Origin of the sequence: Bradyrhizobium sp. A11 (genome assembly GCF_042077125.1) — a bacterium.
In the GTDB taxonomy this organism is placed as follows: Bacteria; Pseudomonadota; Alphaproteobacteria; order Rhizobiales; family Xanthobacteraceae; genus Bradyrhizobium; species Bradyrhizobium japonicum_B.
In genome coordinates this window covers 2,109,967-2,166,131 of sequence record NZ_CP149509.1, presented here as the reverse complement: position 1 = coordinate 2,166,131, position 56,165 = coordinate 2,109,967, and the positions used below count along the sequence as shown (strand labels likewise).

52 protein-coding genes and 2 pseudogenes (2 of these 54 only partly in view) are annotated in these 56,165 nt (G+C 66.3%); 28 read left to right on the top strand and 26 right to left on the bottom strand.

Translation table 11 applies throughout. The features are described from left to right. Positions 1 to 178 carry the end of an ACR3 family arsenite efflux transporter gene (arsB, locus tag WI560_RS09985; RefSeq protein ID WP_375308806.1) on the top strand. 878 nt of this gene lie to the left of the window's left edge, so only the last 178 of its 1,056 coding nucleotides appear in the window; its start codon lies beyond the left edge, outside the window; its stop codon occupies positions 176 to 178. A 163-nt stretch (positions 179 to 341) separates the two neighbouring features. After that, positions 342 to 749 (top strand): GFA family protein, encoded by a 408-nt coding sequence (locus tag WI560_RS09980; RefSeq protein WP_375307861.1) that lies wholly within the window; start codon positions 342 to 344, stop codon positions 747 to 749. Between the two features lie 336 nt (positions 750 to 1,085). Here the strand turns inward: WI560_RS09980 and WI560_RS09975 are convergent, their stop codons facing one another. The 11 genes and pseudogenes from WI560_RS09975 to WI560_RS09925 all read right to left on the bottom strand — a co-directional run bounded on the left by WI560_RS09975 (position 1,086) and on the right by WI560_RS09925 (position 14,088). Beyond that, positions 1,086 to 1,577, bottom strand: a complete 492-nt coding sequence (locus tag WI560_RS09975; protein ID WP_375307860.1) for a DUF411 domain-containing protein — start codon at positions 1,575 to 1,577, stop codon at positions 1,086 to 1,088. Between the two features lie 52 nt (positions 1,578 to 1,629). Next, a pseudogene (locus WI560_RS09970) lies at positions 1,630 to 2,240 on the bottom strand (class I SAM-dependent methyltransferase). 178 nt (positions 2,241 to 2,418) lie between these two features. After that, on the bottom strand, positions 2,419 to 5,610 hold the full coding sequence (locus WI560_RS09965) for an efflux RND transporter permease subunit (RefSeq protein WP_375307859.1): 3,192 nt from the start codon (positions 5,608 to 5,610) through the stop codon (positions 2,419 to 2,421). After that, positions 5,607 to 7,028, bottom strand: coding sequence for an efflux RND transporter periplasmic adaptor subunit (locus tag WI560_RS09960; protein ID WP_375307858.1), 1,422 nt, complete (start codon positions 7,026 to 7,028; stop codon positions 5,607 to 5,609). Before WI560_RS09960 ends, WI560_RS09965 begins: the two co-directional genes overlap by 4 nt. Positions 7,029 to 7,107: 79 nt before the next feature. Next, positions 7,108 to 7,500: a FixH family protein gene (locus WI560_RS09955; protein ID WP_028135402.1), complete on the bottom strand. Its 393-nt coding sequence runs from the start codon at positions 7,498 to 7,500 to the stop codon at positions 7,108 to 7,110. 104 nt (positions 7,501 to 7,604) lie between these two features. Continuing rightward, a complete protein-coding gene (locus WI560_RS09950; protein WP_375307857.1) occupies positions 7,605 to 7,967 on the bottom strand; it encodes a hypothetical protein in 363 nt (120 codons plus the stop codon). Between the two features lie 141 nt (positions 7,968 to 8,108). Then, positions 8,109 to 8,873, bottom strand: a complete 765-nt coding sequence (locus WI560_RS09945; protein ID WP_375307856.1) for a hypothetical protein — start codon at positions 8,871 to 8,873, stop codon at positions 8,109 to 8,111. 196 nt (positions 8,874 to 9,069) lie between these two features. Continuing rightward, positions 9,070 to 9,513 (bottom strand): hypothetical protein, encoded by a 444-nt coding sequence (locus tag WI560_RS09940; RefSeq protein WP_375307855.1) that lies wholly within the window; start codon positions 9,511 to 9,513, stop codon positions 9,070 to 9,072. 30 nt (positions 9,514 to 9,543) lie between these two features. Beyond that, the gene (locus tag WI560_RS09935; RefSeq protein WP_375307854.1) at positions 9,544 to 12,948 is read right to left on the bottom strand and encodes a CHAT domain-containing protein; all 3,405 of its coding nucleotides are present in this window, start codon (positions 12,946 to 12,948) and stop codon (positions 9,544 to 9,546) included. Positions 12,949 to 13,121: 173 nt separating this feature from the next. Beyond that, positions 13,122 to 13,883 carry a hypothetical protein gene (locus tag WI560_RS09930; RefSeq protein ID WP_375307853.1) on the bottom strand — a complete coding sequence of 254 codons (762 nt, stop codon included), beginning with the start codon at positions 13,881 to 13,883 and terminating at the stop codon, positions 13,122 to 13,124. A gap of 16 nt (positions 13,884 to 13,899) precedes the next feature. Continuing rightward, positions 13,900 to 14,088 carry a hypothetical protein gene (locus WI560_RS09925; RefSeq protein WP_028135396.1) on the bottom strand — a complete coding sequence of 63 codons (189 nt, stop codon included), beginning with the start codon at positions 14,086 to 14,088 and terminating at the stop codon, positions 13,900 to 13,902. Positions 14,089 to 14,342: 254 nt separating this feature from the next. Between WI560_RS09925 and WI560_RS09920 the strand changes: the two genes are divergently transcribed. Then, positions 14,343 to 15,320, top strand: coding sequence for a DUF2336 domain-containing protein (locus tag WI560_RS09920; RefSeq protein WP_375307852.1), 978 nt, complete (start codon positions 14,343 to 14,345; stop codon positions 15,318 to 15,320). A 152-nt stretch (positions 15,321 to 15,472) separates the two neighbouring features. Here the strand turns inward: WI560_RS09920 and WI560_RS09915 are convergent, their stop codons facing one another. From WI560_RS09915 to WI560_RS09900, 4 genes are all read right to left on the bottom strand, one after another. Beyond that, on the bottom strand, positions 15,473 to 15,817 hold the full coding sequence (locus tag WI560_RS09915) for a DUF1491 family protein (protein ID WP_375307851.1): 345 nt from the start codon (positions 15,815 to 15,817) through the stop codon (positions 15,473 to 15,475). A 53-nt stretch (positions 15,818 to 15,870) separates the two neighbouring features. Next, positions 15,871 to 16,086, bottom strand: a complete 216-nt coding sequence (locus tag WI560_RS09910) for a hypothetical protein (protein WP_257177517.1) — start codon at positions 16,084 to 16,086, stop codon at positions 15,871 to 15,873. 145 nt (positions 16,087 to 16,231) lie between these two features. Further along, positions 16,232 to 16,936, bottom strand: coding sequence for a peptidoglycan-binding protein (locus tag WI560_RS09905; protein ID WP_375307850.1), 705 nt, complete (start codon positions 16,934 to 16,936; stop codon positions 16,232 to 16,234). Beyond that, positions 16,929 to 18,833, bottom strand: a complete 1,905-nt coding sequence (locus tag WI560_RS09900; RefSeq protein WP_375307849.1) for an ATP-binding protein — start codon at positions 18,831 to 18,833, stop codon at positions 16,929 to 16,931. Before WI560_RS09900 ends, WI560_RS09905 begins: the two co-directional genes overlap by 8 nt. Positions 18,834 to 19,243: 410 nt before the next feature. Between WI560_RS09900 and WI560_RS09895 the strand changes: the two genes are divergently transcribed. Together WI560_RS09895 and WI560_RS09890 are read left to right on the top strand one after the other, a co-directional pair. After that, positions 19,244 to 19,687 (top strand): DUF5330 domain-containing protein, encoded by a 444-nt coding sequence (locus tag WI560_RS09895; protein ID WP_257177514.1) that lies wholly within the window; start codon positions 19,244 to 19,246, stop codon positions 19,685 to 19,687. Positions 19,688 to 19,754: 67 nt separating this feature from the next. Further along, the gene (locus tag WI560_RS09890) at positions 19,755 to 20,183 is read left to right on the top strand and encodes a SufE family protein (RefSeq protein ID WP_375307848.1); all 429 of its coding nucleotides are present in this window, start codon (positions 19,755 to 19,757) and stop codon (positions 20,181 to 20,183) included. Positions 20,184 to 20,293: 110 nt separating this feature from the next. Here the strand turns inward: WI560_RS09890 and WI560_RS09885 are convergent, their stop codons facing one another. After that, positions 20,294 to 20,713, bottom strand: coding sequence for a MucR family transcriptional regulator (locus tag WI560_RS09885; RefSeq protein WP_028135388.1), 420 nt, complete (start codon positions 20,711 to 20,713; stop codon positions 20,294 to 20,296). A gap of 128 nt (positions 20,714 to 20,841) precedes the next feature. Beyond that, positions 20,842 to 21,702: a DUF308 domain-containing protein gene (locus WI560_RS09880; RefSeq protein ID WP_375307847.1), complete on the bottom strand. Its 861-nt coding sequence runs from the start codon at positions 21,700 to 21,702 to the stop codon at positions 20,842 to 20,844. Positions 21,703 to 22,012: 310 nt separating this feature from the next. Between WI560_RS09880 and WI560_RS09875 the strand changes: the two genes are divergently transcribed. Both WI560_RS09875 and WI560_RS09870 read left to right on the top strand, forming a co-directional pair. Then, positions 22,013 to 23,662, top strand: coding sequence for a glycosyltransferase family 39 protein (locus WI560_RS09875; RefSeq protein WP_375307846.1), 1,650 nt, complete (start codon positions 22,013 to 22,015; stop codon positions 23,660 to 23,662). 156 nt (positions 23,663 to 23,818) lie between these two features. Next, entirely contained in the window at positions 23,819 to 24,598 is a 780-nt protein-coding gene (locus tag WI560_RS09870; RefSeq protein WP_375307845.1) for a class II aldolase/adducin family protein, read from the top strand. Between the two features lie 340 nt (positions 24,599 to 24,938). Here the strand turns inward: WI560_RS09870 and WI560_RS09865 are convergent, their stop codons facing one another. Together WI560_RS09865 and WI560_RS09860 are read right to left on the bottom strand one after the other, a co-directional pair. Then, positions 24,939 to 26,333, bottom strand: a complete 1,395-nt coding sequence (locus WI560_RS09865) for a M20/M25/M40 family metallo-hydrolase (protein WP_375307844.1) — start codon at positions 26,331 to 26,333, stop codon at positions 24,939 to 24,941. A 134-nt stretch (positions 26,334 to 26,467) separates the two neighbouring features. After that, the gene (locus WI560_RS09860) at positions 26,468 to 28,090 is read right to left on the bottom strand and encodes a helicase HerA-like domain-containing protein (protein WP_375307843.1); all 1,623 of its coding nucleotides are present in this window, start codon (positions 28,088 to 28,090) and stop codon (positions 26,468 to 26,470) included. 350 nt (positions 28,091 to 28,440) lie between these two features. On the opposite strand from WI560_RS09860, the gene WI560_RS09855 reads away from it, so the two are divergent. The 9 genes from WI560_RS09855 to WI560_RS09815 all read left to right on the top strand — a co-directional run bounded on the left by WI560_RS09855 (position 28,441) and on the right by WI560_RS09815 (position 36,607). Next, positions 28,441 to 28,806 carry a DUF2267 domain-containing protein gene (locus tag WI560_RS09855; RefSeq protein ID WP_375307842.1) on the top strand — a complete coding sequence of 122 codons (366 nt, stop codon included), beginning with the start codon at positions 28,441 to 28,443 and terminating at the stop codon, positions 28,804 to 28,806. Between the two features lie 26 nt (positions 28,807 to 28,832). After that, the gene (locus WI560_RS09850) at positions 28,833 to 29,240 is read left to right on the top strand and encodes a DUF4332 domain-containing protein (RefSeq protein ID WP_028135381.1); all 408 of its coding nucleotides are present in this window, start codon (positions 28,833 to 28,835) and stop codon (positions 29,238 to 29,240) included. A 234-nt stretch (positions 29,241 to 29,474) separates the two neighbouring features. After that, positions 29,475 to 30,335, top strand: a complete 861-nt coding sequence (gene folP, locus WI560_RS09845; RefSeq protein ID WP_375307841.1) for a dihydropteroate synthase — start codon at positions 29,475 to 29,477, stop codon at positions 30,333 to 30,335. Further along, positions 30,332 to 30,700 carry a dihydroneopterin aldolase gene (gene folB / locus WI560_RS09840; RefSeq protein ID WP_375307840.1) on the top strand — a complete coding sequence of 123 codons (369 nt, stop codon included), beginning with the start codon at positions 30,332 to 30,334 and terminating at the stop codon, positions 30,698 to 30,700. The genes folP and folB overlap by 4 nt, the downstream gene beginning before the upstream one ends. Position 30,701: 1 nt before the next feature. After that, a complete protein-coding gene (gene folK / locus WI560_RS09835; RefSeq protein WP_375307839.1) occupies positions 30,702 to 31,193 on the top strand; it encodes a 2-amino-4-hydroxy-6-hydroxymethyldihydropteridine diphosphokinase in 492 nt (163 codons plus the stop codon). 81 nt (positions 31,194 to 31,274) lie between these two features. Then, the gene (locus WI560_RS09830) at positions 31,275 to 33,146 is read left to right on the top strand and encodes a methylmalonyl-CoA mutase family protein (protein ID WP_375307838.1); all 1,872 of its coding nucleotides are present in this window, start codon (positions 31,275 to 31,277) and stop codon (positions 33,144 to 33,146) included. Further along, positions 33,143 to 33,607 (top strand): GFA family protein, encoded by a 465-nt coding sequence (locus tag WI560_RS09825; protein ID WP_375307837.1) that lies wholly within the window; start codon positions 33,143 to 33,145, stop codon positions 33,605 to 33,607. The genes WI560_RS09830 and WI560_RS09825 overlap by 4 nt, the downstream gene beginning before the upstream one ends. 16 nt (positions 33,608 to 33,623) lie before the next feature. Beyond that, positions 33,624 to 35,780: a methylmalonyl-CoA mutase gene (gene scpA, locus WI560_RS09820; protein ID WP_375308805.1), complete on the top strand. Its 2,157-nt coding sequence runs from the start codon at positions 33,624 to 33,626 to the stop codon at positions 35,778 to 35,780. A gap of 38 nt (positions 35,781 to 35,818) precedes the next feature. Continuing rightward, positions 35,819 to 36,607, top strand: a complete 789-nt coding sequence (locus WI560_RS09815) for a DUF3298 domain-containing protein (protein WP_375307836.1) — start codon at positions 35,819 to 35,821, stop codon at positions 36,605 to 36,607. A 7-nt stretch (positions 36,608 to 36,614) separates the two neighbouring features. On the opposite strand, the gene WI560_RS09810 is transcribed toward WI560_RS09815, so the two are convergent. Then, complete coding sequence (locus WI560_RS09810; protein WP_375307835.1) at positions 36,615 to 37,091, bottom strand: SRPBCC family protein; 477 nt, start codon at positions 37,089 to 37,091, stop codon at positions 36,615 to 36,617. Between the two features lie 218 nt (positions 37,092 to 37,309). On the opposite strand from WI560_RS09810, the gene WI560_RS09805 reads away from it, so the two are divergent. The 6 genes from WI560_RS09805 to WI560_RS09780 all read left to right on the top strand — a co-directional run bounded on the left by WI560_RS09805 (position 37,310) and on the right by WI560_RS09780 (position 43,769). Further along, positions 37,310 to 38,302 (top strand): tripartite tricarboxylate transporter substrate binding protein, encoded by a 993-nt coding sequence (locus WI560_RS09805; protein ID WP_257177499.1) that lies wholly within the window; start codon positions 37,310 to 37,312, stop codon positions 38,300 to 38,302. A gap of 196 nt (positions 38,303 to 38,498) precedes the next feature. Continuing rightward, positions 38,499 to 38,990, top strand: a complete 492-nt coding sequence (locus WI560_RS09800; protein ID WP_257177498.1) for a tripartite tricarboxylate transporter TctB family protein — start codon at positions 38,499 to 38,501, stop codon at positions 38,988 to 38,990. Between the two features lie 4 nt (positions 38,991 to 38,994). Next, positions 38,995 to 40,506, top strand: coding sequence for a tripartite tricarboxylate transporter permease (locus tag WI560_RS09795; RefSeq protein ID WP_028135370.1), 1,512 nt, complete (start codon positions 38,995 to 38,997; stop codon positions 40,504 to 40,506). 51 nt (positions 40,507 to 40,557) lie between these two features. Further along, the gene (gene meaB, locus WI560_RS09790) at positions 40,558 to 41,547 is read left to right on the top strand and encodes a methylmalonyl Co-A mutase-associated GTPase MeaB (RefSeq protein WP_375307834.1); all 990 of its coding nucleotides are present in this window, start codon (positions 40,558 to 40,560) and stop codon (positions 41,545 to 41,547) included. Then, a complete protein-coding gene (locus WI560_RS09785) occupies positions 41,544 to 42,200 on the top strand; it encodes a pyroglutamyl-peptidase I (protein ID WP_375307833.1) in 657 nt (218 codons plus the stop codon). The genes meaB and WI560_RS09785 overlap by 4 nt, the downstream gene beginning before the upstream one ends. 198 nt (positions 42,201 to 42,398) lie before the next feature. Then, a complete protein-coding gene (locus WI560_RS09780) occupies positions 42,399 to 43,769 on the top strand; it encodes a TIGR03808 family TAT-translocated repetitive protein (RefSeq protein ID WP_375307832.1) in 1,371 nt (456 codons plus the stop codon). A gap of 126 nt (positions 43,770 to 43,895) precedes the next feature. Here WI560_RS09780 and WI560_RS09775 read toward each other — a convergent pair whose 3' ends face one another. The 4 genes and pseudogenes from WI560_RS09775 to WI560_RS09760 all read right to left on the bottom strand — a co-directional run bounded on the left by WI560_RS09775 (position 43,896) and on the right by WI560_RS09760 (position 48,195). Further along, a complete protein-coding gene (locus WI560_RS09775) occupies positions 43,896 to 44,609 on the bottom strand; it encodes a TIGR03809 family protein (RefSeq protein ID WP_375308804.1) in 714 nt (237 codons plus the stop codon). A gap of 604 nt (positions 44,610 to 45,213) precedes the next feature. Further along, positions 45,214 to 46,930 (bottom strand): annotated as a pseudogene (locus WI560_RS09770) (S8 family serine peptidase). A gap of 3 nt (positions 46,931 to 46,933) precedes the next feature. Continuing rightward, complete coding sequence (locus WI560_RS09765; RefSeq protein WP_375307831.1) at positions 46,934 to 47,629, bottom strand: hypothetical protein; 696 nt, start codon at positions 47,627 to 47,629, stop codon at positions 46,934 to 46,936. Further along, entirely contained in the window at positions 47,626 to 48,195 is a 570-nt protein-coding gene (locus WI560_RS09760; RefSeq protein WP_028135360.1) for a sigma-70 family RNA polymerase sigma factor, read from the bottom strand. The genes WI560_RS09765 and WI560_RS09760 overlap by 4 nt, the downstream gene beginning before the upstream one ends. 440 nt (positions 48,196 to 48,635) lie before the next feature. Here WI560_RS09760 and WI560_RS09755 point away from each other — a divergent pair, with 440 nt between their 5' ends. Together WI560_RS09755 and WI560_RS09750 are read left to right on the top strand one after the other, a co-directional pair. Then, the gene (locus WI560_RS09755; RefSeq protein ID WP_375307830.1) at positions 48,636 to 49,793 is read left to right on the top strand and encodes a GGDEF domain-containing protein; all 1,158 of its coding nucleotides are present in this window, start codon (positions 48,636 to 48,638) and stop codon (positions 49,791 to 49,793) included. A gap of 60 nt (positions 49,794 to 49,853) precedes the next feature. After that, complete coding sequence (locus WI560_RS09750) at positions 49,854 to 50,957, top strand: DUF2336 domain-containing protein (protein ID WP_375307829.1); 1,104 nt, start codon at positions 49,854 to 49,856, stop codon at positions 50,955 to 50,957. A gap of 10 nt (positions 50,958 to 50,967) precedes the next feature. Here WI560_RS09750 and WI560_RS09745 read toward each other — a convergent pair whose 3' ends face one another. Together WI560_RS09745 and WI560_RS09740 are read right to left on the bottom strand one after the other, a co-directional pair. After that, complete coding sequence (locus WI560_RS09745; RefSeq protein ID WP_375307828.1) at positions 50,968 to 51,606, bottom strand: NrsF family protein; 639 nt, start codon at positions 51,604 to 51,606, stop codon at positions 50,968 to 50,970. Between the two features lie 2 nt (positions 51,607 to 51,608). Continuing rightward, the gene (locus tag WI560_RS09740; protein ID WP_257177486.1) at positions 51,609 to 52,154 is read right to left on the bottom strand and encodes a sigma-70 family RNA polymerase sigma factor; all 546 of its coding nucleotides are present in this window, start codon (positions 52,152 to 52,154) and stop codon (positions 51,609 to 51,611) included. Between the two features lie 290 nt (positions 52,155 to 52,444). On the opposite strand from WI560_RS09740, the gene WI560_RS09735 reads away from it, so the two are divergent. The 4 genes from WI560_RS09735 to WI560_RS09720 all read left to right on the top strand — a co-directional run. After that, the gene (locus WI560_RS09735) at positions 52,445 to 53,137 is read left to right on the top strand and encodes a hypothetical protein (RefSeq protein WP_375307827.1); all 693 of its coding nucleotides are present in this window, start codon (positions 52,445 to 52,447) and stop codon (positions 53,135 to 53,137) included. 111 nt (positions 53,138 to 53,248) lie between these two features. Then, entirely contained in the window at positions 53,249 to 54,028 is a 780-nt protein-coding gene (locus WI560_RS09730) for an enoyl-CoA hydratase (protein ID WP_028135354.1), read from the top strand. A gap of 186 nt (positions 54,029 to 54,214) precedes the next feature. Continuing rightward, positions 54,215 to 55,645: a TolC family outer membrane protein gene (locus WI560_RS09725; protein WP_375307826.1), complete on the top strand. Its 1,431-nt coding sequence runs from the start codon at positions 54,215 to 54,217 to the stop codon at positions 55,643 to 55,645. Between the two features lie 24 nt (positions 55,646 to 55,669). Further along, a protein-coding gene (locus WI560_RS09720) for a hypothetical protein (RefSeq protein WP_375307825.1) crosses the window boundary here: on the top strand, positions 55,670 to 56,165 show its 5' portion. 65 nt of this gene lie beyond the right edge of the window; the window shows 496 of its 561 coding nt (coding positions 1-496); its start codon is at positions 55,670 to 55,672; its stop codon lies off the right edge, out of view.

Sequence of the window (56,165 nt, the reverse complement as noted above, 5' to 3'; positions counted from 1 at the left end):
GGTCGCCGCCGCGATCAGCCTGTTCGGCCTGGATTCCGGCGCTGCGCTGGCGACCGTGGTCGGCGTGCTGGTCGAGGTGCCTGTGATGCTGTCCGTCGTCCGCATCGTCAAGGCGACGCGGGGTTGGTATGAAGCGGGCGCCGCCAGCGTTCCCAGGGCTTTGGAAGCCCGCCAGTAAGGCGTCAGCCCGACGCGTTCTCCAGAACCCATCGCAGGTCAGCGCGTGATGGCAGCAGCTGTCACGCGACAGTAGGACGCAAGCGCAAATCGATTGCGCCGTTGATGCCGCAAATCGCGAGAGCTATCGATCGGCAAAGCCAATACGCGATCGGGAGAAACGCATGAGCACCATCACCGGCGGCTGTCACTGTGGCGCAATCCGTTATGAGGTCGAGGGCGACGCGATCGTGCACGCGCTGTGCCACTGCCGCGATTGCCGGCTCCACGCCGGCGCTCCGGTGGTCGGCTGGACGATGTATCCGGAGAACGCCGTCAAGGTGACCAAGGGCGAGCCCAGGATCTACAGCTCGTCGGAACACGGTCGGCGGCATTTTTGCGGCAATTGCGGCACCGGCCTGTTCTACTTCAATGCCAGCCTGGTGCCCGGAATGATCGACATCCAGAGCGCGACCTACGACGATCCCGAGGCCGTGCCGCCGACGATGCAGATCCAGGTCGCCGAACGTCTTCGCTGGATGGAGCATGCGCACGAACTACCGGCGTTCGACCGCTATCCTCCACAGCCATAGCGGCGGGGGATGACACCGGCTCTTTTGGCGTCATCCAGGGCAGGTATGACTCGTGGCGGCGCCTGCGCGCGCGCCTCGTCCTTCGAGACGGCGCTAACGCGCCTCCTCAGGATGAGGCTCAACGGCGTCGGTGCCCGTTGAAGCTGCCGCCGCGCACTCCGCCCTCATCCTGAGAAGCCCGCCTAACGCGGGCGTCTCGAAGGATGGCCGCAGAGAAAAGCTCTCATATGCGATAGCCCTGGTCATCGGAGGATTGGCAACGTTCGGCTCGTGCATCAGCTCATCGATGGTGGCGCAGCATCGCCAGACGCGTACCCGCGCATCGCCATATCCAGCTCAACCGATCCCCTGCGAGCCGATAAAGCGCATGAATGGCCTTTGACCATCGGCACCGAACAGCACGACCGTGTAAGGCTCCGGCTTGCCGCCTTCCATCCCGGGCGATCCGACCGGCATGCCCGGCACGGCGAGCCCTTTCGCAATGGGGCGCTCCGAGAGGAGGCGCCGCACGGCTGCGGCCGGCACATGTCCCTCGATGAGATAGCCTGCGACCTCCGCCGTGTGACACGCGGCCAGGTCCGAGGGGATGCCGAGACGATTCCGAACCGCGTCGAGATCGGCGGTCTCCTCCACCTGGACGACAAATCCTGCGTCCCGGAGATGCTGCACCCAGCCCGCGCAACAGCCGCAGCTCGGATCCCTATGCACCGTGATGGTGGCTTCTTGGGCCTGCGCCGCAACGGCAGGCCTGGCCAGCACTGCCGCCACTGCCGCCGCCATCAGCCCTGCAAGTGACCGACGGGTCATCACATGTCCGCGTTCCCTCATCTTCGGATTCCTTTCTTCATCGCTGGATCTCAAGGCCGGAGCGTCGCAGGCATCAACGGGGGCTCGCCTGGCCCTCGTACATAAACGTCATGGGCTTCAGCCCGTTCATATAGCCGGTGCGCATCTCGTCGATGCGAAAGCCGTTGCGAGTCAAGATTTCAGCGATGTCCCGGTTGAGATGACAACCGCCCGAGATGCGCATCCATGCGGGGGTCAGGCGATCTTGCCACCAGCGCACGTTCGGTTCGGGCGCGCGGCCATGCTCGACGAAGACCAGCTTCCCTCCCGGTTTCAGCACCCGCCGCGCCTCCGTCATCGCGCGATCGACGTCCGGAATGCTGCACATGGTCCAGGTCGTCAGGACCGTGTCGATGCTGCGGTCCTCGATCGGCATAGCCTCGGCCGAAGCTTCGACGAACTCGACTGGAGTGTTCGGATGCGGAGCGTGTCGCGCCATCTCGATCAGCTTTGGAGCGGGCTCAAGCCCACAAGCTGCGTCACCGTAGCTCCGTAGAACGGCAGGTTGCGGCCGGACCCGACGCCGATCTCGAGGACCCGGCCCTGGGCCGCGCGGGCCGCGCGTTGCCGGTAGGGCGCAAGTTCCTTATTCCGCATTGCAAGGTCGCAAAGCCGTGGCAGAATGACGTCGTTGTAGAAGCCCATGCGCGCATCTCCTGGCATCGCCGCTCGACGGTCTTGCTGATCTCTTCAGGTGCGGCAAGATCACGTCCGCACGTTCGCCTCATGCCAGCGCCGTCCCCAATATTAGCGCAATGACGACCAATGCGGCGATCAATTCCATCGGCCCAACGTTTCTGACAGCCGTTCGACATGACTGACCTCATTCGGCAGACTGCAGCACCCGCAATTTCGGGCTGATCGGCTTTGTCATTTCGGTCGGTTGTCCCTTGTCCCCGGCCTCGGGCGGCAGGTGGAAGCCCTTGACCAGCCCGAAGATCGCGGGGATCACGATCAGCGTCAGCAGCGTCGATGAGATCATCCCGCCGATCATCGGCAGCGCGATGCGCTGCATGATCTCCGAGCCGGCTCCGGTGCTCCACATGATCGGCAGCAGGCCCGCCATGATGGCGACCACGGTCATCATCTTGGGCCGGACGCGCTCGACCGCGCCCACCATGATGGCGTCGTGGAGATCGGCCCGGGTGAAGACCCTGCCCTCGGCGTCGCGCCTCGCCTTCATCTCGGCCAGGGCGTGATCGAGGTAGATCAGCATCACGACGCCGGTCTCGGCGGCGACGCCCGCGAGCGCGATGAAGCCGACGGCGACCGCGACCGACAGGTTGAAGCCGAACCACCACATCATCCAGATGCCGCCGACCAGCGCGAACGGCAACGACAGCATCACGATCAGTGTCTCGGTCAGCGCCTTGAAGTTCAGGTACAGCAACAGGAAGATGATCGTCAGCGTCACCGGCACGACGATCTTGAGGCGCGCCGCCGCGCGCTGGAGATATTCGTACTGGCCGCTCCAGACCACGTAAGTGCCGGCGGGAAACTGGATGCTCTCCGTCACCGCGCGTTGCGCGTCCGCGACGTAGCTGCCGATGTCACGATCGCGGATGTCGACGTAGATGTAGGTCGCGAGCTGGCCGTTCTCGGTCCGGATCGAGGTCGGCCCGCGCGCCGGCTCGACCTTGGCGACCTCGCCGAGCGGCACGGCGCCGCCCGCCGGCATCGGCACCAGGATGTCGCTGGCGATGGCCTTGGGATTGTCGCGCAGGTCGCGCGGGTAGCGCATGTTCACGGTGAAGCGCTGCCGGCCCTCCACGGTGGTCGTCACCGTCTGGCCGCCGAGCGCGGCGGCGATGGTGTCCTGCACGTCCTGGATCAGGATGCCGTAGCGGGCGAGCGCCTCGCGGTCGGGGACGATCTCGAGATAATAGCCTCCGATGCCGCGCTCGGCATAGGCCGAGGACGTGCCCGGCACGGTCTTGATCACCCGCTCGACCTGCCGCGCCAGCCGGTCGATCTCGACGAGGTCGGTGCCCATGACCTTGACGCCGACGGGCGTGCGGATGCCGGTCGACAGCATGTCGATGCGTGCCTTGATCGGCATGGTCCAGGCGTTGGAGACGCCCGGGAATTGCAGCGCCTTGTCCATCTCCGCGATCAGGCTGTCGATGGTGACGCCAGGGCGCCATTGCTCCCTAGGCTTCAGGTTGACGATGGTCTCGAACATCTCGGTCGGCGCCGGATCGGTCGCGGTCGCCGCCCGCCCCGCCTTGCCGTAGACGGAGGCGACCTCGGGGAACGACTTGATGATGCGATCCTGGATCTGCATCAGCTCGGCCGCCTTGGTGACGGAGATGCCGGGCAGCGTCGTCGGCATGTAGAGCAGCGTGCCCTCGTTCAGCGTCGGCATGAACTCAGTGCCGAGCCGGCCTGCCGGCCAGATCGTGACGGCGAGCACGACGAGCGAGGCCAGGATCACCAGCGTCCTGGCGCGGAGCACGCCCTTGATCACGGGCCGGTAGATCCAGATCAGGAAGCGGTTGATGAAATTCCGGCTCTCCGGCACGATCCGGCCGCGGACGAAGATCACCATCAGCGCCGGCACCAGGGTGACGGACAAGAGGGCCGCAGCGGCCATCGCGAACGTCTTGGTGAAGGCGAGCGGGCTGAACAGCCGTCCCTCCTGCGATTCCAGCGTGAAGATCGGCATGAACGACACGGTGATGATCAGCAGGCTGAAGAACAGCGCGGGCCCGACCTCGGACGCGGCATCGATCAGGATCTGCACGCGAGACTGACCGGGCTCGGCGCGTTCCAGGTGCTTGTGCGCGTTCTCGATCATGACGATCGCGGCATCCACCATGGCGCCGATCGCGATCGCGATGCCGCCGAGGCTCATGATGTTCGAGCCTAGGCCGAGCAGCTTCATGGCGCCGAACGCCATCAGGACGCCGACCGGCAGCATCAGGATCGCGACCAGCGCGCTGCGGACGTGCAGCAGGAACACGATGCAGACCAGCGCGACGACGATGCTCTCCTCGAACAGGGTGTGCTTGAGCGTGTCGATGGCCGCGTAGATCAGGCCGGAGCGATCGTAGACCGGGGCGATCTCGACCGATTTCGGCAGGCTGCTCGCGATCTCCCTGAAGCGCTTCTTGACGTTCTCGATGACGTCGAGCGCGTTGACGCCGAAGCGCTGCAGCACGATGCCGCTCGCGACCTCGCCCTCGCCGTTCAGCTCGGTGATGCCCCTGCGCTCGTCCGGTCCGAGCTCGACATTGGCGACGTCGCGGAGCAGCACCGGCGTGCCGTTGCTCGTCTTCAGCACGATGTTGCCGAGATCGTTGATGCTCTTGATGTAGCCCTTGCCGCGGATGACGTATTCGAACTCGGCGAGCTCGACCGTGCGCCCGCCGACATCGGCGTTGCTGGCGCGGATGGCTTCACGGATCTTCTGCATGCTGATGCCGCGATCGCGCATCCGCTGCGGATCGAGCACCACGTTGTACTGCTTGACGAAACCGCCGATGCTGGCGACCTCGGCGACGCCTTCGGCCTTGGCCAGCGCGAACTTCAGATTCCAATCCTGGATCGTGCGCGTGTCCGCCAGATTCAATTCCTTCGACAGCACCGCATATTGGTAGACCCAGCCGACGCCGGTCGCATCGGGACCGATGGTCGGGCTGACGCCGGCGGGCAGCCGCGACGCAGCACCGTTCAGGAATTCCAGGACGCGCGAGCGCGCCCAGTAGATGTCGGTGCCGTCCTCGAAGATCACGTAGACGAACGACGCGCCGAAGAACGAGAAGCCCCGGACGACCTTCGATTTCGGCACGGTCAGCATCGCCGTGGTCAAGGGATAGGTGACCTGGTCCTCGATCACCTGCGGCGCCTGGCCGGGATATTCGGTGTAGACGATGACCTGGGTGTCCGAGAGGTCCGGGATCGCGTCCAGCGGCAGATGGATCAGCGCATAGAGACCGGCCGCGGCCGCAAAGCCGGTGCCGAACAGCACCAGCAGCAGATTGCGCGCCGACCAGGCGATGATGCGGGCGATCATTTGTGCTCTCCCGTCGCATGGCCGGGTTCGGGAGCCTGAGGCGCTCCTTCCGCAAAGCCCTTGAGCGCGGCCTTCAGGTTGCTTTCCGCATCGATCAGGAAGTTGGCGGATGTGACCACGGCCTCGCCATCCGCAAGTCCGTCCCGCACCTCGATGTAACCGCCGCCGCGCCGGCCGAGCTTCACCTCGCGCGGCTCGAAGCGCCCCTCGCCCTTGTCGACGAGGACGGCCTGGCGCGTGCCGGTGTCGAGCACCGAACTGTCCTGGACCGCCAGCACGGGCGCGCCATTCGCGGTGTCGATGTCGGCATCGACGTACATGTCCGGCAGCAGCGCCGCGTCGAGATTGGCGAGCTCGATCCGGACGCGAACCGTCCTCGTCTCGCGGTTCACCTGCGGATAGACCACGGCGATCCTGCCGCTGAAGGTACGGCCGGGAAAGCTCCGCGCGCGCACCGCCACCGACTGCCCCACCGCGACATTGCCGAGATCGCGCTCGGCGACGTCGACCAGCGCCCAGACCTGCGAGATGTCGGCGATGCGGAACAGCACGTCGCCGGGATTGGCGCGCATGCCCTCGATCGCGCTGCGCTCGAGCACGATGCCGTCGCGCGGCGCCGACCAATGGACGGTGACGGGGGCGACGCGCGTCCTCTCCATCTCGGCGATGACAGGCTCGGGCACGTCGAGATTGACCAGCCGTTGCCGCGAGCCGCGCCCGTACATCTCGACGCCGCCCACCGTCTTCGAGGTGATGGTGGAGAGATATTCCGCCGCGGCGGAGGCGACCGCCGAACTGTAGATTTCCATCAGAGGCTGGCCCGCCTTCACGCGCGTGCCGGTGGTGACGTCGGCGACCTTCTGCACGAAGCTCTCGGCGCGCATCGCGATCACCGAGACGCGGCGCTCGTCGAGCTGGATCGTGCCGGGCGCCTTGACCGCGACGCGGATGGCGCGCCGTTCGACCGGCTCGGATCTCACGCCGGTGCGCTGGATCTTGCCCGGCGAGAGCTTCACCGTGCCGTCGTCGACCTCGTCGCCTTCGTAGACGGGGATATAATTCATCCCCATCGGATCCTTCTTCGGCACCGGCGAGGTGTCGGGCAGGCCCATGGGATTGCGGTAGTAGAGGATTTTTCGCGTTGATTCCGCCTGCGCCGGCTTCGGGGCCGCCGCGGCAGCCTGATCGTCGTCGTAGACCGGCAGATAGTCGCGGCCGCGGTCGTCCTTCCTCGGAGCGGCGGACCAGAGCGGCGCGCCGCTCGGGTCGCGGTAATAGAGCGGAGACCGGTTCGCCTCGGCCGCAGCCGGAGTCGCCTCGGCATGAACCGACCAACTCCCCTCGTGCGAGAACCAGTACGCGCCTGAGGCGAGGCCGCCGCCGAGCGCGAGAATCGTCAGGAGACGCAGCGTCTTCATGGTGTGTCATCGCGCGCCGGGCGCGCGTCCATCTGAATGGGACAGGGAAGTCCGGACGCCGCGGACGGCGTCCGCACGCTCACTTGGTCGCCGTGACGATCACCTTGCCGGTGACGGTCTCGGGCTCGCCCTGCACCTTGGCCGACAGCGTGACCTGGTAACGGCCGGCCATCGGCAGGTCGGTCTTGAAGGCGTAGACGCCCGGCTCCTTCGAAGGCAGCGGCGCGACATCGGAGACCATCTCCGCCATCCCGTCCGGGGCCATGTCGACGCGGGTCTTGAAGATGACGGCGTCCGCCACGGGCTTGCCGGTCTGCTTGTTGGTCAGGCGAACCGAGAGCGTGACGTCGTCGCCCTTCTTCATCTGCGCGTTGACGGGCTCGAAGGCATAGTCGCCGGCGCCCGCCATGGCGGCGGAAGCGGCAAGCGAAAGGGTGGCGGCGAGAGCCGCTGTGCTGAATTTGGCAAGCATTGTCCTGTCCTCATGATCTGATCTTTCGCCGTGGCGCAGGAAGCGCGCACGTCAGTCGTCGACGCGCGCAGGCAATGCCGCTCGCGTCCTTGAGCTTGGCGAGATCAGATTCGAGGAGGCCGGAAGGGAGGACTGCCGCCGCGGACGGAGACGACCTGATCCTCAGGGATGGCGATCGTGCTCGCCGCAACGGCGAAATGGCCGAAGGCGACGGGCCTGACGTCATCGAGCGCAACCAGCCCGCCGACGCAGCAGAAGCCCATCCCGCATTTGTAGTCGACGGTCTGGGCCGGCGTTCCCTTCATGTCGGGGCAGCAATCGTCCATCGCCATCTCGGCGTCGCCGCCCATCGGCATGGCCATCTGCATGTCCGGCGACATGGCAAGGCTGGATGCGGACACGCCAGCCGGCAGCATCGCCAAGGATATGGCGATCGCGAATGCCAGGATGGTACGGACGAACCGCATCGATGATCGACTTGCCTTTCGGGGCTGCAACGCCTCTTTTCTAACATATCCCGGAGCCGGCGGCGCTCGTTGATCCGGATCAAGCATTCGTGAGCAGGGTCTTTACGGCGGTCGACAAATTGGCCCGGGTTAAAGGGTGGGCTATCCCAGCAGGCCCTTCAAGCCGGCATAGATGGAGCCGACACCGGTCGCGGCGACGCCAGCCAGCGGGCCGACGGTCTGCATCAGGTCCTGGATCAGGCGGGCGCGGCGGCGCAGTTGCTCTTCGCCGACGTGCTGCCCGAGCAGGCGCGCCACGCGGAAGGCGAACGCGTTCGGCTTGCCGCCCTGGGTCAGCACGCGCGGCAGCACCTGGAAGATCACGACGCTGAGGATGTTTCCGGAGACGAAGGCCAGCAGGATGCTGGCGCCGTATTCGAACACTTCGCGCCATTCGATCCAGGCTTCCGGCAGGATCGGAACGTGATCGTGAATTCCCGTGACCGTCAGCATCGACAGGACGCTGACGGCTGCCGCCAGGAACGCCAGCACCAGGGCCGTCAAGGTCGAAACCCGGTGCAGCGGGTAGGCCACGAATCCGAACAGCAGCGGTATGACGATCGAGGCGATCCGAAGCGGGATCGGCGACACGTTGAAGGTGATGGTCACGAGCACATGCGCGATCACCAGAAGAAGGGACGGTATCGCGACGTAGAGGACTGCATGCGTGGTGAAATAGCGCAGCGGATTCTTGTACCGTTCGAGCCGGACATTGACGCGGTCGAGATCGCGCCTGAGCCTATCCAGATCGGCGACGATCTCTTCGATCTCGAGCAGGGTCGGCCGCACCACGCGCAGGTCGCGCGAGCAGTGCTTGCAGGCGATGGCCTCGTCCTTGATCGTCTCGGCGCAGAACGGACACTCCATCGCTAGCGCGAATGCCTCCGCCTCAAGAAGGCCTCGGCCTCGTCTCTGGCCCGTTTCAGCTCGTCGCGCAGCTCCTGGCGCTTGCGCAGGAGATCGTCACGCTCCGCCATCAGCGTCGCGGGAACGGCGATGTCGCGCCCGCAGTCGCCGCAAACCAGAGCACCCTCCGCTGTCTCGGCGCAGCAATAGGGGCAGCTCACTTGGGTGCGACCTTCAGCGTGAAGACGGTCGTGCCCGACCGGCCGTCACTGTCCTTGATGTCGACCCGCACGGCGTATTCGCCGGGGGGCAGCTCCGCGTCCTGGATGTTGATGCCGTCCGCCTTCACGAACGGCTTGACCCGCGGGGTGAGGTCCACGTTCGGCGTCCGGAGGAAGATCATCTTGACCGACTCCGGATCGATCTTTGCCCCGCCGAACGACTCGAACTTCAACACCAGCGGCATCGGTGAGCTGACGGCAGCGCCGGGCGAGATGAATTCGACCTTCGGACCGCGCAGGATGCCACGACGGTCGGCTGCGACCGCTCCCTTCGGCGGCGGCAGCTTGGCTTCCTCCTCCGTGATCAATTGCGTGGCGCGCGCAGGTGCCGAAAGCAACAAAGCTGCCGCCATTAACCCCAACAAGACATTCCGCTTCATGGCCCGTTCACCCCTTCCCTCACCTTGTCATCACCGCACGCCGCCATCGCCGATGATCGTGTACGGCGCCCAGAACAGCGGATGCGCATAGGCAAACTCGGTCTTGCCCTCGCTGTCGAGATAGCCGGGGCCATCGACGAGGGCCATCGCCGCCTGGCGCAGCGCCTCGCTGCGCGACAGTTTCGGATCGTCGGCCTGCCGCTTGAACAGATCCGTCACCAATTGCCGCGCCGATTGCGAATGCACCGACCAGTTCGTCACCAGCAGCGCACGCGTTCCGGCGTAGAAGAACGCGCGACCGAGTCCGGACGCCGCCTCGGCCCCCGCGCCCGCGCCCGCGCCGGTGTTGCAGGCCGACAGGATCACCCAATCCGCATCGAGCTTGAGGCCGAGAATCTCCTCCATGGTCAGAAGACCGTCGCCGCTCTCCCCCGTCACAGCCGGCGACGATAGAGCGAGTGCCGGCTGCGTCAGACCGTTCAGCTCGCCGGGGACGAGGCCATGGGTGGCGAAGGCCAGGATCCTGAAGCCGGACAGATTCATGGTCTTGACCGCACTCTCGGTGGCGTCCTTGCCGAGGAACAGCACTTTCGACGGGTCGGCCTGCAGCGCCAGCGCAATCGATTTCAGCTCGTCCGCGGTATCTGGAAGCCGGGGCAGGAGACCGAGCTCGGCGCTGTCGACGCCATCCAGCTTCGGACTGTTGCGCCGCTTCAGCGGGCCCCCGCGCGTGACATTGCCGCCGGCGTCGGCGACCTGAATCTTCTCCCCGCCGCCGTCCGCCTCGGCCTGCTGTTCACCGTTGAAATAGGGATCGCCGAAGGCGACGAGGTCGCCGCGGCCGGGCTTGCCCGGCGGCAATTGCCTTAGCGTGCGCAACGCGGCGGCCGACGGCACGGTCGACACCGCATGAGTTCGCGCCAGCCACGGCACGTTGCGATAGCCGACGAAGAGCGGATCCTCTTCGGCAGCCACCTGGGCCGGTGCCGTGGGCAACAAGGACAGCGGCAACAGGCCGAGCGCGCCATTGGTGACGACGATCAGGTTCTTGGCCGGCTTCCAGCCACTCTCAACCGGCTTGAGCAGCAACTCGTAGAGCTCGTGGCCGAGCGCGAGGTCGAAGGGCGGAATGTCCGAGATCATCGCCGCCGGCGGCTCGAGGGCTTCGCGCAGCTTGCGGATCTTGCTCTCGATGTCGCCGATCTTGGCAGGCACGGCGGCGAACGCCACCGGTCCCGACTTCGGCACCGCCCAGACGAAGCTGCCGTTCTGGCCGAAATAGAACGACAGCATCGCCTCGTCGTCGGCCAGCGTCGCGCGGATCTCGGCGACGCTCGGCGGCTTGGGCGAGACGAGATCGGCATAAATCGGGAACTTCTGCTTGATCTCCAGGCGCGCCTTGTCCCGCTGGCTGCGCAAGGCCGCGATCGACGCCTGTATTTGTGCAACGCCCTTCTCGTCGCGTTCCGCTGCTGGAAGCGCGAGCACATTGTTGAGCGTTCCGAGCTGGGCGTTGACCTGCTTGGTCAGATCCTGCTCCTTGCGCACGAGCTCGGCGAGCGCAGGATCCTTGGCCGCCGCACGCGCACTCGAGGCTGCCAGCGCCTGCTGGACCGAACGGCCGCGGATGGCGTCGGCGAGGCTGAACGTCTCCTCGCCGACATCCTTGCCGGTCCCTTCGGCCCTCGCAAGCAGCACCAAGTAGCTCTCGACGATGGTCTGCAGCCGCTGGCTGCGCGCCGCGACCACCGTGGTGTTCTCATCATCGGCGTTCTCGTTGGCGCCCGCCATCATCACCGGAATGGCGGCCTTGTACTCGCGGATCGCCTCGGCATCGCGCTTGGCACGCATCAGGCCGACGGCCAGCGTGCCGCGAGCCGACGCGGCATCGAAGTGATTTTCCCCGACCCGGGCGATCTGCTTCTTCAGGAGCTGCTCGGCGGCCGCGATGCCCGCGTCCAACTGCCCGGAACCGTAGAGCGACAGGATGCGGGAGGGATTGAGCTCGAACACCTGGCGACGCTGGGGCTCCCAGCCGGCGACCGCCTTGTCGATCCGCGCAAACATCTCGCTGGCTTCGGCATTCTGGCGGCGGAGCGTCAGAATGCCGGCGAGCTGCGACAGCAATTGCACCGTCGCTTGCGATTGCTCGGGCACGCCGACCTTGTTGTTGATCTCGAGCGCGACGCGGCCCAGCTTCTCGGCCTCTTCGTAACGACCCTGGTCGACCAGTATGCCCGCCAGGCCCATGACGAAGCGTGGCGTAACCGAGTTGTACTTGCCGGTGTCCTTCAGGCGCGAGAGCAGCGCGCGACGCGCATCCACCTCGGCCTCGGCGAGGCGGCCTTGCTTGGCCTTCATGCGCGCCTGGCTCAGCACGGTGCCGTCGATCGCCTGGAGCAAAACGGTTTCCGCAGGCGCATTGTCCGCTGCCAGGATCGCCTTCGTGCTCGCGCGCTTGCGCAGCTCGGCGTTGCGATAGGCCGCCTCGGCGTCGGCAAACTGCCCGCGCGCCTCGAAGATGATGGCCCGCGTGAGCTCCGTCTCGCCTTCCCAGCTCTGGCCGAACTTGGCATAAGCCGATCGCCAGTTGGGATGGCCGCTGGTGCGAGCCTCCTGGATCACGGTCTGGCTGCGGCGGAGATAGGCTTCAGCCTGCGCGATGTCGCCCATCTGGATGAGGACGGCCGCAATCCCGCGGTTCGTCACGAACTGCAATCCCTTGGCGCCCGGCATGCTGGCCGATTCACGCAACAGCCTTTGCATGATCTCGAGCGCACGTTTCGGATCGCCTGCAAGCGAGTGCTGCAAGGACTGCAGCTGCAGCATCCGCCCCAGCGCGTTCGGGCCGACGGCGCCGCGCCCGACTTCCACGGCCTTGTCGGCGTCGGTTATCGCTTCGGCGAGCCGGCCGAGCTGGGCACGTGCATTGGCGCGGTCGAAATAGAGCTGGGCCAGATCAGCCCGCGACTCTTTCCCCGTCGGTACGGCGTCGGCGTCCGACTGCAACTCCGCGATCGTCTTCTCGTCGGGCCTGTCGCCGTCGAGGACGGCCGTGATGTCGGCGATGCTGCGGGGCGGCGCGACGAAATCCTTCGGCAGCGCCGTACCGAGTTCGAGCTTGGGTGCCGCTTCCTTGGGAAGCTCGACCGCGACGTTGGCGCGGCCATTGGCGGCATTCAGCGCCGCCATCGCACAGGCCCTGACCTGAGGCGATGCCTTGGCGCGGCAGGCTTCGAGATTGGCGCCTCCGCCTGCGCGCATGCAGGCCTGAACGATCGGCTTGCCGACGCTCATGCGGCAATTCTCCAGCGCTGCCTCCCTGCTCAACGCGGCGGCGGAGCCGGCCGATCCGAGCAGAATGGCAAGTGCCAGCAGGTGGCGCGGGGAAACATCCAGACGGCTCTTGAAAGGACGCGCGGCGTCTAAGCTCATCTCGAAGGACCTTCGGGTAAAATGACTTTGAAGAAACGGGACAATCCTATCCGGCCGGCCGGGAAGGACAAGCACTATCAATGGTTCCCGAACGCGCTCAACAGGGCTTCAACGGCCCGCCCGGTATGCCGCGGCGCACGATAGCCGCGTCGACGGGCGGCCGGCCCGCGCGCTCAGCCCTTCGAAATGACCGCGCGGCCGTAGGGCGGTTGCGCCTGAACCGGCGGGTTCGCGGTCTGGGCGGCGAGCTCGCCGATCAGGCGGTCGGCGTCGGCGGCCATGCCGTCGGGGGCCTGGATCACCAGGCGCTCCAGCGCCCAGCGGTAGGACGAGACGCGCTGCTCCAGGCATTGCTGCACCCACTGCACGATCAGCGAGTTCTCCTGCATGCGCGCGACCGCATCGTCCCTCTCCCGCGGCGAAAGCGAGGAGACGCGGGCCATGCTGGCATCGCGCTTCCTGTCGAGGTCGATGACGCGGATCGCGGAGGCAAAGAACGGCTCGAAGCGGGTGATGTCGTTGCGTACGTCCTCGATCAGCAGCGCGTAGCGGGAGGAGTGCGAGCGGTGCGGCTCGTCGATCAGCGTGCGTCCGTACATGGTGCGGTCGAACACGACCTTCTGCCGCCAGGGCGATGGCAACGCCTTGTAGTCGCCGAACACGCTCTTCCATGCGGGGCGCGACAGCGGCGGCTCGATCATGGGATAGGCGAGGTCGCGCAGCTGGCGCTCCTCGTCGGTGAGCTGGAATTGCGAAGGCTTCAGGCCGACGCTGGAGGTGACCTCCGCGCCCAGCCAGCGATGCATGTCGTCGCTGCGCATGCTCTCGCGGGTGCGGCCGAAATCGCCGCCGCTGCAGGCGCCGAGCGTGGCGGCGAGCAACAGGAGCAGGACGGCCGATCTGACGGGCCGGATCTGGCGGATGGTGTCCGGCATTGCCTGAAGCCGGATGTCAGCGACGGCGACGACGACGCCCCGGCGCTGTGCCCTGCTCTGGGCCGCGGTCGCCGCTGGTTTCATCCGCCTCGCGCTCGATCCGGATGGCGGGAAGGATCAGGATCGTTCCCATGTCCGCGCGCGGAGCGACATCGCCCGACGAGCCCACCCGGCGACCGGCCGGAAATTCAATGATGGTCCCCATGTCAGCTCTCTTCAATTGCCGCGCGACCGAACGCGCCCCTGCAACATGCGATTCATTAAGATCAGCTCATGGTTAACGGGGTGTAAACGCGGCCCAGCGACCGTAGCCGCACGGGCCGGCCGCGGCGTCCCGTTCAGGCACGGGATCGCTCCAAAGCGAGCGGCGGCCTTCACGCCTCGTTTTCCTTAACGAGCCTTTAAAGGAGCCTGCGCTAGGCTGGCGACGAGTATATTTTCCAGGTCGCGTATCTCTCCATGACCAAGTCGCTGTTTCCCGGATTCGACGGGCTGATGTCCCTCTCCCGCCGCGAAGGCGTCGATGTTCGGCCGACGCTGCTGCGCGTGCTGACCGACCTCTATGTCCAGACCCGCGTCCACAGCGAGGACGAGCAGCGTCAATTTACCGAGCTTGCGACACGGCTGATCGACCAGGTCGACGATGCGACGCGCGCGGCCGTCAAGGCCAAGCTCGCGATCTATCCGCTGACGCCCGTGCCGGTGCTGCAGAAGCTCGGGCTGGTCGCGGCCCAGGAAGGCCGCAGGGTTCCGCTCGCCCGCGAGATCCCGGCGCCCGCGCCGCCTCCCACCCCAGCCCGCACGCCGAGCGACGCCGAACGGCGCATGGCCGCCAGCATGGCAATGCAGCCGAAGGACGCCGCCGAGATCCACGACATGTTCTTCGGCGCCGGCCCATCCGAGCGCGCGCTGATCCTGCACAATCTGGCGCAGACCCCGCTGAAGGCCGCACCGCGGATCCCGACCGTGCGTGCCAAGCGCGCGATTCAGATCCTGGAGATGGCGGCCATCGCGGGCGACGTCGAGAGCTTCGCCCTGGAGCTCGGCGACAGCCTGATCCTGCCCTCACGTGTCGCAGCCCAGATCGTCGACGATGCCGGCGGCGAAGCCCTCGCGGTCGCGGCCCGCGCGCTCGACATGCCGAGCCCGAACTTCCAGCGCATCCTGCTGTTCTTCAAGCCGGCGATCGGCAATTCCGTGAACGAGGTGTACCGGCTGGCGCGGCTCTACGACCGCCTCAGCGACCGCTCGGCGCTGGTGATGCTGGCGGCCTGGCGCGGTTCGACGCTCGCCGTCACCCGCGCCAAGTACCAGCCGTCACTGCACGACGGCGAACGCCAGCGCGCCCGCGCCGGCGCGAGCCAGACGCGGCCCGGCGTGCAGCCGGGTGCGGTGCCGGCGCGCCGCACCGGCACCGATGGATCGTCGGAGCGGTAGCGCGGACGGTTGAGCCCGTAGCCCGGATGGAGCGTTGGGCGCGACACCTCTGCAAGCTCCGTCATTGCGAGCGCAGCGAAGCAATCCAGAATCCCTTCGCAGAGAAATTCTGGATTGCTTCGTCGCTTCGCTCCTCGCAATGACGGCGGTGGTTACGTCTTCGCCAGCTCCAGAAAATGCCGTCCGGCGCGATCCTCGGTCTCGACGATCCAGGCGTCCGGATCGAAGCGGATTTCCCTGGTCAGCCGTTCCTCGATGGTGTGCTCCGGCAGAGGTTGCGGCGCCACCGGCACGAAGAAGCGATCGACGGGGCGGTCATCGTCGTAGGAGGTCTGCGGGGCCGGTACGTACAGCATCGCATGGCCGTTGAGCAGAGACACCTTCACGAACACCGCTCCCGCCTCCTCGGCGCCGCGCCGGCGCACCGCGCCGAACACCCCTTCGGTCTGGCACCGGCGCAGATAGGCGGCGACCCATATGTTGGATTTCAAGCGCATGAGTCGAACGATAGGCCGGCGTGACGCGCGCCGCCAGTGTCAGCGTCCGATTGTCACGCCTTGCCGATGCCTTGCCCCTGCCCGCCATTGATCTGGCGCGCGACGAGATATGACAGCGGCATGGCAAGCGCAAAGCCGACGGCGACCGCATAGGGGATGTTTCTGATGGAATCGGCGGCGAAGCTCGGCACCATCAGCACGACGATCAGGCTGACGCCCGCCAGCACCGTACCCAGCATGATCCAGACCAGAACGGAGACCTTGAACATGGCACCCTCTCTTCCTCGTTGAAGATAGGCGATCATGATCGCAAAGGCTGGCGGCTGTCATTGATCCCAAGCAAATCGCGCCAGCAGAACGCAGCCTCGCGGCGATGCCGCAAGTTGATCCGCGTCAATGACAGCGGGGATGCGCTTATTCGACGGGGTGGCCGATCGCGGCACCGAGCTCGCGCAGCAGCCGATCGGAGAGCTGGCCGGTGACCTGCATCTTGTGCTCGCGCTCGAACTTCTGGATCGCGGACTGGGTCTCGCCGTTCATCGTGCCCGTGATCTTCAGATTGCCGTAGCCGTATTCGGACAGCGCGCGCTGCACCCCGGCGATACGCCGTGCCGCCGGGCTCTGCGGCACGGGAATCGGGGCCGGCGGGCGCATGGCGGACGTCGGGGTAGAGGTCGTCTGCTTGACCAGATTGGTCATGGGATCGTTCGCGCGCGTCGATGCGGTCGCCTCGACGGGCTTCTCCGGCGCCTTCTCGGCGGCGCGCTCGGCGGGTTTGGGCTCGGCGCGGAACTCGGTCGCGCGCGGCTCGAGCGGCGAGCTATCGGCGCCGACGGGGCGCGGACGCGGCAGGGGGTTCGACAGCTGCATCGATGACGGCGCGGGCAGATTGATCACGGTGCCGAACATCGGCGCCGGGTGCCGGCCGGTCTGCAGGAACAGCGCATTGGCAACGATCGCGCCGACCGCCGCGACCGCGACGAGACCGGCCAGCGTGTCCTTGGGGCTGTGCAGCAGCACGCGCATCACGAGGTTGCGCTCGGTCTCGACATCGACCGTCGCAGCCTTGGCACCGCGGCGGCGCGGAGCGGCTTCGTCCTTGGCAGACTTCTTAGGCACTTTTCTTCACCAGAGCGGGTTGGTCCTGAGACTGGTCGTGAGCTTGGTCTTGAAGCTCCTGACCTTGAGGTCCTTGGAATTCTTGTCCTTGAAATTCTTGGCGCAGCGCCGGCGTCAGCGTCGCGATCTTGCTCTCGGCCGGCCTGGCTTGCGGCGGCGTGTAGACGAGCGGCAGCTTGACGGTGACGGCGGTGCCCTCTCCCAACCTGCTTTGTACCGTCAATTCGCCGAGATGCAACGCCACGAGGCTCTTCACGATCGAAAGCCCAAGACCGGTGCCTTCGTGACGGCGCTGATAGGTCTTGCCCGCCTGGAAGAACGGCGCGCCGATGCGCTGGAGATCGTCCGGCGCGATGCCGACGCCGGTGTCGCTGATGCGCAGCATCAGCTGCGAGCCGGTCACCGCGGCGGAGACGGAAACCTGACCGCCGCGCTCGGTGAACTTGATGGCGTTGGCGACGAGATTGAGCACGATCTGCTTGAAGGCCCTGGGATCGCCGGTCATGACAGGCAGGTCGTGCGGCGCGTCGGTGATGAGGTCGATGCCGTTTTCCCGCGCCTTCAGCGCCAACAGATTGCAGCAATGCAAGAGCGAGGCGCGCGGCGCGAACGGCTCGGACGCGATCTCGAAATTGCCCGATTCCATCTTCGACATGTCCAGGATGCCGTTGACGACCGACAAGAGATGCTGGCCGGAATCGTTGATGAGCTGGGCATATTCCCGGCGCTGGGCCGCGCCCAGCATCAGGGCCTGCTCCTGCGCGATCATCTCCGAGAAGCCGATGATGGCATTCAGCGGCGTCCGCAGCTCGTGACTCATGGTGGCGAGGAAGCGGGTCTTGGCGGCATCGGCCGCTTCGGCGGCGCTACGCGCCTGCTCGAGCGCCTGCTCGGACAGCTTGTGGTCGGTGACGTCGCGCATCACGGCGACGACTTCGGCCTCACGCGTGAGGTCTCGATGCGGATCCTGGCCCATGCCCTGGTCGACCGGCCGGCAGCGCATCTGGACCCAGAGAAAATCGACCTGACCGCGCTCCGAACCATCGGCCTCGCGCCGCAGCCGGAACTCGACGCTGCGCACCTCGCCGCGCGCGGCATCGGACAGCGCGGTGAGATAGGCCGGGCGATCGGCGACATGGACGCGGTCGAACAAGCCGTGACCGAGCAATTGCGCCGCCGGCAGGCCGAGCATGGCCTCCGCCGCCGGCGAGATGAACTGCACCGCGCCGTTGCGCTGATGCCGCGAGATCACATCGCTCATGTTGCGGGCGAGCAGGCGATAGCGCTCCTCTTCGCGCGAGAGCAGCGCCATGCTGGTGCGTGCCAGCGATTGCGCGCCGAAGGCAAGGCCCGCGGCATAGAGCGTCGCCGAGACGACGCCGCAGGCCATCAGCACGCCGCGTTCCGCGGCGCTGATGTCCGCGGACGGCAGCCAGCCGAGCTGACCGAGCAGGATCAGGAGGCCCGCACAGGACAGCGCGAGCAATGAGGCGAAGGCGGCGACACGGCGCGAGGCCGACAGCGCGGCTTCGAGCGGAACCACGACCAGCCAGACCGCGGCGAACGATTCGATGCCGCCCGTGCTGCCCGCAACCGCCATGATCAGGCCGGCGAGCGCCAGCGACGACAACACATGCGCGCCTTCATAGCGTCCGGTGCGCGACAGGAACCAGGACAACAAAATCGGCGCGATCAGCCATGCGAAAGCGGCGACCTCGACCGCGCTCGGCGCGCCCCGCATGGCGAGATAGACCGGAAATGCGGCGAAGGCGCCCAGGCTGCCGAGCAGCCGCGGCGCCATGAAGGCACGATGGCGCGCTCGCATCAGCGCATCGGAACGCGCGGAGGGATGCAGCAATGCATCGAGACAATCGCGGATGATACTCAAAACTGTCACGGGTCTCGCGCTTCGGCTCAATCGTCGTAGAAGACGCGCCGGAACGCCTCCTTGTCGTTGAGCCACCGTGTCAGAGCGACCTTAAACGAGTGCTAAGGCGGCGGGACGCGCCACCGGACGCCGGGACATCGCGCGGCTTTTTAGACGATTTGACGACGTCTTCGCTGCGGATGGTGAACACAGGGTTTCATCTTCCCGCTGATGGTTTCGAATTGGTGGATATGCCTGCCGGTAGGATCACGGGCCGCGGCGTCAATCGAAAATTTACGACGCCGTCGATCCCGAAGAATTTTGCGCCAATTCTCCGCGAATTAAGCTCAAGGCAATGACTTGCGATTTATCGAGAGTTGCTAGGTCGGAACGCGCGCGGACCATCGCCGCGGACGGGATCTGCCATACAGGTCGACAAGATGCGTTTTCTGCTCCGCATCACATTCTGGCTCGGGCTGGTGCTGGTGCTCCTGCCGCGGGACAAGACGCCCGAATCGGACAAGCTGCCGCAGATCGGCGCTGCCGACGCGGTTCAGGCTGCGACCGCGGCCGTCTCCGACATGACCCAGTTCTGCAAGCGCCAGCCGGCGGCCTGCGAGGTCGGCGGACAGGCCGCGACCATCATCGGCCAGCGCGCCCAGGACGGCGCGCGCAAGATCTACCAGATCATCAACGACAAGAAAGAGCAGATCGGCCACGACAAGAACGAGAAGATCGACAAAACCGACAAGAAGGCGCCCGACCATACCGGCTCGATCGCGATGGCCGGCGAAGGCGATGCCGTCTCGAGCGAAGCGCCGCGCGACACCCTGAGCCAGGACGACCTCGCGCTGGAATGGCGCGGCCCTCAAGCGGCGAATTAGCGCCAAACCCTATCGATTTCGGCGCCTCGCATCCTTATATTGGCGGGAAGCGGGAACATGGGCCAGCATGACGACGATCGACGAAATCAGGGACAATTTCGAGCTTCTGGACGAGTGGGACGACCGCTACCGGTACGTCATCGAGCTCGGCCGGACCCTGGAACCGATGCCGGAGGCCGAGCACTCCGCCGAGAACAAGGTGAATGGCTGCGTCAGCCAGGTCTGGCTGCAGAAGCTGGTCGACCGCAGCAAGGGTGTTCCGATCCTGAGGTATCGCGGCGACAGCGACGCGCATATCGTGCGCGGGCTGGTCGCGATCGTGCTCTCGCTCTATTCGGGCCGCACGCCGCAGCAGATTCTGGACACCGACGCCATCGCCGTGTTCGACGAGTTCGGCTTTCGCGATCATCTGACGCCGCAGCGCTCCAACGGCCTGCGCTCGATGGTCGAGCGCATCAAGACCGACGCGAGAGAGGCGCTCGCCGAAGCGACGTAGCATTCTTCGTAGGCGGGCCGAGCGAAGCGTGCCCACGTCCTGAATGCGATTGGAGACGTCTCGTGGGCACGGCGCTTCGCGCCTTTGCCCACCCTACGAAAACTGCGCCTCTACTTCCCCTTCTTCCGCTGCTGCTGTCCCAGGCCCATCTGCTTGGCGAGTTGCGAGCGCGCCACCGCGTAGTTCGGCGCGACCATGGGGTAGTCGGCCGGCAGGCCCCATTTCTCGCGGTATTGCTCCGGCGTCATGTTGTACTGGGTGCGCAGATGGCGCTTCAGAGATTTGAAGCGCTTGCCGTCTTCCAGGCAGACCAGATAATCGGGCGCGACCGACTTCTTCAGCGAGACCGCCGGCTTGGCCGGCTCGAGCGGCGCAGTCTCGGTGCGGCCGGACGACACCCGCACCAGGGCGCCGTGCACCTGGCTGATCAGGTTCGGAATCTCCGCGGCCGGCGTCGGATTGTTGCTGAGATAGGCCGACACGATGCTCGCCGTCAGCTCGATGAAATTCTTCGCCCCAGCGTCCGACATCGGCCCGCCTCTCTCCACCTTGCGCCTTACGGGATAGACGACGGCGGACCATTGCCTGTCAACAAGCCGTTCGGCCGAAACAAGTCGACGACCGACGAGGCCACAACAACGGCGGCGCTCACTTCTGCTCAGCCGCGCTGGTCGAGATGGGAACGGAGCTCGTCGATGGAGGCAAAGCGCATCATGCCCTCCGGCATCTGCGCTTCGATCGAGCCGTCGGAATAGAGCGAATAGGCCATGCCGTCGACGATTCCGGACTTTAGCACGGTCACGGGCGGCTGCTCGGGCGCGGCCGCCGGCTCAGGTGCGGGCGACGGCGGCGCGGGAGCGGCTTCCGCGGAGGGCGGGCGCGGCGGCGGCCGGCGCGAACCTACGAGCGGCTCCGGTGGGCGCATGCGCTCCGGCTTCGGCCAGGCGTCGTCGAAGCTGGCAGGCGGAGCGTCCTGCGCCGCGGGCGCTGCGGGCGCTTCGAGAGGCGGCGGCGCGCCCTCGGTCGTCTTCGCCTCCGCACGCTCGCGCTCCTTGCGCGAGGTCGAGGCGAACAACAGGTTGCGTCGGCGCGGCGCTTCGGGAGTCGCGGGCGGCGTCGGAGCTTCCGGCTCCGGCGCTGTCTCGGGGCGCGGACGCTCGCGCGCGGAGGCTTCGCTCTGCCACGGCGGCGGGCCTGCGGGCGGTGGCGGCGCCGGCTCGGTCCTGGCCGCCGAGGCAGGCATCGGCTCGGGCGCAACGGCGCCTGATGTGGCGAGGCCCGGCAGCACGGGCCTGACCCGCACTTCGGACGGCGCACCGGCCAACCGGCGAGCGATGCCCCGCAGCTCCGCGACCACGAGATAGAGGCCCGCCAGTAACAGTCCGGAGCAGACGGCGATCGTTCCCGCGATTATGAGGGGACTGCCGAGGCTGAACTCTCTCACGGAGAAGCCGAACAGGATCGAAAGGAGGCCCGCCACGACGGCGAAAATCCCCGCGATCAACAATGCCAAGGTCATCGAACTCACCCCCGGCCGCACACATCCACACGCGACCCGTCACGCCACGATATCGTCATACGCCGTTCCGCGCCAACGACCAATTGCAGCCCGCGTTCCTAATGGGAAGGAAATCAGGGACTTATTCACATTCCCTTCAGACAGGGCTCGCTACTGCTAGGCTGCTCTGAAATCGGGAATTGCTGCGGCGCATCAGGAATTTAGCCATAATGCCCAATTACTTGGTAATGGAACTGCGCTATAGGGAAACCGGGGTTGAGGCCCGCGCGCACCAGCAGGGCCAAGAGGGGATTCCGGGGCGCCAATAGCCATGACATCCATCACGACGTCGGCGATCGACACGCCTCAACGGCGCTCGGTCGAACGGACTTGCGACGATCTCGCCATGCTGGTGCTGGCCGTGGTCGCTGTCGTTGCGGGCCTGACCTTCCGCGACTACGGCCTCGGCTGGGACGATTACACCCACGCCGAATATGCCGACCTGCTGCTGCGCATGTTCGGTTCCGGCTTCAAGGACAATGCGGCGCTCTCCTTCGCCAATCTCTACATGTATGGCGGCGGCTTCGACATGGTCGCAGCCCTCCTGCACAAGATCATTCCGCTCGAATTGTTCGAGACGCGACGCCTGGTCGGCGCCATCGTCGGCGTGATCGGACTCGCGGTGACGTGGCGGCTCGGCCGCCGCATCGGCGGCCCGCTCGCCGGTCTTGCCGCGCTCCTGCTGCTCGCGCTGTGCCCGATCTTCTACGGCCACATGTTCATGAACCCGAAGGACGCGCCCTTCGCGGTGGCCATGATCATCCTGATGCTGGGCCTCGTCCGGCTCGCCGAGGAATATCCGCAGCCCTCGCCACGCACGATCCTGATCGTCGGGCTCGGCGCCGGTCTTGCGATCGGCTGCCGCGTTCTCGGCGGGCTCGCCCTGGTCTACGCCGTGCTCGGCTTCATCCCGCTGTTCCTGGAGGAACTGCGCAGCCAAGGCCTGCGCGAGTCGGCGCGCCGCTTCGCCCATGTCGTTTATGTGCTGCTGCCCGGCCTCGCGTTCGGCTATCTCCTGATGGGCTTGCTCTGGCCGTGGTCGATCATGGAACCCGGCAATCCCTTCCAGGCGCTGACCTACTTCTCGCACTTCTTCGAGAAGCCGTGGAAGGAAATGTTCGACGGCGCGATCGTGTCGGTGCCCGACATGCCGTGGTCCTATCTGCCGACGCTGTTCGCGCTGCAGCTGCCCGAAGTGATGCTGGTGCTGATGGCCGGCGCGGTGTTCGGCACCTTCGCCATGCTGGCGCGAGACAAAGTGCCGGCGCGGCGCAAGACCATCATGCTGATGCTGACGCTGGCTGCGACCCTGCCGCTTGCGATCGCGATGGTGAAGCGGCCGGCGCTGTACAACGGCATCCGCCATTTCGTGTTCGTGATTCCGCCGATGGCGGTGCTCGGCGGCGTCGCTTTCGCACGGGCGATGGAGCGCCTGCGCGCCAATCACCGCACCTGGCAGCCCGTCGTGCTCGCCACTTTCTGCTTCGGCCTCGCGTTGCCGCTCGCCGAGATGATCCGGCTGCATCCCTATCAATACACGCACTTCAACCACATCGCCGGCACCGTGCGCGGCGCCGACAGCCGCTTCATGCTGGACTATTGGGGCCTCGCGCTGAAGCAGGCCTCCGACGGATTGCGCGAGCAGATCGTCGAGCGTCAGGAGGTGCCGCCAGCGAACCGCAAATGGAAGGTCGCGGTGTGCGGTCCGCAGCGCCCGGCGCAGGTCGCCCTCGGCCCCGACTTCACCATCGGCTGGGATTCCAACGCGGCCGATTTCGCCATGACGCTCAGCGAGTTCTACTGCAAGGGCCTGACCGCGCCGGTGATGGTCGAGATCAAGCGCGACGACGTGGTGTTCGCCCGCGTCTACGACATCCGCGGCCGCAGCATTTCCAGCCTGCTGTCGATCCCGCCGCCGTAAATGATTCTCCCGTAGCGCTTCCGCCTTCGCTCTTCGAGCTACCGCGGACAAGCATGCGGGTGACGCTTGACTGCCGCGCTTCCGACGCGCCTTGCTGCCAGCCATTTGCAAGTCTACGCTCCCTCCCCGCAACAACGATGTTCGGAGAGATCAGCCATGTCGCCAGCGGAAGCGCGCCTGAAGGAAGTGCCGTCTGATATGACGGAGGCCGAGTGGCAGCAACGGGTCAATCTCGCCGCCTGCTATCGCCTGGTCGCGCTGTACGGCTGGGACGATCTGGTCGACACCCACATCTCTGCGCGCGTGCCCGGCCCCGAGCATCACTTCCTCATCAACCCCTACGGACTGATGTTCGAGGAGATCACGGCGTCGAGCCTCGTCAAGGTCGATTTGCACGGCAACCAGCTCTCCGAGAGCGAATACAGCATCAACCCGGCGGGCTTCACCATTCATTCGGCGATCCACGAGGTCCGCGAGGACGCGATCTGCGTGCTGCACCTCCACACGCTCGACGGCACCGCAGTGTCGAGCAGCGCAGAAGGCCTGTTGCCGCTGAACCAGACCGCTCAGCTCGTCACCCACGACCTCGCCTATCACGACTACGAAGGCATCGCACTGGACCACGACGAGCGGCCGCGGCTGCAGAAGGATCTCGGCGACCACAACCACATGCTGCTGCGCAATCACGGCACGCTCACGGTCGGCCGCTCGGTCGCCTCCGCCTTCGAGCGCATGTACCACCTCGAGCGCGCCTGCTCGATGCAGGTTCGCACCCGCGCGCTCGGCACGCCGGTCTATCCGGTCGAGGAGATCGCGATCGAGAAGAACGCCGAGCTGCTCGCCAACCGCGACCGCGCCGAGCTGCGCGCCACCAACCTGGTGTGGCCGCCGCTGCTGCGCAAGCTCGACCGCGAGCTTCCGGGCTACCGGTCTTGAGATTTTCAAGAGTTTGAGGTAGTCTTTTTACCGAACTACCTCTGCACGCTCTGGAATGAAACGCCGCCCAATCCCGGGCGGCGTTTTTGTTTGGGGACACACGCCGCCTTCATTGCGAGGAGCTCGCGACAAAAATTGCATAGCAATTTTGCGCTGATGCGACGAAGCAATCCAGACTGTTTCCGCGGAAGGATTCTGGATTGCTTCGCTACGCTCGCAATGACGGGGTCTCGTAGGGTGGGCAAAGCGAAGCTTGCCCACGTTCTTTCGCAATCATTGAGAGATGGTGGGCACGGCGCTTTGCGCCTTTGCCCACCCTACGGCACTACGGCACCCGCGCCTATTTCACCTCCGCCAGTGCCGCCAGGATGCGGGCCCAGGAGCGGATGCCCTTCTGGAAGCTGCGCAGGTCGTACTTCTCGTTCGGGGAGTGGATGTTGTCGTCGTCGAGGCCGAAACCGACCAGCAGTGAATCGAGGCCGAGCGTGCGCTTGAAGTCGGCGACGATCGGAATCGAGGCGCCGGAGCCCATCAGCACGGTCTCCTTGCCCCATTCTTCCGTGAGCGCCTTGCTGGCGGCGGCGAGCGGCTTCATGTTCCAGTCGAGTGCGACGGCAGGCGCGGCGGAATGGTCGCCGAACTCGACCTTGCAGTCGCCCGGGAGCCGTGCGGTGACGTAATCGCGGAAGGCTTTGCGGATCTTCTGCGGGTCCTGTCCTTCGACCAGGCGGAACGAGACCTTGGCGGAGGCATGCGAGGGGATCACCGTCTTGGAACCCTCGCCGATATAGCCGCCCCAGATGCCGTTGACGTCGCAGGTCGGGCGCGACGAGGCCTGCTCGATCAGCAGGCGCCCCTTCTCGCCGGCAGGGATCGACAGGCCGATCGGCTTCAGGAACATCTCGGGCGTCAGGTTGAGCTTCTTCCATTGCGCGAGGATGTCGGGCGGCAGATCCTTCACCCCGTCATAGAAGCCGGGAATGGTGATGCGGTTGTCGTCGTCGAACAGCCCGCCCAGGATTTTCGTCAGCACCCGGATCGGGTTCATCGCGCTGCCGCCGAACACGCCGGAATGCAGGTCGCGATTGGCGGCGGTGATCTTCAGCTCTTCATAGAGCAGGCCGCGCAGCGAGGTCGTGATCGCCGGCGTGTTGCGGTCCCACATGCCGGTGTCGCAGACCAGCACGTAGTCGGCCTTGAACTCGTCCTTGTTGGCCTCGATGAAGGGCACGAAATTCTTCGAGCCGACCTCCTCCTCGCCCTCGATCAGGAAGGTGACGTCGATCGGCAGCGAGCCCGTCACCTTTTTCCAGGCGCGGCAGGCTTCCACGAAGGTCATCACCTGGCCCTTGTCGTCCTCGGCGCCACGCGCGACGATGATCTTGCGGCCGTCGGCGTGGTCGGTCACCACGGGCTCGAACGGCGGGCGGTGCCAGAGATCGAGCGGATCAACCGGCTGCACGTCGTAATGACCGTAGAAGATCACATGCGGCCGCTCGCCGGCCCCGGTCTTGCCGACGATGGCGGGATGGCCCGCGGTCGGCCTCACCTCGGTGGCAACACCGAGGCTCGCAATGTCCTTGGCGAGATGGTCCGCCGCCGCCTTGCAATCCCCGGCAAAGGCCGGATCCGCCGAGATCGACTTGATCCGGAGCAGCGCGAACAGACGCTCCAGGCTGTTGTCGAAATCCTTGTCGATGTGGTCGAGCACGGATTGAAGCTGCGCATTGGCCATGATCGTGTTCCTGATTGCCGGGTATCGAGACGTCTGCGCTTTTAGCGCTGCCGCCGCGGCCGTGCCAGCCACAACACCACATGGCAAGCCCGCCGCAGGCAGGCGTCGCAACGGATCGCCAGAAGGGAGCTGCCCTACCGCCGCAGCAATCCGCCGAGCGCGCCGCGGACCAGCGTGCGGCCGATCGAGCCGCCGAGCTGGCCGCCGAGCGACTTGCCGATATTGGCCGCCATCCCGCCGATCACCTGGTTGGTGACCGATCGCGTCACGTCGCGCGCGATGACCTGGCCGGTCGACAGCCGGCCGCGCTTGACGTTGGTGCCGAACACGGTGCCGACGATCGAGCCGATCTGGCCGAGAATGCCGCCGCCGCTCCCGCCAGCCGGGCTGTCGGCCGTCGCCGCGGTGCCGGCAATGCGCTTCTGGATCATCTCGTAGGCGGATTCTTCGTCGACGGCGGTGTCGTACTTGCCCTTCACCGGGCTCGCAGCCATGATCGCCTTGCGCTCGTCGGGCGTGATTGATCCGATGCGGGCCGACGGCGGACGGATCATCACCCGCTCGACCATGGCCGGCGTGCCATTGCCCTCGAGGAAGGACACCAGCGCCTCGCCCTTGCCGAGCTCCGTGATCACCTTGGCCGTGTCGAGCTTCGGGTTGGGCCGGAAGGTCTGGGCCGCAGCCGCGACCGCCTTCTGGTCGCGCGGGGTGAAGGCGCGCAGCGCGTGCTGCACCCGGTTGCCCAGCTGTCCGAGCACACGGTCCGGAACGTCGATCGGGTTCTGCGTCACGAAGTAGACGCCGACGCCCTTGGAGCGGATCAGGCGGACAACCTGCTCGATCTTGTCGAGCAGCGCCTTGGGCGCGTCATTGAACAACAGATGCGCCTCGTCGAAGAAGAACACCAGCTTCGGCTTGGGCAGATCGCCGGCCTCGGGCAGCTCTTCGAACAGCTCCGACAGCATCCACAGCAGGAAGGTCGCATAAAGCCTGGGGTTCTGCAGCAGCTTGTCGGCGACCAGGATATTGACCATGCCGCGGCCGTCGCGGTCGGTCTTCATGAAATCCTCCAATGCCAGCGCCGGCTCGCCGAAGAATTTGGTGCCGCCCTGGTTCTCCAGCACCAGGAGCTGGCGCTGGATGGTGCCGACGGTGGCCTTGGTGACGTTGCCGAACCCCTGCGCGGCCTTGCGGATGACGGCGAGCGGATCCTCCTCCGCGTCCGCCGCTTTCTTCCCGCCATTGGGCACGATGGCGTCGAGCAGCGCGCGCAGATCCTTCATATCGACGAGGGTGAGCCCGGCGTCGTCGGCGACGCGGAAGGCGACGTTGAGCACGCCTTCCTGCACGTCGTTCAGATCGAGCATGCGCGCGAGCAGAAGCGGCCCCATCTCGGTGACGGTCGCGCGCACCGGATGACCCTGCTCGCCGAACACGTCCCAGAACACCGTCGAGAACTGGTCGGGCTGGAAATTCAGCCCCATTGCGGCGGCGCGCTTGAGGATGAAGTCCGCGGGCACGCCGACCTCCGAGATGCCGGAGAGGTCGCCCTTGATATCGGCGGCGAAGACCGGAACACCGGCGCGCGCAAATCCTTCCGCCATCACCTGGAGCGTCACGGTCTTGCCCGTGCCGGTTGCACCGGTGACGAGGCCGTGGCGATTGGCGAGCGCCAGCGTCAGCCAGGCCTGCTCGTCTCCCTTGCCGACGAAGATCTTGTCGTCGGTATCGCCGAGCTTGCTGTCCTGTGCGGTCATTCTTCTCTCTGATCTCTTCTTGCCGGGTTTCACGTATCGAAACTCGAATGCACCAGTTCCGTAGTTTAACGCATGTCGCGCACCGATTAAAACCATTCAACGCGCTCGAAGCATGCGACAGCGCCGGAAACAGACGGACGACATCAGCCGAAAGTAGCAGCGGGCCGTTCGCAACGCGGCAATTTTTCGCCGATTCCATCTCCGCTCTTGCACCGCTGCAACACTTTTCGTGCCTTGGAAGATGAATCGCTCCGACGCCCGCGTTCATCGCTTGAATTTCACATCACACCGGCTCAAGATCATTCTCGAAAGAAATACTCCGGCATGCAACCGGCTGAGGGGCGGACCTTATGGACGAACTGATCGGGCGGCTGGCGACAAACGCCAGCATAGATAGTGCTGTGGCTGAAAAGACCGTCGGCATCATCCTGGGCTTCCTCCGCAGCGAGGGTCCTCCCGATAGCGTGCAGGCCCTGATCGATCAGATTCCCGGAGCGGAAGCCGCAATCGAGGCATCCAGGAGCGGCGGCGGGCTGTCGCGGCTGATGGGTGGCGGCTTGATGGCGGTCGGCACGCGCCTGATGGGCCTGGGGCTCGGCATGTCCGAGATTCAAAAGGTCGCCCGTGAACTTTTCCGCTACGGTCGAGACAAAATCGGAGCGGATCAGATGGGCAGGATCGTTGCGGGGACGCCGGGCCTCAGCCAGTTCGCCTGAAGCTTCGGCATTTCATATCGAGTATCATGACATATCCGATCTCCGAGATTGAGGGCCTGTCGGCCTTTGCCGCCAACAAGCTGAAGGCGCAGGGCATCCGCACCACCGACGCGCTGCTCGAGGCGGCCGGCACGGTGAAGGGCCGCAAGGCGCTTTCCGCCAAGACCGGCATCAGCGAGCAGCTCCTGCTGGAATGGGCCAACGTGTCCGACTACATGCGCATCCCCGGCATGGGCCGGGCCAAGGTCGGCCTGGTCCGCGCCGCCGGCGTCACCACCGTGCGCGAGCTCGCCTACAGGAATCCGGCAAGGCTCGCCCAGAGCATGCGCGACGCCAACGAGAAGAAGAAGCTGCTGCGAATCCTGCCTTCCGAGAAGTCGGTCGGCGACATCATCGCCAAGGCGAAGAAGCTGCAGCCGAAGATCACGTATTAGCGCGAACGTCTCAGGATAAGGCGAGCCGAGCGGCTCTCGGCATCCATTTGCCCAAGGGGCAATAATGCCTGCTCAGACTCCGCGGTCATACTCCGCGAAAGCGGAGTATCCAGTACGCCGCAGCCTCTCCGTATCACGGCGCGGCCTCTGGAATACTGGATTGCCCGCTTTCGCGGGCAATGACAGCGAGGGGTTGGTCTTGACTCCCCCTCCCCGCCCGCTAAAGCGGGCGCCATGAATGCCTCGCCCTCCCCATCCGTCCCGCCGGCCGGCTCGGCCGGGCCAGATGTGCTGCGGACGCTGCTGGAACGGCCGATCCCGGCGGTGATGGGCGTGCTCAACGTCACTCCGGACTCCTTCTCCGACGGCGGCGAGTTCATCGCGCCGGAATTGGCGCTGGCACGGGCGCGGGCGATGATCGAGGCCGGCGTCGACATCATCGATATCGGGGCCGAGTCCACCCGGCCCTACAAGGGCGCCAAGCCCGTCAGCGCGGACGACGAGCTTGCCCGGCTGAAACCGGTGCTGGCTGGCGTCGTCGCCCTCGGCGTGCCGGTCTCGATCGACAGCATGAAGGCGGAGGTGGTGGCTTTCGCGCTCGACCAGGGCGCGGCGATCGCCAACGACGTCTGGGGCCTGCAGCGCGACCCCGCCATGGCCCCGCTGGTGGCGGCAAGAGGCGTCCCCGTCATCGTCATGCACAACCGCGACGATGCCGATCCCGCCATCGACATCATTACGGACATGAAGACGTTCTTCCTGCGCTCGCTCGACATCGCCGCAAAGGCCGGCATCGCGCGCGACAGGATCGTGCTCGATCCCGGCATCGGCTTCGGCAAGACCGCCGAGCAGAGCATGACCGCGCTGGCGCGCTTGCGCGAATTCGCAATGTTCGGCCTGCCGATCCTGGTCGGCGCCTCGCGCAAGCGCTTCATCTCTTCCGTATCGCCGTCCGAGCCGAAGGAGCGGCTCGCCGGCTCGATCGCCGCGCATCTGATCGCCGCGCAGCGCGGCGCCAGGATCATCCGCACCCATGACGTCGCCGAGACCTTGCAGGCGCTGCTTGTGGCGAACGCAATCGAGGGCAAGCAATGACCGACACGATCTTCGTCACCGGCCTGTCGATCCACGCCCGCCACGGCGTGATGGATCATGAGACCGAGGTCGGCCAGCGCTTCGTCATCGATCTCGAACTCTATACCGACCTGTCGGAGCCTTCGCGCAGCGACCGGCTCGCCGATACGGTGTCCTACGCCGAGGTCGTGGCGACGACGACGGCGGCGTTCAAGAATACCAATTACAAGCTGCTCGAGCGCGCGGCGGGCGCGGTGGCCGACGCCATCCTGTCGCACTTCCCGCGCATCCGCGCCGTGAGGGTCACCGTGCACAAGCCGCATGCGCCGATCGCCGCGATCTTCGACGACGTCGGCATCGTGCTGACGCGCTCGCGGCATCCCTGAGATGGCGAGCGTGCTGATCGCGCTCGGCGGCAATGTCGGCGATGTCCGCGCGACGTTCCGCAAGGCGATCGCCCATATCTGCGGCATGGCGCAAGGCGCATTGATCGCGCGCTCCTCGGACTATGCCACGCCGCCCTGGGGCGACGAGGACCAGGCTCCCTTCATCAACGCCTGCATCGAGATCGAGACCGGCCTCGATCCGCACGCGCTTCTGTTCGTGCTGCAGAAAGTCGAGCAGAAGTTCGGCCGCATGCGGCAGAAGGATCGGCGCTGGGGCCCGCGCACGCTCGATCTCGACATGATCGCCTATGACGAATTGTCCTTGCAGAAGCCCGACCTGACCTTGCCGCATCCGCGCCTGTTCGAGCGCGCCTTCGTGCTGGTGCCGCTGGCCGAAATCGCACCCGAGCGCGTGATCTCAGGCATTCGTGTGCGCGACGGGCTCGCCAGCGTCTCGACGCAAGGCATTGAGCGGCTTCCGGATACCGGTTAACCAAAAACAACCGTTTGCAGGGACGGTCCGCCGTGGCAATTTCGCCTGCGAATAACGATACGCTCGGGAGCCCCTCGCCGCATGACATCCGTGACTGACGACCTGCCGCTGGCGGCGGATTTTCCCAAGGCGACCGTCGAAGACTGGCGCAAGCTGGTCGACGGCGTGCTGAAGGGGGCGCCGTTCGAGAAGCTGGTCGGTAAGACCTATGACGGGATCAAGATCGATCCGCTCTATCCGCGCGCCAGGGGCGTCGCGCCCGTGGTGGGGCGGCCGGCCGCCGCGCCCTGGCAAATCATGCAGCGGATCGACCATCCCGATGCGGCGCTCGCAAATGCGCAGGCGTTGCAGGATCTGGAGAACGGCGCGACCGGCCTCGCGCTGGTGTTCGCCGGCGCCAACGGCGCGCGCGGTTTCGGGCTGGAACCTTCAGCCGACGCGGTGGCCAAGGTCCTGAAGGATATTCATCTCGACGCCGGGATCGGCCTCGAGCTCGAGGTCGGTCCGCAGTCTCGGATGGCGGCGATCCATGTCGCGGAATATGTGAAGAGCCAAGGCCTCGATCCCGCCGCCTGCAACATCCGCTTCGGGCTCGATCCGCTCGCGGCCTGCGCGGTGTGGGGACACAGCCCCTATACCTGGGACGAAATCGCGCCGGCGATCACCGGCGCCATCAAGGGGCTCGCCGGGCTCGGCTTCAAGGGGCCGTTCGCTTCCGCCGACGGACGCGTGATCCACGATGCCGGCGGCTCCGAGGTGCAGGAGCTCGGCTTCGTGCTCGCTTGCGGTGTCGCTTATCTGCGCGCGATCGAAAGCGCGGGCATTCCGCTGGAAGCCGCGCAAGGCATGGTCTATGCCCGGCTTGCCGCGGACGCCGACCAGTTCCTCACCATGGCCAAATTCCGCGCGCTGCGGCTGCTCTGGGCGCGGATCGAAACGGCGTGCGGGCTCGCGCCTAAACCGCTGTTCATCGCCGCCGATACGGCCTGGCGCATGCTGACGCAGCGCGATCCCTACGTGAACATGCTGCGCGCGACCATCGCGACCTTTGCCGCTGGCCTCGCCGGCGCCAACGCGATCACCGTGCTGCCGCACACGCTGGCGCTCGGGCTGCCCGATCCGTTCGCGCGGCGCGTGGCGCGCAACACGCAGCTCCTGCTCCTGGAAGAAAGCAACCTTGCCAAGGTCAGCGATCCCGCGGCCGGCAGCGGCGGCATCGAGACGCTGACGGCGCAGCTCTGCGAGGCCGCCTGGGCGCTGTTCCAGGAGAGCGAAAAGGCCGGCGGCGCCTTTGCCGCGCTTCAGCAAGGCCTGTTTCAGAGCAAGGTCGCGGCCGCGCGCAAGGCGCGTGAGGCCAACATCGCAAAGCGCCGCGACGTGCTGACCGGCGCCAGCGAGTTCCCAAACCTGCACGAGAGCGAAGCAACCGTGCTGACGGCGACGCCGATCGCGCTGGCACCGTACGGCGAGCAGAAATACAGGTTCGATCCGCTGCCGCCGATCCGGCTCGCGGAACCGTTCGAGGCGCTGCGCGACAAATCGGATGCCGCGCTGAAGGCACGCGGCGCGCGGCCCAAAGTGTTCCTGGCCAATCTCGGCACGCCCGCCGATTTCACCGCCCGCGCGACCTTCGCCAAGAGCTTCTTCGAGGCCGGCGGCATCGAGGCGATCGACAGCGAGGGCTTTGCCGATCCGGCCAGGCTGGCTGCTGCCTTCAAGGCCTCCGGCGCCGAGCTCGCCTGCCTCTGTTCCGGCGACAAGGTCTATGCCGATCGCGCGGAACCTGCCGCAAAGGCCCTGCAAAGTGCGGGCGCCCGACATATCTATCTGGCGGGCCGCCCTGCTGATGCCGAGGCGGCGCTGCGGGCCGCCGGCGTCACGGGTTTTGTCTTCGCCGGAGGCGATGCGCTTGCCACGCTGCAAGACGCCTACCGACGGATGGAGCAGCCATGACCGACGCCAGCAAACCCGTTCTCACCGGCGGCTGCCAATGCGGTGCGGTGCGTTTTGCCGTGACGACGGCGCCGAACCGGGTCTCGATCTGCCATTGCCGCATGTGTCAGAAGGCGGCCGGTGCACCGTTCGCATCCTTTGCCGACATCAACAAGACGGACTTTGCCTGGACCAGGGGACAGCCGTCGTTCTTCCGCTCCTCCACCATTGCCGAGCGTGGCTTTTGCCCCGCCTGCGGCACGCCGCTGAGCTTCGGCCGCATCGACGGCGACCGCATCGAGATCATGACCGGCGCCTTCGATCGCCCTGACCGGGTGATTCCGACGCGGCAGTTCGGCACCGAATCCCGCCTCGGCTGGGTCGTCGGCATCGCGAACCTACCGAGCCAGACCACGCAGCAGAATTACGGACCGGAGAAGATGGCGACCATCGTCAGCCATCAGCATCCGGATCATGATTGATGATATGGTTGAAGCCATGAGCCGCATTCCGAACTTTGCCGATGTTGCCTTCGAGAGGGCAACCACTGTAGCACCCGCCGGCAGCGCCGAGCCATGGCTGACGCCCGAGGGCATTCTGGTGCAGCCCGCTTATGGCGAGGCTGATCTGGCCGGCCTCGATTTCCTCGAGACCTATCCGGGCATCGCGCCCTACCTGCGCGGTCCCTACCCGACGATGTACGTCAACCAGCCCTGGACCGTCAGGCAATATGCCGGCTTCTCCACGGCGGAGGATTCCAACGCGTTCTACCGCCGCAACTTAGCTGCCGGACAGAAGGGCCTCTCGGTCGCCTTCGACCTCGCCACCCATCGCGGCTATGACTCGGATCATCCGCGCGTCGGCGGCGACGTCGGAATGGCCGGCGTCGCCATCGATTCCATCTACGACATGCGCACGCTGTTCGCAGGGATTCCGCTCGACCAGATGAGCGTGTCCATGACCATGAACGGTGCGGTGCTGCCGATCCTCGCGCTCTACGTCGCCGCCGCCGAGGAACAGGGCGTGCCGCCGGAAAAGCTGTCGGGCACCATTCAGAACGACATTCTGAAAGAGTTCATGGTGCGCAACACCTATATCTATCCGCCCGCGCCCTCGATGCGGATCATCTCGGACATCTTCGCCTACACCTCGCAAAAGATGCCGAAATACAATTCGATCTCGATCTCCGGCTATCACATGCAGGAAGCCGGCGCGACGCAGGATCTCGAGCTTGCCTATACGCTGGCCGACGGCGTCGAATATCTACGGGCCGGCCTTGCCGCCGGCCTCGACGTCGACCGCTTCGCGCCGCGCCTGTCGTTCTTCTGGGCGATCGGCATGAACTTCTTCATGGAGGTCGCCAAGCTGCGCGCCGCGCGGCTGCTCTGGGCGAAGCTCCTGAAGCCGTTCAACCCCAGGGATCCGCGCTCGCTGTCGCTGCGCACCCATAGCCAGACCTCCGGCTGGTCGCTGACCGCGCAGGACGTCTTCAACAACGTGATGCGCACCACCGTGGAGGCGATGGCGGCGACCCAAGGCCACACCCAGTCGCTGCACACCAATGCGCTCGACGAAGCCTTGGCGCTGCCGACCGATTTCTCGGCCCGCATCGCCCGCAACACCCAGCTGTTCCTGCAGCAGGAGAGCGGCACCACCCGCATCATCGATCCCTGGGGCGGCTCGTATTATGTCGAGCGGCTGACGCGCGACCTCGCGGCCAAGGCGTGGGCCCACATCCAGGAGGTCGAGGAGCTCGGCGGCATGGCGAAGGCGATCGAGGCCGGCCTGCCGAAGCTGCGCATCGAGGAGGCTTCGGCCAAGACGCAGGCGCGCATCGACGCCGGCAAGCAGGCGGTGATCGGCGTCAACAAGTACAAGCCGACCGACGAGGACAGCATCGAGATCCTCAAGGTCGACAATTCCAACGTCCGCCGCCTGCAGATCGACAAGCTGACGCGGCTGAAAGCCGAGCGCAACCAGAAGGACGTCGATGCCGCGCTTGCGGCGATCACGCGCTCGGCCGGCGAAGGCAACGGCAATCTGCTCGCGCTCGCCATCGATGCTGCGCGGGCCAAGGCGACCGTCGGCGAGATTTCGGACGCGATGGAGAAGGTGTTCGGCCGGCACCGCGCCGAGATCAAATCCATCACCGGCGTCTACAAGCGGGAGGCCTCCAGCATGGGCAACCAGGTCGAGAAGGTTCAGGCGCTGATCGACGCCTTCGAGGAGGCGGAAGGCCGCCGCCCGCGCATCCTGGTCGCCAAGATCGGTCAGGACGGGCACGATCGCGGCCAGAAGGTGATCGCCTCGGCCTTTGCCGACATCGGCTTCGACGTCGACATCGGGCCGCTGTTCGCCACCGCCGACGAAGCCGCGCGGCAGGCGGTCGAGAACGACGTCCACATCCTCGGCGTCTCCTCGCTCGCCGCCGCCCACCTCACCGCCGTGCCGGAATTGAAGGCCGCGCTGAAGAAGCAGGGCCGCGACGACATCATGATCATCGTCGGCGGCGTGGTGCCACCGCAGGATTACGATGCGCTCTATGCCGCCGGTGCGGAGGCGATCTTCCCGCCGGGCACGGTGATCGCGGAAGCCGCCGAGGAGCTGATCCGCAAGCTGAACGCCCGTCTCGGGCATAGCGAGGCGGCGGAGTAGCTTCGGCATCTATCTTCCGGCAAGAAGGAATTTGCGTGATGTTTCTCGCGCCAATGCTCACGCGTGCGCTCGCTGTCGCCATGGTTTGCAGCGCGCTGTTCAGTCCCGCCCACGCCGCCGACCCCAAGCCCGACGCCATCGTCAAGACCAGGAGCATCGAGGCGCGCGTTTTCCTCGACGACAGGATCAAGGCGGATGCGGCGCTGGCGGCGGATTGCCTGGCGGAAGGCAAGAAGTGGCTCGACAAGAATGCCGCGGAAGCTGCCGCCGCGCGCAAGGCCGATCCGCAGTTCTCTAGGGACGGTGGCTGGGAGTTCGAGCGCAAGTATGAGATCCGCTCGGTCGTCGCTGATCGCTATGTCAGCATCCTGCGCAACGACTACATGAATACGAGGGGTGCGCATCCGAACTCGGACGTGAACACGATCCTGTGGGACAAGGCCGACCACAAGCGCATCTCGATCCGTCCGTTCTTCACCGAGACTGCCGATAGCGGGCCGACCATGAAGGCGATGGCGAAGGCGATCATCGCCTCGCTCAAGACGGAGAAGAAGAAGCGCGATGCCAGCGACACCGCGACCGACGAGTGGTTGAAAGGGGTCGCGCCGAGCCTGCTGAAGATCGGCGCCGTGACGCTGGCGCCTTCGACCGAAGCGGGCAAGAGTTCCGGCCTCACCTTCCACTATCCGCCCTACGCCGTCGGTCCTTATGCCGAGGGCGAGTATGTCGCCTTCGTGCCGTGGGAGACGCTGAAGCCTTATCTCAGCGCCGAAGGCACCCGCATCTTCGGCGGCGCACGGCCGAAGGGCGCCGCCGAGGAGCCGTGAACGGTCGCTAGGATCGCGGATGGGCGCGCGCCAATGTCCGCGCAAGCGAATCCGTCCAATCGGGAATCCAGGACGCAAACAGGGCTTGCCAGCGGTCGGCGTCCGCAGGCTCGGTCTCGAGGGCGACCGACCATTCGATCAGGGTGCGGTCGCCTTCCACGATCGGGCGCAGATGCATGGTGCCTTGATAGCGCGTCGGCGCCGGCGGCCGGTCTCCGTCATCTTGCGGATACGGCAGCGCTTCGAGACCGGCATAGGTCAGGGTGTGCTGCCGGTCCGAATGATCGACCAGGCGCTGGCGGATCCAGTTCCCGAGATAGCAGAAGCGTCTGATGGCGCCGACTTCATCGCCGCGCTTGTCGTCCTCGATCACGCTCTCGCTCACGCCGTCGATATAGGCGGGATAATTGTTGAAATCGCGGATCAGCGACCAGACGTCGTCCAGCGGGCAGTCCAGCACGGCGCTGTAATAGGCTTGGGTCATCGATAGCTTGCCTTTGGCTTTGGTTACGCGCTCAGGTTGGCGAAGCACGCCGGCAAAACCCACCCGATTCCCGACGGCCCATCCAAAGGGCATGCTGTTTTCGCACAACATGTCGATCTCGTTGGTAGCGCTACCTTGCGGCGGCGCTGCAAAGCCGACTAGAATGTCGCCATTGATCAAGAGCGCCCGGCGTCACGGGCGCCGCTGGGAGGCATTCAATGTCCAAGATTTCGCGCCGTACCTTTGCGGCTTCGACCGCCGCCGTCGCGGCATCCGCCGCTTTCGGGTTCAAGCCCGCACTCGCTCAGGCCTATCCGGCCCGGCCGGTCACCGTGATCGTGCCCTGGGGCGCCGGCGGCGGCACCGATGCGACCGCGCGCATCGTCGCCGCACTGCTGGAGAAGGATCTCGGCCAGCCCTTCAACGTGGTCAACCGCACCGGCGGCTCCGGCGTGGTCGGACACAGCGCGATCGCGACCGCGCAGCCCGACGGCTACACGATCGGCATGCTCACCGTCGAAATCTCGATGATGCACTGGCAGGGCCTCACCGAGCTGACGCCGAAGAGCTACACGCCGCTGGCCCTGATGAACGAGGATCCCCCCGGCATCCAGGTCTCCTCGTCCTCGCCCTACAAGACCGTCAAGGAACTCGCGGACGCGATCAAGGCCGCGCCTCCCGGCAAGTTCAAGGCTTCGGGCACCGGCCAGGGCGGCATCTGGCATCTGGCGCTGGTCGGCTGGATGCAGGCGATGGGCCTGCCCGCCAACCAGGTCGCCTGGGTGCCGTCGAACGGCGCGGCGCCGGCGATGCAGGATCTTGCCGCCGGCGGGCTCGACCTCACCACCTGCTCGGTGCCGGAGGCGCGCGCCATCATCGAGGCCGGCAAGGCCAGGAGCCTCGCCATCATGGCGCCCGCACGCAATCCGGTCTTCAAGGACGTGCCGACGCTGAAGGAGGCGATGGGCATCGACTACGCGACCGGCGCCTGGCGCGGCATCGGCGCGCCGAAGGGCCTGCCGCCTGAGATCGCAACCAAGCTCACTGCGGCGCTGAAGAAGGTCTACGACTCCGCCGAGTTCAAGGACTTCATGAGCAATCGCGGCTTCGGCACGGTGTGGGGCGATGCCGCCCACTTCGCCAGCTTCATGGACAAGGGCGACGCCCAGATGGGCGGAGCGATGAAGGCGGCAGGCCTCAGCAAGGCGTGATCTGCTACTGCGGCGCTCGGCGCTGAGTGCTCCTTCCCTCTCCCCGCGTGCGGGGAGAGGTCGAATTCGAGCAAGGCTCGAATTCGGGTGAGGGGGACTCTCCGCGCATCCAATTCTCTCCGTCCCCGCGGAGACTCCCCCTCACCCCGACCCTCTCCCCGCACGCGGGGCGAGGGAGAAGATCAAGGCTCTCTCCATGCGTCTTCCCGACTCCGTCACGGGATCGTTTCTCATCGCCCTCGGCGCGGCGGCCGCCTATGGCGGCTGGATCCTGCCGCCGGTGCCCGGACAGCCGGTCGGCCCCAACGTGTTCCCGCTGGTGATCGGCTGCGGCCTTGCACTATGCGGGCTCGCGATCGTGTTCGGCATCGGCCACTCCTTCGAGGAGGAGGAAGAGCTGATCCCGCTGGAGGACGGCCAAGCGGCAGCCCCGCCGCCGCAAGGCAGGCTCTATGGCCTGCGCGCTTTGCTGCCGCCGCTGCTGCTGCTGTTCTACGTGGTTGCAGCCGACAGGCTCGGCTTCATCATCACCGCAGCGATCATGGTCTACGTCACCTCGACGGCGCTCGGCGCCAAGTGGAAGCTGGCTCTGCCACTCGCCGCGCTCTCGCCCTTCGCCGTCCACCTCATCTTCGGCAAGCTGCTCCGCGTGCCGCTGCCCGCCGGCCTGCTGCCGACGCCCTGGTAATCCCATGCTGAAAACCCTGCTCGACGCGTTCGCGCTGATCTCCACGTGGGAGGTCATCATCTCGATGTTCGCAGCCTCCGTATACGGCCTCGTGATCGGCTCGCTGCCGGGCCTGTCGGCAACCATGGCGACCGCCCTGCTCGTCCCGGTCACGTTCTACCTGTCGCCGATCGCGGCGATCGCGACGATCGTCGCGGCATCGTCGATGGCGATCTTCTCGGGCGACATCCCCGGCGCGCTCTTGCGCATTCCCGGCACGCCCGCCTCCGCCGCCTATGCGGACGAGGCCTATGCCATGACGCGCAAGGGCCAGGCCGAGCTCGCGCTCGGGGCCGGCGTGTGGTTCTCCGCCGTCGGCGGCATCGCCGGCGTGCTGTCGCTGATGATCCTGGCGCCGCCGCTCGCCGAGATCGCGCTGTCGTTCTCGACCTTCGAATATTTCTGGCTGGCGCTGCTCGGCCTGATGTGCGCGACTCTGGTCGCGCGCTCCTCGCCGGTGAAGGCGATCGCCGGCATGTTCATCGGCTTGCTCGTCGCCTGCATCGGCATCGAGAATCCCGGCGGTGTGCCGCGCTTCACCTTCGGCCTCACCGATCTGTTCGGCGGCATCGAGCCGATCCCGGCGCTGGTCGGCGTGTTCGCGGTGGCGCAGGTGATGCGCGCGATGCTGACGCCCGAGCCGCCGCCGCTGCCGCGCCGAAAATTCGGCAGCATCCTGGCCGGCCAGTGGAAGCTGACCAAGCTGTATCGCTGGCAGATGACGCGCGGAAACATCGTCGGCATCATCATCGGCGTGCTGCCCGGCGCCGGTGCCGACATGGCCGCCTGGGTCTCCTATGCGATGTCGAAACGCTTCTCCAAGGAGCCGGAAAAGTTCGGCACCGGCCACGTCGAGGGCCTGGTCGAGGCCGGCGCCAGCAACAATGCCAGCATCGCCTCAGGCTGGGTGCCCTCGCTGCTGTTCGGCATTCCCGGCGACACCATCGCCGCGATCGCGATCGGCGTGCTCTACATGAAGGGTCTCAACCCGGGCCCGACGCTGTTCACCGAGAAGGCGTCGAGCATGTACGCGATCTACCTGATGTTCATCATCGCCAACATCATGATGATCCCGCTCGGCATCGCCATGATCCGGGTCGCCGCCTATATCCTGCTGGCGCCGCGCTCGGCCATCATGCCGATCATCATGCTGTGCTGCGCGGTCGGCTCGTTCGCGATCGGCAACAACATGTTCGGCGTCGTCACAGTCGCCACCTTCGGCGTGATCGGCTATGTCATGGAAACGAACGGCTATCCCGTCGCCGCCATGGTGCTCGGCATCGTCATGGGCACCATGGTCGAGCAGGCCTTCGTGACCTCGCTGATCAAGTCCGACGGCAGCATTTTGCCGTTCTTCGAACGTCCCATCGCAGCCATCCTCGCCGCCATGGCGATCGGCGCCCTGCTCTGGCCGGTGATGGTGTGGATCTGGCGCAAGGTGAAGCAGCCGCAAGCCGCGGCAGCAGCGAGCCGGTGATATCGGGCGGGCGGCCCTCGCCTGCCCCGCCTCGGCGTTGTAAAGCAGGGCATGACTGAGAAGAAGGCCTCGCTCGACATCAAGACCCTCGCCAAGGAGCTCCGCGCCGGCAGCCGCGCGGCGCTGGCGCGCGCCATCACGCTGGTGGAGAGCCGGCGCGGCGACCATCAGGCGCTGGCGCGCGAGCTGGTCCAGATGCTGCTGCCGGACACCGGCAAGGCGTTCCGCGTCGGCATCACCGGCTCGCCCGGCGTCGGCAAATCCACCACCATCGATGCGCTGGGGACGTATCTCATCGAACAGGGCCATGAGGTCGCGGTGCTCGCGGTCGACCCGTCCTCGGCGCGCAGCGGCGGCTCGATCCTCGGCGACAAGACGCGGATGGCGCGGCTGGCGGCCTCCGACCACGCCTTCATCCGGCCGTCGCCGTCCTCGGGCACGCTCGGCGGCGTCGCGGCGAAGACCCGCGAGGCGATGCTGCTGTGCGAGGCGGCCGGCTTTGACGTCGTACTGGTCGAGACGGTCGGCATCGGCCAGTCGGAGACCGCCGTCTGCGACATGACCGACTTTTTCCTCGCCCTGATGCTGCCGGGTGGCGGCGACGAGCTGCAGGGCATCAAGAAGGGCCTCGTCGAGCTCGCCGACATGATCGCGATCAACAAGGCCGACGGCGACAATCTCAAGCGCGCCAACATCACCGCCGCGGACTATCGCGGCGCGCTGCATATCCTGGCTCCGCGATCCGAGCACTGGCATCCTCCCGTCGTCACCTATTCGGCACTGGCCGGCACCGGCATCGCCGAGCTCTGGCAGAAGGTCCTCGACCACCGCAAGGCGATGAATGCCTCCGGCGATTTCGCCGCGCGCCGGCGCGAACAGCAGGTGAAATGGATGTGGTCGATGCTGGAGCAGCGCATGCTGGCGCGGCTGCGCAGCGAGGCGTCGGTTCGCACCAAGGTCCGGAAGATCGAAGCCGAGGTCGCCGAGGGCCACCTCACCCCGGCACTCGCCGCCGAGCAGATCCTGGGATTGCTGCAATGAGCGAAAAACTCCGCATTCTCCTCACCGGCTTCGGGCCGTTTCCCGGCGCCCCCCATAACCCGACCCAGCCGCTGGTGGCACGGCTGGCGCAACTGCGCCGTCCGGCACTCGATGATGTCGCGATCGCCAGCCACATCTTCCCGGTCACCTATGCCGCGGTCGACCGGCAGTTGCCCGACGTGCTCGCGAAAGTGAAGCCGGATGCGCTTCTGATGTTCGGCCTTGCTGCGCGCACGCCTTACCTGCGGATCGAGACCCGCGCGCGCAATGCCGTCACCATGCTCTGGCCAGATGCCGCCAACACCCGATCGAGCAAGCGCGGCATCGCCGGCCACGCGGACGCCATGACGTTCGGCCCGCACACCGCAAGGCTGCTGCGCGCCGCGCGCCTCACCGGCATCGATGCACGGTCCTCGCGCGATGCCGGCGCCTATCTCTGCAATTATTTGAGCTGGCGCGCGATCGAGAACGTGAAGGCCGGCGGTCCGCAGCTTGCGGCGTTCGTCCATATCCCCCTGCTCGCGCGCAGCAGCGCCGCGCGCCGCAAGGGGGCGCCGCGGATCACGCTGGAGGAACTCGTCGATGCCGGCGAGGCCATGCTGATGGAAATGGTGCAGTTGGCACGGAAGCAGCGGACCACGCGGATTTCGTAGGGTGGGCAAAGGCGCCCTTGCGCCGTGCCCACCATCTCGTTCCGTCAGCCACCAGATCGTGGGCACGCTTCGCTTTGCCCACTCTACGGCAGCGTCTTGGCGGTAAACATTTAACCCTACCGCGAACAATCCCCGCGCCCTCGCCCGCCCTGCGCTACCTAGGCCTCGCGGACCCCCGCGTCCGCCGGAGGACGCCTCATGGACCTCAATCGCCGTCACCTCATCGGAGCTTCCACCGCCGGCATCGCCGGTGCGCTGGCGATGCCGGCCGACGCCGCGCGCGCGGCACCGCTGACGTCCCTGCTCGGCCGCGACGCCACGCAATACGGCGTGCGCCCCGGCAGCAGCGAGGATCAGACCCGCGTGCTCCAACGTGCGATCGATGAAGCCGCGCGGGCGCAGATGCCGCTGGCATTGCCGCCCGGCGTTTACCGCAGCGGGCTGCTGCGGCTGCCGCACGGCGCACAATTGATCGGCGTGCGCGGAGCGACGAAGATTCTCTTCACCGGCGGGCCCTCGGCGATCCTGAGCGAGGGTTCGAACTCCGTTGGTCTTTCCGGCATCACCGTCGACGGCGGCGGCATTGCGCTGCCGGCCCGGCGCGGCCTGATCCACCTGCTCGGCGGACGCGACGTCCGCATCGCCGATTGCGAGATCACGAACTCGGGCGGCAGCGGCATCTGGCTCGAGCAGGTGTCAGGCGAGATCTCCGGCAATATCTTCACCGACATCGCGGTGACGGCTTTGGTGTCGTTCGATGCCAAAGGCCTCAACGTCTCCCGCAACACGATTCTCGGCACCAACGACAACGGCATCGAGATCCTGCGCACGTCGATCGGCGACGACGGCACGCTGGTCGCCGACAACCGCATCGAGAACATCAAGGCGGGCCCCGGCGGCTCCGGCCAGTACGGCAACGCCATCAACGCTTTCCGTGCCGGCAACGTGATCGTGCGCGGCAACCGCATCAGGAACTGCGACTATTCCGCGGTGCGCGGCAATTCGGCCTCCAATATCCACATCACCGGCAACAGCGTCAGCGACGTGCGCGAGGTCGCGCTCTATTCGGAGTTCGCGTTCGAGGCCGCCGTGATCGCCAACAACACGGTCGATGGCGCCGCCGTCGGCGTCTCCGTGTGCAATTTCAACGAGGGCGGCCGCATCGCCGTGGTCCAGGGCAACATCATCCGCAATCTGATCCCGAAACGACCGATCGGCACCGCGCCGGACGACGATGCCGGCGTCGGCATCTACATCGAGGCGGATACGTCGGTGACCGGCAACGTGATCGAGAACGCGCCGTCCTACGGCATCGTCGCCGGCTGGGGCAGATATCTGCGCGACGTCGCGATCACGGGCAACGTGATCCGCAGGGCACTGGCGGGTGTGGGCGTCTCCGTCGTGTCGGGCGCCGGCATTGCGCTCGTCAACAACAACATGATCTCGGAGACCCCGCGCGGCGCCGTCGTCGGCCTCGATCACGCCCGTGCCGTGACCTCGGATCTGTCGGCAGAGGGCGCGCAACGATTTGCGCAGGTGGTGCTCGGCGGCAATGCGGTCCGAAGGTAGGCGCGGCTGGCGGCCGGGCCGTTCATCCTTCGAGGCTCGCCACGGGACGCCTCGCGCCCCATGGCTCGCGCCTCAGGATGACGGGGCGAGAGCCGCGGTTGCTTCCCTCTGCCAACCTTCGGAGCGTTAGAACGCATTCCTGAGCAGCGGGTACTTGGCTTCCAGGCCGTCGAGGCTGAAGGTGAATTCGACGACGCGCTCGGGGGCTGCGACGACTTCCTCGGCCGGCGGGACGAATTGCGACAGGAGCGCCGCCATCGCGGCAGGCACAGCCTTCGGCGGCTTCGCGGCAGGCACCGCGAGCGGTGGCTTCACTTCCGGCGCGGTGAACTGAGCCATTGCGGCGGGCGCGGCGAGCGGCGATCTCACGGCGGGTGCGGTGAGCGGCGCCCTCGCAGCGGGAGCCTTGAGCGGTGGCATCTCGGCAGGCGCGGTAAATGACGCCGGGGCCGGGGGCGCGGCGAGCAGCGCTTCGGTGACCTCGGCAAGGACGTCCGGAGTCGGATCAAGCCTGACCGGTACGGCGGTCTCGGGGGCGATATGGACGGACTTCGGCTGCACGGTCTGCGGCTGCTGCTCGCGCGGAAATACGCGGGGCATGGTCGCCGGCGACCAGCCGAATGCCGGGGTCACGCTCGCCGCCGCCTCGGCGACGTCTCCACCGGTTGCGAGCGCGCGCCAGGTCTGGACCGCGAGCTTGGCTTCCTGGATGTTTTCGAGGAATGCGATCTCGGAGTGATAGCGGCGCCAGCGGCCGGTCTCGAACATTTCGGAGAGATGCTGCAGCCGCTGCTCGGCGAGAGCGCACCAGCGCGCCGCGACATCGCGGCCAGCAGCCACGACACGAGCAGACGCGCAGTCGGATTCTTGGCGATGTGTCATGAACCAGCCCGTCAGGAGAGAACACGGATGCGGGGACGCAACGCACACGAATCAATTTCAACGCGACATCAATATTTTGTGGAAAAGATTTGACTTGTCCAGCAACGACGCCGCCCACGTCGTCAAATACCGTAGTCGTGCGGAGATTTGCTGCGTTTTCGAGTCAAGCTTCGCACAAGCATAGCGGACCTGCTGCCTGCTTGCCCGGGCGGGACGTGGATGCCGGCGTGGCCGTTCAACCGAAAGCTGAGCGTCCGCGGCGCTTCAAAGAATGCGACGCCCGAAGCATCGATGCTCTGGATTCTGGTCTTGAGGCATCTTCGTCACGCGAACCGGAATCCGCTGCGCTCAAAAAGTATCCTGAAAAGAAAAGACCCGTCCGGGGGGACAACCGGACGGGTCGAGCCATATGGGCGCTTGGGGTGGATGGGCGCTCGCGCCTGATATGACCTATGGGGAGGGATGACCGCTCCCACATAATTTGGTCGTGGCAGGGAGCTGAACGTTCAACGCGACGTTTGCTTTTTTGGCCTTCGGCGCGCGTGCATCTTTGTCGCATCCGCTATCGCGCCGTCGGCCTATCCGCCTGAGAATCCGTGGATTTCTCATCCGCGCTCGACAGCGAGGGTTGTTCGATCGCGCGGCTATTGGGCTCATCGCGACGCTTGCCGGCATCTTCACGTTTTGTTGTACCGGACGCAGCCGCGACCGGCGTGGCGCTGTCGGCGGGAACGGCCATCACCGCGGCAAACGCATCGGTCTGACCGTCGCCGAACAGTTCGTCACGCCCGGGCGAGCCGAGGTCGCGCGCGGTCTTGGCCAGTGTCATGCGCAGCGCTTCCGGCTTCAAGGCGTAATTGCGCTCGAGCAGCAACGCCGCGACGCCGGAGACATAGGCCGCCGAGAACGAGGTTCCCGACGTCATCTGGTATTTGCCGTCCGGCGCCGGCAGGAAGATGTCGACCCCGGGCGCCGCGAGGGCGATGTAATTGCCACGGTTGGAGGCGGTGAACAGCCTGTCCTGCTGGTCGGTCGCGCTGACCGCGATGACGTTGGGATTGGCGGCCGGATAGAGCGGCGGCGACTTCGCGCCGGCATTGCCGGCGGCCGCGATCAGCACGAGGCCGCGCGCGGCGGTGGCCGCGATGGCGCGCTCGATCACCGCGTCCTTGGGACCGGCAAAGCTCATATTGACGATCTGCGCGCCGTGCTCGGCGGCGTAATTCAGCGAGCGCAGAATGATGTAGGACGAGCTTTCGGTGCCGCCGTTCGCCCCGCCAAAGGCACGGATCGCGATGATGCGCGCTTCGGGCGCGCTGCCCATCAGCCGGGCATGCGCCACGATCGCGCCGGCGATGCCGGTGGACGTGCGGCCCCTCGGTGCTGCCGAGCGCATCGAAATTGTCGGCGATGGAATTGGCGAGCTCGGGATGCCGGGCATCGATGCCGGAATCGATCACGGCGATGGTGACGTTGGCGCCCTGCGCCAGCTTATGCGCCTGCGGCAGGCGGAGCTTGGCCAGGGCATATTGGGCGGGATCGCCCCCGCTCTGGATCGTCGATTTCTGGTCCTGGAGCGCATATCGGAAGTTCGGCTGGACCGAGCGCACGCTGCCGTCGGCCGCGAATTCGCGCCGCACCGTCTCGTACGGACGGCCGTCGGTGATGCGGAACAGACCGAAGGTGGCCCCGATCAGCGGGAAATTCTCCGACGAGATGCGCGTCAAGCCGTGCCGGCGGGCAAGCGCGTCGGCATCGCCGGGCGACAGCGTGCCATCGATCTCCGCCACGAATTCATTGGCGAAGCTGCGCAGATTGGCGGCGGCCGGCGTGGCGTCGCCTCGGCCCTTGCCGGCGCTCTTCTTGGCGGACTTGGCTGCGCCACCGCCGCCGGCACTCGGCTGCGCTAGGCATTCGCCATCGGCATCGCGATAGGGCGCGGTGCAGGCCTGATACAGGTTCGGCGAGTAGCGCGCATGGGGCAGCACCGTCGTCGGCGGCCGGATCCGCGACGCCGTGGTGTGGGGAATGGTCGCGATCGTCCGAGGGCCGGGGCCGACGTTGACGGCCTGCGCGGCGATATTGGGGCTGACCCGCGGGGTGATGCTCGGCGAGACGGTCGGCGTTCGCGAGGGCACGCTGATGGTGGGGGTGCGCATGATCGCCTGCGCCTGCGCAACCTCGACGCCGAGCCAGGCGGCGATCAGAAGCGCCGCGCCGACCGCTTGCCGTTCAAGCATGATCTTTACGGAAAACCGCTGCGCACTTTTCCGGATCATGCTTCAGGGCGCCGCGACGGCGAGGTTGACGAACTTCTCGCGCTGCATCTTGCCGAGCAGCGAAGCCAGCTCGTCCTGGCTCATGGTCTTGTCGAACTGGAGGCGGAACATGCCGCCCCTGGCGCCGTCGATGATCGAGGCGTGGTAGCTGTCGAGCAGCGCGGTGATGTCGGCAATGCGCGCTTCGGGCGTGAAGCGCACCAGGGCGCGTGCCGGCGCGGCAGCGCTGCCAAGCTCGCGCGTGATCGGCGCGCTGGTCGAGAGCGAAGCGGTCTGGAAGGTCGCGGGCTGGTTCTTCATCAGCACGGCGCCGATCACGCCGGCTTGCAGCACGAGCGCGACGGCGCCAAGGCCCGCCGACCACGCCAGCGTGCGCGGCGACAGGCTCGCGAAGAAGGTCGAGATGCGCGCCGACAGCGGCAGCGAGCCGGTCGCCCGCGCCGGCTCGGCGTCGATCGCGGCGAACAGCTTCTGCATCGCGCGTGCCGAGGGAGCCCCCAAGCTCTCGTTCAGATGAATGGTCTCTTCGTATTCGCCGCGGATCGCGGCGTATTGCCTGGCCAGCACGGGATCGCGCGCCAGCGCTTCCTCGACCCGGCGCGCATCGCGCGCATTCAGCGTGCCGGCAGCGTGCCACGGCAGCAGCAGTTCAATTTCACCGGGCTCTTGCTCCAGCATCTTCTTGCTCAAAGCCATCATGGCCAGCCTCGCTCAACGCCGGCTGCCTTCAGCAGTTCGGCCAGTTTCTTGCGCGCATAGAACAAGCGCGTCTTCACAGTGTTCTCCGGTATCCCGACGATTTCGGCCACCTCTTCCACGGACTTCTCGTGGTAGTAGACGAGATCGACGATTTCCCGGTGTTCCGGCGAGAGGCCCGTCAGACACCCCCGCAACGCTGCACTGGTATCCTTCTTCTGCACCACCGTTTCCGGATCGTCGGACGTGTCCTCGATCGCGTTCGCGGCGTCTTCGTCCAGCTCGAAATCCTTCCTGCGCCGAAGCGCAGACAGGGCCTTGAATCGGGTGATCGCCAGAAGCCAGGTCGAAACGGCGGATCGGCCCTCGAACTTGCCGGCCTGACGCCAGACGTCGAGAAACACCTCGCTGATGAGGTCTTCCGCCGCCTGCTCGTCCCGCACGAGCCTGAGCCCGAACCTGTAGACCCTGACATGGTGCCGCCCGTACAGCACCTGCATGGCGAGCCGGTCACCCTGGGCGATCCTGGCGATCAGGACCTCGTCCGAAGCCGCCTGTGTCACGCTCAAAGGCCGTCTCGCAAGGTTGGTCGGGTCGGCGCAGCAGACGGTTCGACTGGGGGTGCAAAATTGTTCAATTTACCGCACTCGTACGGGCGCCGGTGTGATCCACCCCACATACGCGCTTTTTTCCTGTCCCGCCCGCAGCCGTCGGCCGCCACAATCCAGATCGGTAACATAATACTGAGATACTTCCTTACGGAAATGCCTGTCCGGCACAGGCGGCCCGGCCTCGTCCGGTTCCATAGCAGCGCCGCACGACATCTGTCTCGCCAAGCCCAACTTAGGCTCGATCGCACCGCAAACCGATGCCTGACCGCCGGCAAAATTTCTTTCGCCGGCCCATCACCTTGTTCCGTGCTGCACGGTTCGGATTCGGTTTCAAAGGATACCAAACCTAAAGGCTTGCCACGTAGATTTTTACGCTGACATCCACCTTTGGCGGGATCATGGGCACGGCCGCGACGTCATTTCCCGAGAGGAATGCTGCTGAGGTCGCGGATATCGTCCTCGCCCCCGAGGCTGCGGCCCCCGAAGTCCGGGCGCGGCGGGCCCGGCAGCGCCGCCAGATGTATATCGGCCAGGTGGCGAGCTATTCGCTGGGCGCCTCCGTCCTGCTGCTCTACGCCTATGGCGGCACGGTCGACATGGCCGTTCCGTCGCTGTTCTGGCTCGGCGGCCTCCTGATCATCGGGACCTTCACCGTACTGTCGGAAGCCGGCTTCGGCGACCGGTTTGAAGATCACTACCTCACCGTGTTCCAGATCTCGGCGCATATGGCGCTGCAGCTGCTGTTCCTGCTCGCCGTGCCGACGATCGGGGTCGCGTTCGTCGCCGTGCTGTTTCTGATCTTCGCGTTCGGCACGCTGCGCATGACCTCGCGCCAGGCGATGGTCACCTGGGGCCTTGCCACCTGCGGGCTTGGCTTCGTCTTCCTGGGCACGGACCTGCCGATCGGACTGCCCGTTGCGTCCCGCCTGGAGCGAACCGCCTCGATGCTGTGCTTCGTGCTGGTGATCGGTCAGTGCGCCTTCCTCGGCCTGTTCGGCGCGACCCTGCGCAAGATCCTGTACCGGCGCAGCATCGAGCTGAAGGCCGCCTATCGGCGCATCGAGGAACTGGCCGAGCTCGACGAGCTCACCGGCTCCTACAACCGCCGCTGCATCATGCGCCTTCTCGACGCCGAGATCGAAAAGTCGCGACAGACCTCGGCTCCCTGCGCGATCGCGCTGACCGATCTCGACTGGTTCAAGCGCATCAACGACGCCCACGGCCATCCCGTCGGCGACGAGGTGCTGCGCACCTTCGCGATCACCATTTTCGCCAATATCCGCCCATCCGACAGCTTTGGCCGCTACGGTGGCGAGGAATTTTTGCTGCTGCTGCCGGACACGTCCGGCGATGCCGCGCAGCGCATGCTCGATCGCCTGCGCAGCATCGTCGCCGATCTCGACTGGGGTGCATTCTCCCCGGGCATGCGCGTGACCCTTTCTGCGGGCGTCGTGACGCTGCGCGACCTCGATACTGCCGACACGTTTCTCGCCCGCGCCGACCGCGCGCTTTATTCCGCCAAGGCGCAAGGGCGCAACCGCATTGCAACCAGCTGACCAATCCATTTGATTCCGGCACGACAGAAGCGGCCGGACCGAACGCTCCAGGACAGGGCAATGAGATCCAAATCCATAAAATCATCCGAGAACCTGCTCGAGGAATTGCAGACTGCGCTCTCGCACGGCACCGTGGCGCGCCGGGTCGAGACGCTGCGCCGCGTCACCGATCTCTTCGTGGGCAACGCGGTCGACTATTCCGACGACCACATCCGCCTGTTCGACGACGTGTTCCAGTGCCTGGTCGAACAGATCGAGACGTCGGCCAGGGCGCTGCTGGCCGACCGCCTCGCACCGATCGCGGCCGCGCCGCCGCAAATCATCCGCACGCTCGCGCTCGACGAGGTCATCGAGGTCTCCGGGCCCGTGTTGTCGAAATCGGAACGGCTGGACGAGACGACCTTGATCGAGATCGCGCGCACGCGAGGCCAGGCGCATCTCAAGGCGATCTCGCTCCGGCGCGTGCTGTCGGAGGCGCTGACCGACGTGCTGGTGACGCGCGGCAACGCCGACGTGGTGCAGTCGACCGTCAATAATCCGGGCGCGCGGCTCTCGGAGGGAAGCCTCACCGACCTCGTCACCCGCGCCGAACGCGACGACGACCTCGCGACCTGCATCGGCCTACGGCCCGACCTGCCGCGCCATTACTATCTGAAGCTGGTCGCCAAGGCGTCCTTGAGCGTGCGCAGGAAGCTCGAGGCGGCCCAACCGGAGTTCGCGGACGAGGTGTCGAGCGTGGTCCAGGAAGTTGCCCAGAGGATGCGCGCCGCCGCCATGAACAAGCAGACCGAGATGGCGCGTGCGCTGGTGAAATCCCTGCACGAGGACGGCCGCCTCGACGAAGTCCAGCTCACCACTTTCGCCGAGCAGGGCAAGTTCGACGAGACCAATGCGGGGCTCGCCGCGCTCGCGGGCGTCGCGGTCGAGACCGCCGAGACCATGATGATCGAAAGCCGCACCGAGGGCGTGATGATCCTCGCCAAGGTCGCGGGCATGTCCTGGCCAAGCGTGCGCGCCATCATCGCCATGCGCGAGAAGCTCTCGGGCGGCCCGCAGACCGACGTGCTGACGCTGCGCGACACCTACGAGGCGCTGCGCTCGTCGACCGCGCAGCAGGTGTTGCGCTTCCACCGCATGCAGCAGAGCACGATTCCGGCGGCGTGAAGCTGGCTCGTTAGTAGCGCAGGACTTTGGATCCCACCGCCGCGCCGATCGCCGTCACCAGCGCGGTCGCGAGCGTGTACCAGGTCGCGACGAACAGCGGGGAATCGTCGGTGCAATGCGAGGCGTAGAGCGTCGCGGCGAGGCCGGCCGAGACCAGGCCGGCGAGCGCGCCCGCAAGCGCCGGATGCGAGGGCGCACCATGCCGCAGGCCGAACAGCGCACCTGCGAGCAGCGGGAGCGACATCGCGGGGATGGCGACCAGGCACACCCTGGAGTTCTTGCCCATCAGCCGCATCGTCATCGGCATCGCCGGCGCCATCGCCGCCTCGCTGCCGATCGCGACCGCCAGCAACCCTACGGGGAGCAGCAGCAGCCAGCCCCAGCCGCGCATCAACGCTTCGGGACGCGACAGATGCAGGCTGACGATGATCGCGGGGATCGCGAGCGACAAGGTGACCGCGAACTTCATGTCGAAGAACGGATTGCGCATGGCCGTCATCACGTCCGGCCGCATTCCGAGGAAGGTCGCGAAAATCAGGATCGACAGGGGCGCGGCCACCAGCAGCGCCATGGTCAGCACGGTCCCGACGCGCGGCACGCGGTGGGCGTTGTCGGCTGCGAGCGAGCGGATCAGTTGGTCGGTATCCATGACTAGTGGTCCCGCAATTTGGCAGTGAGTGCCGCAAGTCCGCGATGCAGGGCGACCCGCACCGCGCCTTCGCTCATCGAATACTTCGACGCCGTGTCCTTGATCGAGGCGCTCTCGACCGCGATCGACTGCAGTACGTCGCGCTGGCGCTGCGGCAGCGTGCCCAGTTGCGCCGCGACCTCGCCGGCCGAAGCCGTCTCCTGCGGCGCCTCTCCCGGCAGCGTCTCGGCGAAATCGTCGATGTTGACGAAGACGCGCCTTCCGCGCCGTCTGAGCGCATCGATCAGCTTGTTGCGGGCGATCGCGAACAGCCAGGGCGCGAAGGGGGCTTCGCTGTCCCAGGTGTGCCGCTTCAGGTGCACCGCCAACAAAATCTCCTGCACGATATCCTCGGCCTGATCGGGAGGCTGCCCGGCCCGCGCCAGGCCGCGCCTCGCCGCAGCGCGCAGCACCGGCGTGACCGCCTTCAACAGGCGATGATACGCCGCATCATCGCCTGCCATGGCCGACCGCATCAGGCCGGTCCATTCGTCCTCACGTCCGCGCACGCGCGCCCCTCACCATGCAATTCGGCCATTCGATCAATTTGTTACGCGAGGCGGCAATGATCACGAATTCGTGATCATTGGCCGGGCCTCGCGACCGATACAGCCGTCAATCTCCGCGACGGCTCATAACACCGATCGCCCCGGCCCGCACCCGGCGGCCGGCAGCACGGAGCCGGTTTGCCCCGTTTTTGCCCGGTGGTGCCCGAAGATTCCCATTTTCCGCCCCGCTGTCGTCACGCCCCAGGGTCTCTGTTCGCTTCCGGGACGGGCGGAATTGGGGAGATCATCACATGATGAAAGCCAGCGGGCGCGCGGCCCTGATTGTTGTGGCCGGGCTTTTGTTGCTGTTCGGAGGCTCTGCACGGGCGGAGCCAAGCTCAGCCGCGAGCAAATCGGACAGCGCGGGCAAGCAGGCCGACGCGGCCAAGCCGGGCAAGCATCGGCGCCACGAGTCTCGCCGCACCAGCACCGGCAAGACGGCACAGAAACCGGACGACAAGGCTGATCCTCAGGCAAAGGCCGACGAGGCCAAGTCTGACAGCAAGCCTGAGAGCAAGTCATTTGAGAGCAAGGCGGCCGACAACAACCTGCCGGCCTCGAGCCAGATGCCGCCGGCGGTTGCCAACGCCAACGCGCAGTTCGCCGCCACAGACACGCCGACCTCGGCTGCGGCCTCCGCGATGACAAACCGTGCCAACGACAATGTTCAGGCCGCAGCCGACAATACCAGCGCCCCCAACGCCGAGAGCCAGGTCGTCGCACCCGATCAGCTGAACGACATCGACCGCGCCGCGCAACAGGACGATCCGCCGGCAAAGAAGGCGGTCATTGCCGCAACCGAGGCCCAGCCCCGGCCGGCGCCGGTGATGGCAAGCAGCCAGCAGAGCTCGGCCTGGGACCAGAGCTCCCTGATCGGTAAGATCTTCATCGGCGTCGGCACGCTGCTGACACTTGCGTCCGCCGCGCGCATGTTCATGGCCTGATCGCGGTTCCGTCGGGACGCGCGGCCCCGCGCGTCCTGGCGGCTGCGGCCCTCTTGAAGCCATCCGCGCCAGCGGGCACATTGCCCGCTCAATCAAACGCGTGGGTGGAGCATGAGCACGTTCGAACACATCATCGTCGAGAGCAAAGGCGCGGTCGGCATCATCAAGCTGAACCGGCCGAAAATGCTCAACGCGCTCTCCTTCGGCGTCTTCCGCGAGATCGCGGCCGCGGTCGATGATCTCGAGGCGGACGATGCCATCGGCTGCATCGTCGTGACCGGCAGCGAGAAGGCCTTTGCCGCCGGCGCCGACATCAAGGAGATGCAGCCGAAGGCCTTCATCGACATGTTCTCGGAGGATTTTGCCGCGATCGGCGGCGACCGCGTCGCACGTTGCCGCAAGCCGACGATTGCGGCGGTTGCTGGGTACGCGCTCGGCGGCGGCTGCGAGCTCGCCATGATGTGCGACATCATCATCGCCGCCGACACCGCAAAGTTCGGCCAGCCCGAGATCACGCTCGGCACCATTCCCGGCATCGGCGGGACCCAGCGCCTGACGCGCGCGATCGGCAAGTCCAAGGCCATGGACCTGTGCCTCACCGGCCGCATGATGGATGCGGCGGAAGCCGAGCGAAGCGGCCTCGTCAGCCGCATCGTGCCCGCTGACAAGCTGATGGACGAGGTGATGGCGGCGGCCGAGAAGATCGCCGCGATGTCGCGCCCTGCCGCCGCGATGGCCAAGGAAGCGGTGAACCGCGCCTTCGAGACCACGCTCGCCGAAGGTATGAGCGTCGAGCGCAACCTGTTCCACGCGACCTTCGCGCTGGAGGACCGCTCCGAGGGCATGGCGGCGTTCATCGAGAAGCGCAAGCCGGTGAACAAGAACCGGTAACGGCGCCGAACGGTCAGGCTGTTGTAAGGCTCGCCACGTTACACGGGATCCCTGTGACGCAGCTGCAACAAGCACGGATTTCATGGGGGTTTTCCCCGCGGCAGTTTGCCTGCGGGACCTCGGCTGGTTAAACAGCTAAGAGGCCACCGTCGGCGGGGGCGGACAGCCGGGATTAAGCGGGATTACATGATTGGGCGTGCCGCCAGAGCTGGTCGCGTGATGACGCGGCGCCGACCGGGCGCAGGTGCCGTGCTTGCCACATGGGCCGCGCTGGCGCTCTGTGGCGCCCTGCCCTCCGCCGCCTGGGCCGAAGCCCTGCCGGAGGCGCTCGCCAGGGCCTACCAGACCAATCCGCAGCTCAATGCCGAACGGGCGCGACAACGCGCCACCGACGAGAACGTGCCGCAGGCCCTCGCCGGTTACCGGCCGCAGATCGTGGCGAGCCTCAGCGCCGGCCTGCAATCAGTGCGCAATCTATTGCCCGACAACACCATACAAACCGGTAACCTGAAGCCATGGATCATCGGCGTCACCGTGACGCAGACCCTGTTCAACGGCTTCCGGACCGCCAACAACGTGCGGGCCGCCGAGCTCCAGGTGCAGTCGGGCCGCGAGGCGCTGCGCAATGTCGGCCAGGGCGTGCTGCTCGACGCCGTCACCGCCTACACCAACGTGCTCGCCAACCAGTCGCTGGTCGAGGCGCAGCGTTCCAACGTCGCCTTCCTGCGCGAGACGCTCGCAGTCACCCAGCGCCGCCTCAACGCCGGCGATGTCACGCCGACCGACAGCGCGCAGGCCGAGGCGCGCCTCAATCGCGGCCTTGCCGATCTCAACGCCGCCGAGGTCGCGCTTGCCGTCAGCCAGGCAACCTATGCGCAGGTCATCGGCAATTCACCGTCGCAGCTTCGGGCCGCCGAGGCCGTCGACCGTTATCTGCCGAAGAGCCGCGAAGACGCCATGACGATGGCGATCCGCCAGCATCCGGCGGTGATGGCCGCAAGCTTCGACGTCGACGTCGCCTCCACCAACATCCGCATTGCCGAAGGCGTATTGCTGCCGAGCGCCACCATCCAGGGCAGCGCAAGCAAGAGCCGCAACAACGACCCGACGCTCGGCACCTTCGCCGAGGACCAGGCTTCGATCATCGCCAACGTCACGGCCCCGATCTATGACGGCGGCCAGGCCGCCGCGCAGACCCGGCAGGCCAAGGAGATCACGGCGCAGAGCCGGCTCGTGCTCGACCAGATTCGCAACCAGGCGCGCACGGCCGCGGTCAGCGCCTGGGTTGCCAATGAAGGCGCCAAGGTCGCGGTCTCGGCCTCGGAGTCCGAGGTGAAAGCTGCGACCGTCGCGCTGCAGGGCGTGCAGCGCGAGGCCGCCGGCGGACAGCGCACCACGGTGGACGTGCTGAACTCGCAGGCCGACCTGATCCAGGCCAAGGCCCGCCTGATCGGCGCGCAGCGCGACCGCGTCATCGCCTCGTACACGCTGCTCAGCGCCATCGGCCATCTCGACGTCAAGACGCTGAACCTGAACACGCCGGACTACCTGCCCGAGGTGCACTACCACCAGGTCCGCGACGCCTGGCACGGCCTGCGCACGCCGTCGGGACAATAAGCTCAACTCTTCCGGGCGGAGCCGATGCAAAGCCGCCGCATCCATCTGATGGGAGCTTCGGGCTCCGGGGTGACGACGCTCGGCCGCACGCTTGCGGGTCGGCTTGCGCTGCCGCATCACGACACCGACGACTATTTCTGGCTGCCGACCGTGCCGCCCTACCGGACCACGCGTCCGGCATCCGAGCGGCTGCGATTGATGCACGAGATGTTTCTGCCGCGCCTGGATTGGGTGCTGAGCGGATCCGTCACCGGCTGGGGCGAGGAGCTTGTTCCATTGTTCGATCTCGTGGTCTTCGTGACTGCGCCGCGCGAGATCCGGCTGCAGCGCTTGCGCGCCCGCGAGGCGGCCCATTTCGGCGCCGACGCGGTCGCGTCGGGCGGCTGGCGCCACGACGAGACCGAGTCCTTTATCGAGTGGGCCTCCCATTACGAGGCCGGAGATCGCGAAGGCCGCAATCTCGCCAACCACGAAGCCTGGCTCGCGGGCCTGCCCTGCCCGATCGTGCGCATCGACGGCG

Excerpts from the sequence above, each read along its gene's own strand:
- WI560_RS09785 (WP_375307833.1), top strand. The coding sequence starts at position 41,544 with ATGAGCGAAAAACTCCGCATTCTCCTCACCGGCTTCGGGCCGTTTCCC.
- WI560_RS09805 (WP_257177499.1), top strand. The coding sequence starts at position 37,310 with ATGTCCAAGATTTCGCGCCGTACCTTTGCGGCTTCGACCGCCGCCGTC.
- WI560_RS09765 (WP_375307831.1), bottom strand. The coding sequence starts at position 47,629 with ATGATGGCTTTGAGCAAGAAGATGCTGGAGCAAGAGCCCGGTGAAATT.
- WI560_RS09795 (WP_028135370.1), top strand. The coding sequence starts at position 38,995 with ATGCTGAAAACCCTGCTCGACGCGTTCGCGCTGATCTCCACGTGGGAG.
- WI560_RS09890 (WP_375307848.1), top strand. The coding sequence starts at position 19,755 with ATGACGACGATCGACGAAATCAGGGACAATTTCGAGCTTCTGGACGAG.
- WI560_RS09735 (WP_375307827.1), top strand. The coding sequence starts at position 52,445 with ATGATGAAAGCCAGCGGGCGCGCGGCCCTGATTGTTGTGGCCGGGCTT.
- WI560_RS09960 (WP_375307858.1), bottom strand. The coding sequence starts at position 7,028 with ATGAAGACGCTGCGTCTCCTGACGATTCTCGCGCTCGGCGGCGGCCTC.
- folP (WP_375307841.1), top strand. The coding sequence starts at position 29,475 with ATGAATGCCTCGCCCTCCCCATCCGTCCCGCCGGCCGGCTCGGCCGGG.
- WI560_RS09725 (WP_375307826.1), top strand. The coding sequence starts at position 54,215 with ATGATTGGGCGTGCCGCCAGAGCTGGTCGCGTGATGACGCGGCGCCGA.
- WI560_RS09810 (WP_375307835.1), bottom strand. The coding sequence starts at position 37,091 with ATGACCCAAGCCTATTACAGCGCCGTGCTGGACTGCCCGCTGGACGAC.
- WI560_RS09870 (WP_375307845.1), top strand. The coding sequence starts at position 23,819 with ATGTCGCCAGCGGAAGCGCGCCTGAAGGAAGTGCCGTCTGATATGACG.
- WI560_RS09800 (WP_257177498.1), top strand. The coding sequence starts at position 38,499 with ATGCGTCTTCCCGACTCCGTCACGGGATCGTTTCTCATCGCCCTCGGC.
- WI560_RS09880 (WP_375307847.1), bottom strand. The coding sequence starts at position 21,702 with ATGACCTTGGCATTGTTGATCGCGGGGATTTTCGCCGTCGTGGCGGGC.
- WI560_RS09930 (WP_375307853.1), bottom strand. The coding sequence starts at position 13,883 with ATGCCGGACACCATCCGCCAGATCCGGCCCGTCAGATCGGCCGTCCTG.
- WI560_RS09875 (WP_375307846.1), top strand. The coding sequence starts at position 22,013 with ATGACATCCATCACGACGTCGGCGATCGACACGCCTCAACGGCGCTCG.
- WI560_RS09925 (WP_028135396.1), bottom strand. The coding sequence starts at position 14,088 with ATGGGGACCATCATTGAATTTCCGGCCGGTCGCCGGGTGGGCTCGTCG.
- WI560_RS09830 (WP_375307838.1), top strand. The coding sequence starts at position 31,275 with ATGACATCCGTGACTGACGACCTGCCGCTGGCGGCGGATTTTCCCAAG.
- folK (WP_375307839.1), top strand. The coding sequence starts at position 30,702 with ATGGCGAGCGTGCTGATCGCGCTCGGCGGCAATGTCGGCGATGTCCGC.
- WI560_RS09955 (WP_028135402.1), bottom strand. The coding sequence starts at position 7,500 with ATGCTTGCCAAATTCAGCACAGCGGCTCTCGCCGCCACCCTTTCGCTT.
- WI560_RS09910 (WP_257177517.1), bottom strand. The coding sequence starts at position 16,086 with ATGTTCAAGGTCTCCGTTCTGGTCTGGATCATGCTGGGTACGGTGCTG.
- WI560_RS09780 (WP_375307832.1), top strand. The coding sequence starts at position 42,399 with ATGGACCTCAATCGCCGTCACCTCATCGGAGCTTCCACCGCCGGCATC.
- folB (WP_375307840.1), top strand. The coding sequence starts at position 30,332 with ATGACCGACACGATCTTCGTCACCGGCCTGTCGATCCACGCCCGCCAC.
- WI560_RS09745 (WP_375307828.1), bottom strand. The coding sequence starts at position 51,606 with ATGGATACCGACCAACTGATCCGCTCGCTCGCAGCCGACAACGCCCAC.
- WI560_RS09895 (WP_257177514.1), top strand. The coding sequence starts at position 19,244 with ATGCGTTTTCTGCTCCGCATCACATTCTGGCTCGGGCTGGTGCTGGTG.
- WI560_RS09750 (WP_375307829.1), top strand. The coding sequence starts at position 49,854 with ATGAGATCCAAATCCATAAAATCATCCGAGAACCTGCTCGAGGAATTG.
- WI560_RS09965 (WP_375307859.1), bottom strand. The coding sequence starts at position 5,610 with ATGATCGCCCGCATCATCGCCTGGTCGGCGCGCAATCTGCTGCTGGTG.
- WI560_RS09940 (WP_375307855.1), bottom strand. The coding sequence starts at position 9,513 with ATGAAGCGGAATGTCTTGTTGGGGTTAATGGCGGCAGCTTTGTTGCTT.
- WI560_RS09860 (WP_375307843.1), bottom strand. The coding sequence starts at position 28,090 with ATGACCGCACAGGACAGCAAGCTCGGCGATACCGACGACAAGATCTTC.
- WI560_RS09915 (WP_375307851.1), bottom strand. The coding sequence starts at position 15,817 with ATGCGCTTGAAATCCAACATATGGGTCGCCGCCTATCTGCGCCGGTGC.
- WI560_RS09950 (WP_375307857.1), bottom strand. The coding sequence starts at position 7,967 with ATGCGGTTCGTCCGTACCATCCTGGCATTCGCGATCGCCATATCCTTG.
- scpA (WP_375308805.1), top strand. The coding sequence starts at position 33,624 with ATGAGCCGCATTCCGAACTTTGCCGATGTTGCCTTCGAGAGGGCAACC.
- WI560_RS09980 (WP_375307861.1), top strand. The coding sequence starts at position 342 with ATGAGCACCATCACCGGCGGCTGTCACTGTGGCGCAATCCGTTATGAG.
- WI560_RS09945 (WP_375307856.1), bottom strand. The coding sequence starts at position 8,873 with ATGGAGTGTCCGTTCTGCGCCGAGACGATCAAGGACGAGGCCATCGCC.
- WI560_RS09755 (WP_375307830.1), top strand. The coding sequence starts at position 48,636 with ATGGGCACGGCCGCGACGTCATTTCCCGAGAGGAATGCTGCTGAGGTC.
- WI560_RS09825 (WP_375307837.1), top strand. The coding sequence starts at position 33,143 with ATGACCGACGCCAGCAAACCCGTTCTCACCGGCGGCTGCCAATGCGGT.
- WI560_RS09815 (WP_375307836.1), top strand. The coding sequence starts at position 35,819 with ATGTTTCTCGCGCCAATGCTCACGCGTGCGCTCGCTGTCGCCATGGTT.
- WI560_RS09865 (WP_375307844.1), bottom strand. The coding sequence starts at position 26,333 with ATGGCCAATGCGCAGCTTCAATCCGTGCTCGACCACATCGACAAGGAT.
- WI560_RS09730 (WP_028135354.1), top strand. The coding sequence starts at position 53,249 with ATGAGCACGTTCGAACACATCATCGTCGAGAGCAAAGGCGCGGTCGGC.
- WI560_RS09920 (WP_375307852.1), top strand. The coding sequence starts at position 14,343 with ATGACCAAGTCGCTGTTTCCCGGATTCGACGGGCTGATGTCCCTCTCC.
- WI560_RS09935 (WP_375307854.1), bottom strand. The coding sequence starts at position 12,948 with ATGAGCTTAGACGCCGCGCGTCCTTTCAAGAGCCGTCTGGATGTTTCC.
- WI560_RS09975 (WP_375307860.1), bottom strand. The coding sequence starts at position 1,577 with ATGAGGGAACGCGGACATGTGATGACCCGTCGGTCACTTGCAGGGCTG.
- WI560_RS09855 (WP_375307842.1), top strand. The coding sequence starts at position 28,441 with ATGGACGAACTGATCGGGCGGCTGGCGACAAACGCCAGCATAGATAGT.
- meaB (WP_375307834.1), top strand. The coding sequence starts at position 40,558 with ATGACTGAGAAGAAGGCCTCGCTCGACATCAAGACCCTCGCCAAGGAG.
- WI560_RS09885 (WP_028135388.1), bottom strand. The coding sequence starts at position 20,713 with ATGTCGGACGCTGGGGCGAAGAATTTCATCGAGCTGACGGCGAGCATC.
- WI560_RS09850 (WP_028135381.1), top strand. The coding sequence starts at position 28,833 with ATGACATATCCGATCTCCGAGATTGAGGGCCTGTCGGCCTTTGCCGCC.